The sequence below is a fragment of the Exiguobacterium sp. H66 genome (genome assembly GCF_018618705.1).
GTDB classification, from domain to species: Bacteria; Bacillota; Bacilli; order Exiguobacteriales; family Exiguobacteriaceae; genus Exiguobacterium_A; species Exiguobacterium_A oxidotolerans.
In genome coordinates, this window is the sequence record NZ_JACSMQ010000010.1 from 1 (window position 1) to 55,521 (window position 55,521).

Sequence of the window (55,521 nt, forward strand, 5' to 3'; positions counted from 1 at the left end):
CGGATGACCAGGAAGGCATCAACGCTTCGAAAGCCGAGACAGAAGAATTCGTCCAGGATCTCTCGACATTCCTCGACGCTGCGACAGAAGGCGAACTTCCGAAGGAAACAGCTGAAGAAGTCCTTCGTGCTCACGAAGCGGACGTCTATAAAACATTCCAAGAGTATGCAGCAGGCGACTACGAAGGATCGTACAACACGTTCCGTGAAGGATACAGCCGCATGTATGACATCTCGAAAGCACTCTCAGTCGCCATCACAACACAGATGCCTGAGAAATTCGATAACTCGAAAGCTGATACGAAAGCGGCTGACCTCCGGTCAACACTCAACAGCCTTGCTGCTGAACACGTCGCTCTTGCGAACCTCAGCATGACGGCAGGCGTCGATCAAGCGAAAGACTACGATGCTGCAAACTGGGCGGAAGACATGCACACAGCTGACTTCAAAGCCGCGATCAAATCGATCTACGGTCAAGCCGGTGCGGATCAGTTCGAGCAAGTCTGGACGAAAAACCACATCGAAGCACAAGCAAATCTCGTCACAGCAGCCATCAACGATGATAAAAAAATGATGGGTGACGCACAAGACATGCTCAAAATGTTCACGAACGACTTCGGTGCGTTCCTCGGAGCAGCAACGGAAGAAAACCTTCCGACGAAAGCAGCAACTGAAGCGGTCGCTGGCCATGAAACATATATCCAAGACACGTTCATGCAGTACACGGAAGGCGACTACAAAGGATCAGTCGATACGTTCCGCGAGTCATATGCTTACATGTACGGTGTCGGTGAAAACCTCGGTAACGCGATCGTCATGCAATCTCCTGAGAAATTCATGGACGGTACACCAGGTTCAATGCCGAACACAGGTAACGGCGGCATGAGCGACACAAGCAACAACGCAACAACAGGTGCACTTGCACTCTTCGGTCTTGCACTCGGTGCAGCTGGAATCGTCGTGGCACGCAAACGTCAAAACGCATAAGAAATCGGGTATACTAAAAAGGATAGCGCCCTCGGCACTATCCTTTTTCTTACATAGAGAGGTCTCCCTCTCGGAAAGGAGTGACGTGTTTTGAAAAAATGGTTATTCCCGATCAGTATCGTCCTGATGCTCGCTTCAGTCGGTACATTGATCTTCTTATTATTCGGAAACACGAACGACACAGAAACGAACATCACGCAAGGTACGGCTGAATCACAATCCGCGGCTTCTTCCGAGACAAAGGAGGATCCACTCAAACCATCTGAAATCTTCAAAAAAGAATTTAAGACCCTCTCGACCAATGAAGTCGAACTTCCGAAGACATTGACGATCGACGCCCTCGACGTCAAAACGAACATCGAACAGGTCGGTCTCGATAAAAAAGGAGCGATGGGGACTCCGAAAAATGAACAACAAGTCGGGTGGTATAAATTTGGACCACGACCAGGGGACGTCGGAAATGCCGTCATCGACGGACATACGGATACGAAAACTGGTCCTGCCGTCTTCTACAAGCTGCATGAACTAAAAAAAGGTGACGCCATTAAAATCAAAGATGAGTCTGGACGCCTGCTGGTCTTCCGCGTCAAAAAACTCGTCGAGTACGACCATCTCGATGCCCCACTCGAAAAAATCTTCGGTGCTGCCGACACCCGTAACTTGAACTTAATTACGTGTATCGGTACGTACGACCAAAATGCAGGGACGTATGACAACCGTCTCGTCGTGTTCACCGAGCTTGATGAGAAAGCATCCGATCCCGTCAACACACCACCAAAACCAGCCACCAACGTCCGCATCAGTGGTGGTTTCGTGAACTGGTATGCTTCAAAAGACGATGAAGTCGTGACGTATAACATCTATCAAGAACAAGATGGAAAACGGAAAAAACTCGGTTCAACGGAATCGATTGAACGGAAAGCGTTCCCGCTTCCGGAAGATGCGACAGGTCGCTTCATCATTACGGCCGTCAATAAAGCAGGCATCGAGTCACCAGAAGCGTTTAGTGTCACTCAAAATTGAACTACCTCCACCTACACTTCGCTTAGAGGTAGAGGATTCCTGAGTTATCCGACCTAACGGTCGAAACCTGATCAGGCTAACCCCGTCGTCCCGACGGTTGAAGAAGCTAGGATGCGTTCAGCTTCTTGTTTGAGGTTCAGTCCTGCGTTCACATCACGGTCGTGGTGGATGCCGCAACTCGGGCATGTCCATTCACGCAAGCCAAGATGTTTCACGTCTTTGTGTTGATGTCCGCAACTGGAACAAAGTTGACTAGAGGCGAAGGTCTTGCCGACTTTCACGACGGTCTTTCCGTACCATGCCGCCTTGTATCCGAGCATGCGGAAGAACTCCGACCAACTGACCTCAGAGATGGACTTGCTCAACTTGCGATTCTTCTGCATGTTCTTCACCTGCAAGGTCTCGATGCCGATGACGTCGTGGTTTTTGACGATCTCGGTCGATACCTTGTGCAGGAAATCGGTTCGCTTGTTCGCGATCTTCTCGTGGATGCGGGCAACCTTCCGCTTCTGCTTCTGATAGTTCTTCGCCTCGGAAAGTGTTACTTTCTTGTCCAAGGCCAACCGTTGACGACGAGAGAGTTTGCGTTGCTCGCGCGCCAGCTTTTTCTCAAGCGAACGGAAGTAACGGTCGTTCTTGTATACCGTGCCGTCCGACAGGACGGCGAAGTGCTTCAATCCGACATCGACGCCGACGGATGAGCCCGTCTTCGGCATTTCGTTGCTCTCCTGCTCGACGAGCAGGGAGACGAAGTATTTTCCTGAAGCGTTCCGCCGGATGGTCGCGTTCAAGATGCGTCCTACGACCTGCCTCGAGTTGGCGAAACGCACCCACTTCAGCTTTGGAATTTTGATCTTGGCGCCGACGATCGAGACTTCTGGAAGTTGAGACTTACCTTGAATGTTCGTCTTATACGATTGAACAGGGTTGCACTTCGACTTGAAGCGGGGTCGTTCGTTCTGCTTCTTGAAGAAGCGGTCAAAGGCATCAGCAAGATGCTTGACGCTCGTTTGAACAGACGTGCTATCGACTTCCTTCAGCCAGTCGAACGCCTGCTTCAACGACGGGAGTTCTTTCGAACAAGACCCGTAGGACAGTCCTTTACCTGTCGCTTTATACGTCTCATCCCACTTCGCCAAGAAATGGTTGAAGACGAAGCGCGAACAACCAATCGTCTTCGCGATCAAAATTTACTGCTCTTTTGTCGGGTAGATTCTGAATTTGTAGGCCTTGTGAGTCAACATGATGTTCACCTCCTTACAAAGGATATACCCGAAAGAGAGGTTGGCGATTCATCTCCCACTTTCACTAGGGCTTCACCCTGATCGTTTAGAAGTGGGCGTATTCTCGCCTGATTTTGATAAACACAACAAAAAGATCTTACGTTCAAATCGAGCGTAAGATCTTTTTAGTCTGCCCTTTCGTTCAGGGCAATCCGTAATTGTTTGTCACCGGAAGCCGTCGTATAAAACAGATTGAGCCGACCCGGTCTGATTTTCGTTTCCGTCGTCGGGATGAAGACGATTCCGATTCGTTCTTCCCCACTCTGATACGTTCCATTTAATGCGTTAAACTGATCGGCAATCGTCACAATCCGCCCATCCGTTTCGTATTCCCCGAGCTTCGGGGCGATCTCAATCGAATCGGCGGATTGATTTTTGATTTTGACGGTAATCGCGAGCAGGCGATTCGCCTCACCACTGACCTGTAGGACTTTTTCTTTTTGAACGTTTACAAGTAAGAGCGGTGTTTGACGGGTCGCGTCCATCCGCTTGACGGCAAGCGTCTTGAGCGAGAGTCCGGCCATCTCGTAACTGACGCCAATCCGGTCTTCCCGATCAAATTGTTTTAGCTGGGCTTCCGTAAGACGCAGGCTCGTCCGGTCCGTCTGTGGCTTCGGTTCGTCCGCCTCGAAAAAACCGAGCAACGGAACCATGAATTTCGCAAGGATGATGAGGACTAGCGCCGCCGTCATCAGATAAAACAAGAACGTCTTCACACGTCACCTCTTCTCTAAGCGCGCACCCGCTGTTTCATCCAGCCCGCCTTCAATCCATTGCTGGCGGTGTACGGTTGCTTCGCTAAAAAATCGCAGTACTGAATCGCTAAATATTCTGCCTGGAATTCAACGTAACGCGTCCCCGGCAGACTGTTTACTTCATACAGATAAATCTTTCCGTCCGCTCCAATCCCGACGTCGATGCCGAGCGCATCGAGCGGGTAGTCATAAAACGACTCGAAATATGCCGGGAAGCGACGGGCGAACAACACAATCTGCCGGGAGATTTCTTCGTGTTGCTCCGGATAGTTTTGCTTCATGAAGATATCCATCCGCGTCGTCGAAAAGGCACCGTGACTCAAGTGACTAACGGACTCTTGCTTGTTGTTACTGACGAAAGGAAAGAACTTGACGAGCTTCCACGTTCCATTCGCCCCTTTTGCGACATGGATCCGCATACAATAGGAATGTCCGTGGATGGTTTCCGAAGCGATGAACGGTTGGACAATCATCGGGTTCCGTTGAATCTCTTCTTCGATACGGTCAATCAATTGTCCTGTCGAACAGGTGTCACTTTGTAAAAGATAATCGAACATATACTGATCCGGACCGACCTGTTCAATCGTATAAATTCGTTGCCCCTGCTTGCCGTTAGCCGGTTTGAAAATGATTTTCCCGTACCGTTCCAGTAGAGCGATCAAATCCTTCCCCGCACGGATCCGGTGCATCGGAATCAAATACTGTTTGAACGTTCCGTCAGCCGCAAGTTTTTTCAGGACGACGTTTTTGTTGCCGATCCGGTGTGTCGTAAACGGAATCTCGTCGGCCAAGCGCGAAAAGATGTCTTTTTGCTCGTCCGTCAACGGCAGGTGATTGTAGACGACATCCGGAAATTCGCACAAGCCATTATGCCAGCGGTCATCCAAAAAGTGCATCCCCCGAATCATCCGCTTCTCAAAGTCGATATCTTGCGGCCGGAAGAAAAACGCTTCAATCCCCATCGATGCTGCGACGACGCAGGCGATCTTATCACGAAATTGTGGTTTATCGTTCAAGCGTAATATGCCGATTCTTGTCATGTCCGTCTCCCCCTACTCAATCGGTTCTAAGAAAATCAAATAGCGTTCCGTACTGTTCGCAATGTTATAAAACGGGTAACAGGTCGAGATGACGAGCGACTCCGTTCCTGTCGCTGCCAAGACGCGTGTATCTTCATCGTCGACGATTTCACTCGACCGCATGACATAGCGGTATGATCCATCCGCCAAATAGAGTTCGACCTCATCACCCGGTTCGAGCTCACTGATTTTTGAAAACGTCGTATCGTTATGCCCTGCGATGAAGATTCGGTCACCCTGTCCAGGAAAAGCCGTTTCCGGGTGGTGCCCGACGCCTTTCGCAAGCGTTTTGTCCGTTACCCCTTCGAGGAGCGGTAATTCCATGTCGAGCGATTTAATGCTTAAGAAACCAAGTGTCTCGCCTTCTTTAAACGTGACCGGCACCGCCTCCGTGTCCGTTGCCTCTGGTTCAGCCGTCTTCTTCTGTTCCTCCGCCTCCACGACAACGGCTTTCGCCTTTTCCAGTTCGGTGGACAACGTTCGATCAATCGTGAATTTCTGATAGCCGACGTAACCTAACAAGAGAACACCGATGACGAGCAAGAGTGTCGAGACGTGTCGTCTCATCGTTTTACGACCTCCTCCTGACGGATTTGTTCGAGTGCACGACAGTACCCGGAGATATTATGCTCGACATCATCAATCCGGACACGGAAGGAGTGGTGACGGATGTAGAAACTACCGAGTATGCGCTCCGGTACTTTCATATACATCGCGACTTCCGGGTAGTAAAAACCAGTCAATTGGTACTGCATCCGGCGTTCAATCGTCGCTTCGAGCCAGTCGAGCGGAAACGTCTTCAATAAGTCCGTCTGCCCGTCCGCTTGCATCCGGCCGATCATCTCGCGGGCCGCCAGCATCAACTCAAGAAACGTCGGATACGTCGTCTCGCGGTGATGAATGAAATCAAGCTTTTGTTCGACATTTTGAAGTCCGAACCGATAGTACCGTTCATCCGGGACATACTTCGTCAATTCATTGACGCTGTAGCTGAGCCAGTGGTCATGCTGCTTCCAGTAATCGTGCGCGATAAAGTAGTTGAACGCTTGCGTCACACTCGTCAACCAACGTTCTTGTCGATCGAGTTCGTATAGACGAAGCAGCGCAAACGTCGCTTCACCTTCGTAATAGATAATCCGAAACGCCTCTTTCAGTGCAAGCGACGGATACGATAACACATGGTTGAAGTTGCCTGCCGGCTGCTGCAACCCTAACATTCCGTTCGCAAGGGCGCGGCACAACGCGAGTTCGCGACGCGACTTGAACGTCGTCATGTATTTCGTCAACGCTAAGATGGCCGCAGCATTGGCCCCGAGCTTAATTTCCGCATCCTGCTCCCAATCGACGACATAGGCCGATTCGTTCGGTTGAACGATCAAGTGCTCGATGAGATAGTTTTTCGCGCGATCGATTGCGTGTTGAAGTGTCACGTCCGGTCGGACTGCATACGCTTCAATCATCGAGTAAAGTGTACTCGCATGCCGTAAGCTGTTGTAAAATTGAATCGTTTTGTCAAAACATGAAAAGTAACCATATATGAAGCGGCCATCCGCCTGAACTTGGCGAGCTAAGTAATCACTCGCTTGCGTGACGACCGTTTTGATTTCAAAGGGAGTGGTGCGTGGAGAGACTCTGATTTTTTCCACTGTCCCTGTCATTTCGATGACGATCGGTTCTTCTTCACTGAAGACGCTCGTCGTCTCAAACAAGATACAGTTTGTCTGGTCTGTGAAAACCAAGCGTGGTATTTTTCGACGCTGCTGTTCAACATATCGTGTCATGTTCTTCAAATTCACCCGGAGTTCCGGCGTGTCCTTATCCGGCGTCAACATCGCATTTCCATTTAGTTCTTCTTCTAAAAAGGCACACGTGAAGCGAGCATCAAAAGCGATGCCTTTTCGAAAATAATTCTTACGTGTTGCACGAAGTTGATCGTTTAATTCTGCGAACGAACAAAAATGAAAATTCTTTGCAACATCTACTTTAATCCAGTCGTAGTCGACGGGATGTTCAAGTAAGAAGTTTTTGATTTTTTGAAAGATACTCGCCATTCGTTTCCCACGAAATGTATGGACCCGTGCGCGGCGTTTCTTCGTCCCGACTGATAGAAAGACGGTGAGGCGTTGATTTAAAAAGTAAGTTGCCTGATCTTCTTTCATTAGCGCAAAAACTTGTTCTTCGATTCGTTCTATCCGTTCCATCAATTCCATCCGAAGTCACTCCTTCAAAAATAATGAAAATTGTAGCAGAGAGTTTCCCCTCCGCTACAATGACTGTTATTTAATCGGTCTGCTTATTGCTGGGGACGGCGACGGAATAGTTTTGCAAACAATCCGGTTACTACCGCCAACATACCCATCATTGAAACAAGGAAAAGATTTTCTGATGTGTTCGGAAGCTTACTTGCTACGGTTCGAGTGACCGGTTTACTGATTGGTGTCGATAGAATCGGTCGGTTTTTCGGAACAACTGTCGTATGTGTCGGAACGGTCGGCTTCGTCACAACACCTGGATGCTTAGGCGGCATCGGTTTATTGATGACTGGAACCGGGACGACTGTACCGTGATCGTTGTCTTTGTCATTATCGTTATCCTTGTCCGCATCGGCATCCGCATCCGCATCGGCATCGGCGTCAGCATCCGCATCGGCGTCAGCATCCGCATCAGCGTCAGCATCCGCATCGGCGTCAGCATCCGCATCGGCATCGGCATCCGCATCGGCATCCGCGTCGGCATCCGCATCGGCGTCAGCGTCAGCGTCAGCGTCCGCATCGGCATCCGCATCAGCGTCCGCGTCCGCATCGGCGTCAGCGTCGGCATCCGCATCCGCATCCGCATCAGCATCCGCGTCGGCATCCGCATCAGCATCCGCATCGGCATCAGCATCAGCGTCAGCATCAGCGTCAGCATCAGCATCGGCGTCAGCATCGGCGTCAGCATCGGCATCCGCATCCGCATCAGCGTCCGCATCGGCGTCAGCGTCCGCATCGGCGTCAGCATCCGCGTCAGCATCAGCATCCGCATCCGCATCGGCATCCGCGTCCGCATCCGCATCCGCATCGGCATCCGCGTCAGCATCCGCATCCGCATCAGCGTCCGCATCAGCATCCGCATCGGCATCAGCGTCCGCGTCAGCATCGGCATCCGCGTCGGCATCCGCATCAGCGTCCGCATCGGCATCCGCGTCAGCATCCGCATCCGCATCGGCATCGGCGTCAGCGTCCGCATCGCCTTCTTCATCAAACACAATCGTCGTTTGACCATCTAAATCACTTAATAACTCAGCATCAATCGCTGTAGTACTGACGGCTGATCCCGTAACGACAATTTCACCATCAACACCCGCTGGCTTGTCGACGAGCACATTTAAGTCGACCGTCGTCGGTCCAAGAACCTGAACGCCGGCTAGTTCATTCGATAAGTTGACCGTATCGTTCGTGACTGCATCTAACAAGTCATTGACGGATGGTAAAAGTGCTTGGACCGGATTTAAGATTGGATCAATCAAGCTGCCTACAACACCACTTAATTCTAGGTTGGTAATTGCCGTGATTAAATCATTCAGAACTTGTTGAATAACTTGCGTAACAGCAGTTTCAAGGTGTTGTCCTAACCCGTCGCTAAAATCGACGACAATCGTTCCGTCCGGATTAATTGTCACGGGTACTTGACCGTTATAATCCAGCAAATTCGATAGTGCTACATCCAGATTATTTAAACCGTCTAAAGCATCTTCTAATTCTTCAAGCCCTTCTACTCGAAGCGCTGCTCCAACAATTGGTATGGCTTGAATATCTGCGATTCCGCTGATTAACGCTCCAACAAGGGTGTTAACATCCGTTGTTAAAGGATCAAGTTGACCTTTGAGCGTCGGCAAGTCTTCCAGTGTGATTGGCAATAGTTCTACGCTTACATCGGCATTACCGTTCGCCGTCATTTTGCCCGCGAGATCCGGAATATTAAAGACGGCGACACGTTCTGGCGACAAAATTTCTGCATCGGCCAATCCTCGGCCCGTTAAACCAAGGGCCAAATTATAATTATCTAATTGTTCTGTTAAATTCGCTCGGACTTGTACATCTGTCAATAATTGTACATCCGCTAGACTCACTCGATTTACTGGAGCAAGTGCTAATGAATTTTTAATGGATGAGGCAAATTGCTGCTGTTTTGGCTGAAACTTTTTTTCAGCTGCTTCTGTCTTGGTGTAAGTAAATGAAATTGGGGATAATGCCAGTGAGGAAGCTGTGAGTAGTTTGATCAAGCGCTTGGTGTGGTTTCTGTGGTGTCGGTTCATCTTCTTTCGGAAATCAGGCGTTTTCTTGTTCATTTGAACACTCCTTTTCTTTGAGAAAAATAACCTTACACCCATTATTATGCAGGGTTTCACCAATAAAAAATACATTTTTTTACAATTATAATATGATGATAATGTCCATTATCTAGTATATTTAATGTTAATTTTCACCTTAAAATATAACTTAAACTCATTTTTATTTTCTTTCATTTAATATATATTGTAATTTTATTTCATTACTTAATAAACCATAAACACCCATATTCATTTTTAGGGTGTTTATTCTCCTATAATGTAGTCAAAACAAAAAAAGGACCTCCCCGAGCGAATTGCCCGGAAAGGTCCTGATGATTTAATAGGTAATATGTTGCTTACTCCACTTAATCGACTCTTTAAACTGTCGAACGAGATCTTCGGCCGGTGCGGTCAAAAAGTACGCCAATCCGTCGACTTTTTCTGACATTTGCTGAGTCACGAGTCCATCTTCAATCAACTCTTGAAGTTGCTCTAAAATCTGACCATGTGACTGATCGATTCGCTGTTCAATCTCACCAATCGTCAGCGCCCCATCCCGTAAAATGTAGATGACGCTCGACTTTAAGCTGTTCTCGAAATTATGCTGAAATTTTTGCAGGGCTAATAAATCGGCTTGTTCTTCTGTTTGACGTTGATCCATCTGTCACTACCCCTTTCCTAACACATCAGACTGCTTCTTTATTATGAAGGAACGACGTTAATAATTCAAAAAGTCATTCTTTTTTTGTGATGATGGTATCAAACGTCTTTTCCTCATCTGTGATGACCATCTTCTTTTGTGTCCGGAGATGGTAGAGCCGTTGCAAATTAAGAATGATGACTTTCATGACGGCATAAAACGGAACCCCGAGTAGGACGCCGAAGAAGCCGGCGATGTTCCCTGCGACAAGCAGGACGATGATGATCGTCAACGGGTGAACATCAAGCGTTCTTCCTTGAACGAGCGGTGACATGATGTGCGAATCGATTTGTTGCGCGACCGTCATGACAATGATGGCATAGATTGCAAGAATCGGATCCTGGATAAACCCGACGATCAAGGCCGGTATGACACCGATGACTGGTCCGAGAAACGGAATGATGTTCGTCAATGTCGCAAACATCGCTAACAAAATCGCATAGTCGATGCCGATGAAGAGGTATCCGATATAGGCGATGATGCCGACACCGATACTGACGATGACCTGTCCCCGGATATAGCTCATGATCGTTTCATGGACATCTTCTAAAATTTTCTTCGTTTCTTTATGAAATTCAAACGGCATCATGTTAACCAGATTGCCTTTTAGCTTATGACCGTCTAACAACATATAAATCAACATGATCGGAATGATGATGATCGTGATGACGGTCGTCGTGATTAAGCTGACAAACCCGCCGACCCCTGCCCCGACATTTTTTAAGAAGGATGACGCGTACTCGGAGAGATTCGTCGAGAATTTATCGAACAAGTCGTCCGGTCCCCCGACGAAGCGAGAAAAAATACTGCTGTTTTCAAGCTGACTCCGGACTTCGACGAGTTGACGCTGAAATTCCGTCGCGAGGTTCGGAATCGAATTGACGAACTCACTGATTTGTTTCGATAAGGACGGACCAAAGATAAATCCAAGCGCCGTCATGATTCCAATCAATCCGAACAAGACGACCATCACTGCGGGACGCCGACTCATCTTCTTCTCAAGCATCTCGACGATCGGCAAAAGGACGTAATAGAGAATCCCGGCGATTGCGAGCGGCGGGACGACCATTTGCCCGAGTATGGCGAGTGGACGAAATAAAAAGGTCACGTGATTGCCGACCCAGACGATGACGAGCAGCGTCATGACCCACCATGCGCCACGATACCACTTGTTTTCAAACATTTTTTGCATTCTGTCACTTCCCTATACGTAATAATGATAGCTTTCACTCAGTTAGTTTTCCTTTATCCGGCTGCTTCTAATCCTCCTGCCAAAAAATAAGCTGGACCGTCATCTAAATATAATATTTATTTTACATCTTTGCGTGTTAAAATTTGATGACTGCTAACAAGCAGAGTAAAATCTACATATGTCTTCACACATTTACGTACATATACAAAAGAATATGGAGGATTCGAACGTGAAATGGATTAATCAAAAGATTGGTCGACAATTGATGTTTGCTTTTTATGCAGTCTTTATCGCACTCAGCATCACATCCGCTATCGTCTATACGTATACTGAACAAAAAATCAGTCAAACCGATGCGACATTCGATGACTTACGTGAACGAAGAACGAATGCGAACGCGTTGGCATACGAATGGTCCGCTGCACAGAGCAATGTAAAATCATACCTCTTGTTCGGAACACCGGCGATGCTCAATGCCGTCAAAACAAACCAAGATGAAATCAACCGCTTGACGACCTGGTTCGAGCAAAACGCCATCTATACGCAAGGCGATCAATACGCAACTGCGACACGAAACGTATATGACGATTATTTCGGTACTGCCGTCCCCTTGTTACGTCAATACGTGGAACAAAAACAGGAAGGCTCGGTCGACGAGCAGTTCGTTGATCCGAAAACGCTCGCTTCGCTTTCGAACGGGAGCGAATTATTCAATTCTGACGGAACGCTAAAAGGCTCAAACAGTCAAATTGACGGTGAAGCCGATACGGCTGGAATCGAAGCCTTGCTGACAAACTATTTAAACCTCATTCAGACTGAAGAAGATGAAGCAAAGGCCAGCCTGCTTAATGAAATGCGCATCGCCCAGTTCATTTGGCTGTCAAACCTGCTTGTCCTCGTCATCATTCTTGTCTTACTCGTCCGCCCATTCATCAACCGGGTGACGAAACAAATTAATTCGTTGTCTCGGGACAGTGCACAACTCGCAAGTGGTGAAGACGTCAAAGAGCTTCCCTTACCGAAACGACGCGATGAATTACACACGTTAACCGCGTCCTTCAATCAAATGGCAGCATCGATTGCGGATAATAAAGTCCATATGCTGGCGAAGAATGAAGAGTTGCAAGCACAACAAGAGGAACTCGTTGCGCAGCAGGAAGAGTTGCAGGCGCAGCAGGAAGAACTCGAAGAAGCACTCGAAATCACCCTGCAAAGCGAACAACATCTAAAATATCGTAATGAACTGACGGAGACGCTCGCATCCCGCGAAACATTGACGGCGTATCCGGAAATCATCGAGAAGCTCGTCTCAATCACCCATTCGGAAATCGGAGCCTTGCTGTTCCTCGATCAACACGATGTCCGCTCGACGATTGAATACGGGATGACCCCTGATATGGTCGAACAACTGATCCACGAAGATCAATCGTTGTTCCACCGGGCGCGCGTCTTAAAACGTCCGGTGCACTCGTCTAAACAGGTCGCACACGAAAGTCCGCTTCCGTATCCGTACTACATGTATGAAGTCGCCGTGCCGATCCTTGATCCGAACGAAGAAAAAATCATCGCCTGCATCTATCTCGTCCGGTACCGTGACGCCTTCACGCCGGAGCAGATGAGCGATATCCTTTCCTTCTCGCACCAGCTCTCACTTTCGTTGATGCGGATGGGGATTTACGAAAAAATGATTCATGAAAAGAACAAAACCGGACAATTGTTGAACTCGATTCGGGAAGCCGTCGTCTACATCGAACATGAATCAGATGAACTGCTCGTCAACGAACCGTTGATGAAGCTGTTCCCGGAAATTCAGACGGAACATCAGGATGAAAGTAATCTTTCCTCTTTCCGTCAAGCGATGTCCGCCTTGTCTTCCATCATCGATGAAGCAGAACCGTTCGAACAATACATCGAACAAATCGTCGAGCAGAACTTGCCGAAGGATAGTCTCGTCGTCTCGATTCGCGCGCGCAGTGCCTATATCCAAATTTACGCCGAGAAGATTCAAATCAATAACGTTTGGGTCGGAACGATGCTCGTCTTACGGGATGTCACGAAAGAAACGGAGTCGGACCGGATGAAAGAAGAGTTCGTCTCGACCGTCTCGCACGAACTTCGGACTCCGCTCTCATCAATTTACGGTTTCACGGAGTTGATGCTCAATAAATCATTTGAAGAAGAGCGTCAGCTAAAGTACTTGCAGACGATTCACTCGGAAACAGGTCGCCTGACGACCCTCGTCAACGACTTCCTCGACGTCCAGCGTATGGAATCGAGTGAGCAACGTTATCAGATGTCGACGTTCGACATCGTCGAACTCGCAAATGACGTGACCGACTTCTATGGTGCCTCGCATACGACACATACGTTAGTGTTCGCAGGTAACGGACCGATCATGATTGACGCCGATAGCGAAAAGATTAAACAGCTCTTAAACAACCTACTCAGTAACGCTATCAAGTATTCTCCTGACGGCGGAACGGTTTCAATCGAAGTCCAGCACCAGGATGGTTTCGCTGAAATCAAGATTCGCGACGAAGGAATGGGCATCCCGCAAGAAGCGATGTCGAAGTTGTTCGATAAGTTTTACCGGGTCGACAACTCAGAGACACGCAAAATCGGTGGAACGGGTCTCGGTCTATCGATTTGTAAGGAAATCGTCAAACACCATAACGGAACGATTGATGTTGAATCGACCGTCGGTGTCGGCTCGACCTTTACGATTCGTTTTCCGGTCGCTGTCATTTCCACCATCTTGACGTACGAAACTGAATGAGTCTTTACCCCGTGTCCACTAAGACGCGGGGGTTTTTTGACCTGTTCATGTTCAGGTTCCGTCAAGGGCGGGTGAAACACGGTCTGCCGGTAAGAAGAACACCGCTTACGTCGCGTTTAACATAAGGTTCTAAAAGGGAATAGCTAAAGCGACTCTACACATACAGGAGGAATCAGACAGATGCAACTTGGTTGGATAGGATTAGGTCATATGGGTATCCCGATGGCGTTACGTCTTCGCCGTGCCGGACACCCATTATACGTCTACAATCGAACAGAAAGTAAGACAGCACCGCTCGTCGCGGAAGGGGCAACGTCGCTACGCTCACCACGCGAACTGGTCGAACAGTCGGACATCATCTTCATCATGCTCGCAGACGGAAAAGCGATTGATCATGTCCTTCACGAAACAGACGGGCTGCTCGCAAGCGACTTGACGAACAAAATCGTCGTCAACTTGAGTACGATTTCGTCCGAGGAATCAACACAGGCAGCGCAACTTATCGAACGCGCCGGTGCCGCCTATCTCGAGTCTCCCGTCTCTGGTTCAGTCGGTGTCGCAGAAGCCGGCCAGCTCGTCATGCTCGTCGGTGGTGACAAACAGACACTTGCGACATGCCGGCCGTATCTCGATGTTCTCAGTAAAGAAAGTATTCATTTCGGTGACCACGGAACAGGCAGCTCAGCAAAACTTGCCATCAATCTCCTGCTCGGCATCGTCGGTGAAGGACTTGCTGAAACGTTCCTGCTCGGAGAAGCGGCCGGGCTCGACAAAGAAAAACTCATCCAGATGATTTCCTTGTCCGGCATGAATACACCACTCTTCCAAGGCAAACAGGACATGTACCGAACAGAAGAGTTCCCTCCTGCTTTCCCGCTTCGGTTGATGGCGAAGGATTTAGGGTTGATCACGGACGCCGCGAAACGGTACACGTTACGTTTACCGCTGGCAGAAGCAGCACATGAACAGTATGAACAGGCGAACACGGGAGACCAAGCCGATTTAGATATGGCAGCGGTCTACCTGAGCTTAAAAAAATGACTCCATCAGAAAGCCGCGCCTTCCGAATTCTGGAAGGCGCGGCTTTTAGCAGATGCGTTATTTGAGTGATGTGACGATTCCCATCATCTGATCGGTCGTCATCAAAGCTTTCGAATTAAACTGATAGGCGCGTTGAATTTGCGTCAAGTTCGTCATTTCCGTCCCCATGTCGACGTTCGAGGACTCGAGCGTCCCGACCGTCAACGGGTTCCCTTGAGCATTTTGATATTGCCCGGTCGCCGTATAGAGTCCACCGCCGACATCCGTCAACTCGCCATGGTTCGGAATATCCGCGACACCGATTCGGGCAAGGACACGACGTTCTCCGTTGAGGACACCTGTGATATTGCCATCTTTGTTCAGCTCAATCGCCGTCGCATTTTCCGGTAAGGTGATGGCATCGTTCGCTTGATTGATGACGGAGCGTCCCGCATCATCCGTCAACAACATCTGTCCGTTGCCTTGCGGTGATAACTCAAAGTTGCCGTCCCGCGTGAATTTCGTCACACCGTCTGCATCGATGACACCAAAGAAGTGATGCGGATTACCGAGTGCCGCATCCAAATTCCGTCCGGTCGTTTGAAAAGCACCGACGGTAAAACGTGTCGCTTCGTTCGCGACATACCCACCGACACCAAGACGAAGATCGACCGGCGTCGTCAAAGGACCTGTTTCCAAGCCGCCCGGTGTGTTGCTAATGTTGCGGACGAGTAACTCATTGAACTGTGCATCACGACGCTTGTAGCCGTTCGTGTTCGCATTCGCGAGATTATGTCCCGTCGTATCGAGTTGTTTTTGTAATTGAGCCATCGTACTGGCTGATGTATAAAGTGATTGCATGACTTCCTCCTCCGATTAACGAACGCGACCGATTTCAGAAACAGCTTTTTCAGCCGTCCGGTCGTAAGCTTGAATGACTTTTTGATTGGCTTCGAACTGACGAAGTCCACTGTTCATCTCAGCCATCGTCTGCTCGATTTCGACGTTCCCGAGTTCGAGCACGCCTTGGTCGACTTTGACGTCTCCCGCGGCAAGTGCTGCCGGAGAGCGGAATAAACCGTTGCCTGTCCGCTCGAGTGTTTCCGGTTGATCCGTTACGACAAGTCCAAGGTTTCCGATTGCTTGTCCGTTTCCGTCCGTCACCGCTCCGTCTGCGCTGACAACGAAGTCTTCATTGACGACGTTCAGCGCCTGACCGTTTGCATCAAGGACGAGATCATTTTCTGTCGTCCGGAGCAAACCATCCTGCCCGACGGCAAATTGACCGTTCGTCGTGTAAAGCGTCTCTTCCCCACCTGTCAGCGGATCCGTATGTAAGACGGTAAAGAGGGCGGACCCGTCCCGTGAACTGATTTGGAGATCCGTCGCGTTGCCCGTTTCCGTAATCGAACCGAGGGCAAAGTTCGGCGTCGCTGCCTGCATGAAGACACCTGTCGCGAGCGTGCCGACCGTCCCTCTTGATTGAATTCCCGTTCGTTCATTGACGCCTGATTGTTGAATCATCATCTCCGGAAACGTCCGGAGCGATGCTTGATCGGCGCGGAAGCCAGGCGTCCGCGCATTGGCCAGGTTGTTACTTAACATTTCTTGTTGCCGCTGTAACGCCTGCATCGCACCAGACGCCGTGTACATTCCTCGTAACATATGTTTTTGTCTCCTCATTGACTTAATGTTCAATTCTCTTATGTTTAGTATATCGGTCAGGTTCTGTTGAATTATGAGTTTTTTTCAAAAAAAGGTAATGAGAAAAATAGTTGAACCGAAAGTCCTAGCTCTTGATTGAAATATTCTGGAGTAAAAAATCCCAAAAATTGCTATAATGAACTATAGACATTTTAATCGAGGTGACGAGATGCCGTTCTTCAAAAAGAAACTTTCAGAAGCGCCCCTGCAAGGATCACTGGATTTTAAAGAACTGACAGACCCGACCTACTTTTTAGAAAATCATCCCGATGCCGTTTACACCTTGAACTTAGCTGGAGAAATCGTCTCCTTTAATCAAAAACTCGCTTTCCTGCTCGGCTATGAAGGAACGACACTCGCGAATCAACCAATCCAGTCCTTCCTTCGTCCGAGTGAAGCGGAGCGCATCGCCCCCTTTAAACAGCGTGCCCTGCACGGGGAGACCGTTCATTTCACAGCAGAAGTCCGTCATAAGGATGGGCGCCGCTTGACAATGACCGTGACGAACATCCCGATCTACCAAAACCACATCATCATCGGTCTGTACGGAATCGCCCGTGACATTTCGCAACATGTCGCGTTACGAAAACAACTGCTTCGATTAGCCCAGCAAGAACAGTTGACGGAAGTGACGACACCGATTGCCTTTCTCGATTATCTTCCGGCATCAGACGAGTGGTCGTTCTCGAAAAACTTCACGTCACTCTTGTCGATTTCGAGCCACCGCTTGGCGTCGATGGACGAAGCGGACTTCCTCGGCGAGATTCATCCGGACGACCGTAGCCTCTTTCAAGAACACGTGGCACAGTTAACGACGCCGTCCAACGTCAGCCTCACTTTACGGATGAATCAACAGGAACAGTATCAACGGGTCGTCCGCTGTGATGCCTTATCGTCACGGACTGACGATCATCTCTGCATCAGCATGATGTTTCATGACACTGCGACGACGCGTGAGACTCCTCCCGCCGATTCGCAGGACTCACTGACGAATTTTTTAGCGACTGTCGAAACAATCGTTTACCAACACAGTGAAGCCGATCAGGCGTTGACGTTCCTCGCCGTCGGCTTTTTGCAGCAATACCCGGAACATTTGCGCCGGCTCGAACTCGATCCCGCCTACTGGAAAGAACTGCTTCATCCGGACGATCGGGACCGGATAAAAGCTGCACGGGAAGGACTGCAACAAGGAGAAACCGTCCGGCTGACTTACCGGCTGAAATTAGAGGACGAATGGCGCTGGCTCGAAGAGATTCGTCTTCCTTTAAAGGATTCGAACACTCAGGTCTTCACCGGCTATCAAGGTGTCGTCACGGACATCACGCTCGTCAAGCAGCAACAAGAGGATATCTTCCGCTTATCGCGGCATCACGCGACAACGGGGTTGCCGAACCGGATTGCCCTGCTTGAAAAAATGGAGGACTTGCTTGAAAACGGGCTTCCTTTTTCCATCTTCGCGATCGACTTCAATCAATTCCATAAAATCAATACACAACTCGGATATGAGATTGGCCAACGCTGGCTGCTTGATACACGTGATGCGTTGACGGAACGCTTGCCGAACGTCTATTGCGGTCATCTCGAAGGCGATTACTACATCGCCTTAATCGAGCAACCGTTCGATGAGCTCCAGTTGAAGAAACGTTCACTCCATGTGCTCGAACTCGCGACGCAACGCTTCTCAATCGAGGCGTATGCCCTGATTCCGGAACTCGCCATCGGCATCAGTCACAGTCAGGACAAAAAGACTTCAGCGGCCGAACTCCTGCAGGCTGCGAATACTGCCTTGACCCGCGCCCGCGCTAAGACAGGTCCCGCCTATGAATTGTATACGTCACAGCTTGACCTTGAAATTTACCGCCGCCACCAACTCGAACAAGGTTTACGGTATGCGATCGGACAGGACGAACTGTTTCTCGAATATCAACCGAAAGTCGATATCTGGAGCGGGCAGCTCTTGGCCTTCGAGGCATTGATTCGTTGGGATCATCCGGAGTGGGGACGGATTCCCCCTCAAGATTTCATTCCGCTCGCAGAAGAAGGACGGTTTTATCTGGCGATTGGCGACTGGGTCCTCGAGACCGTTTGCCGGACGCTACAGGACTTGAGTACGTCGGGTTTCCCCGTCGTCCCGATTTCAATCAATCTGTCGGCGAAGCGACTGTTGCACGGCAACTTCGTCGAAACCGTCAAAACGTGTTTGAAACGCCATAACATCCAGGCCCGCTTCCTGCAGTTCGAGCTACCTGAAAATGTCCTGCTCGAGAACAATGAGTTCGTCAAGGAGACACTTACGCACCTGCATCGTCTCGGCATTCGCCTCACACTCGATCGTTACGGCAGCAGTGCTACTTCCTTAGCTTGTCTGCGCGACTATCCGATTACGACGTTAAAGCTGGATCGTTCGTTCGTCGCTCAACTCGAGGAGGCGGATCAGTCGCCGGCGCTTCTTAAAACCATCATCTACTTTGCAAAAGCACTCGAACTGACCGTCGTCGCCGAGGGCGTCGAAACACTCCATCAACTCGATTTGTTCCGCGATTTCGAGTGTCATGCCGTCCAAGGTTACCTGTTCAGCCGACCCGTCAGTGCGTCCGAACTTGTGAACGTATTGCGTCTCGGTGTTCTTTCACCGATTGAGTCTTTGAAAGCCTCACCGAAACAACAATTGCCGTCCGTCCATGCCCAGGTCACGATCACCCGCCTGAACGGCAAGGCCGTCAATGTCGGTGCTTCGCCAATCCTCATCACGCGGAGTACGAACCGGTCCGTCCATTTTTATGCATCGATTCGCTTGCCCGTCGATCACCAAATCGAGCTGTCATTACGATTGAAGGATGTCGATCATCCACGGACGATCATCGAACCGCTTGCGATCACGGAACTCGACAATGGACTGTTCCATTATTCTGCCGACTATAAAGTACGTGCCCAGTCCATCCTTTTGATGAAGGCACTCGAACACTCGGAGCAACAAAAACTCGATGACTTCTTTTCGTTGACATGAAAAAAACGCCTCCCGTACTGACCGGAGAGGCGTTCCGTGTTAGGAATGTTTTTTACTGAGTACCGCTGTTTGCGTCCGTTCGAGGACAGCATTCGTGATGACGATCAAACCGGTAAACAGGAACAACGCTTCAAAACCGAAATGACCGGCAATTTGACCACCGGCGAGCGGTCCGAGGAAGTTTCCCATGAATTGGGCCGATTGATTGTAACCGAAGATTCGTCCGGACGCATTGGCTGGTGTGTGTTTACGAAGCAGTGCTTGGACCGATGGCATCAAGGCCGCTGTCGCAAATCCGATTCCCATCCGTAAGACGATCAATTGACTCGTATCCGTGACGAACGCTTGCGGAATCAAGAAGGCGGCAAAGACGAGTAAGGCAACGAACAAGACACGTTCCGCCCCAATCTTGTCGGACAGTCGTCCGAGCCGCTGGGCAGCAATCAATGCCGCAATCCCGGGTGCTGAGGCGACGATACCAGACAGTAACGCCAGTCGTTCCGTTCCGGGACTCAGCTCTCGCACGTAAAGCGAGAGAATCGGACTGATGGATTGCGCTGCGAACTGAATCAAGAACGTCGTCAAGAATAGACTCAAGATGAGCTCCGGATGACGGAGTGATTGAATGATTTCTTTCGCGGAAGCCATTTTTTTAACTTCAAGCGGGACGAATTCTTCTTTAACGAAGAAATATGTCACGAGGAACGTCAAAAACAACGGTACGCTCGTAAAGAGAAAAACGGGTCGAAGCCCAATCATGTCGGCAAGGAATCCTCCAATCAGAGGTCCGAGCAATCCACCGGCAATCCCACCGGTCGACAATGTACCGAGCGCCCAGCCACTTTTCTCTTTCGGGGTTTGAGAAGCAATCAAGGTGATTCCGGCTGAAATGAATCCGGAGACCGCTCCCATGACGAGCCGTAAGAAAACAAGCTGATACACATCTTGCACAAAACTGATTAAAAACATGACAATCGACATGCCGAGGCTTGCTCGGAGTAACATCAATTTCCGGCCTTTTCTATCGGCAAGGCGTCCCCAAATCGGTGAGACGATTGCTGCGACGAGGAACGTTGCCCCGAACGCAATCCCGGACCAGGTCGTAATCTCCTGACGTCCATCGACGCCAAGCTCTTCAATGAATAATGGCAAAAACGGTAAAACGAGACTGAGTGCAGCGGCAGTCAAAAAACTCCCGATCCACACGACGATTAAATTTCTTTTCCACAACGGCATTGTGGCATCACTTCCTTTTTAATGGTAATTCCGGGGTCAAGCAACAACTTCTAATATACACTTCACAATGTGAAATGTCTAGGTTTTGAACTGATGCAATAGTCTCAAAGACTATTGATGGATACCTATTTTAAGCAAACGAACCGATAGTAGGAGTACTATGCAGAAGGAGTGAACACTACCATGAAACGTTTTCTCGTCAGTCTCGTCTGCGTCTCGTTTTTCAGTCTGTTGCTGCCGTCAAGCGGTCAAGCCGCTCTCCCCGTCACGCGCCATACGGTGATGTGGTCGATTCCGGAAGCGAAGTCCATCCCCGTGAAAATCAATCAGCTCGCCAACCGGCAGATGAAGCGTGTCTATCTTCATGTTGCTGTGGAGGGGGACCGGATTCTCTATCGAACATTCGTCGAGGTCGCGCATGCAGCAGGAATTGAAGTCTACTTCCTGTTCGGACAACCACGCTGGATTACGAATGAAGGCACGACCTTCCGACCGAATGTCGAAGACCCGCTCGCCTGGATTACCCTGTATCAAAGTGAGACGATGCAGCATCCGGATGGAATCAGCGTCGATCTCGAACCGTATGCCCTACCGGAGTGGACGACGAATCAATCTGCCGTCATCGCTTCTTATCAACGAATCCTGACTGCCTTTCAGGAGCGGGCAACGGCGGAAGGGCTACCGTTGCAACTCTTTCTTCCGTTTTGGTTCCATACGGTCACGGATGTCTCCGGACGTCCTGTCAGTGCCTGGGCGTTGGATCTTGCAAGCGAAGTGACCTTAATGAGTTACCGGACTGTCTACGGTGGTGGAAACGGCTTATCCGCCATCACGCTCGTCGATACGTTGTATGCGGCAAACCACCAGCACAACCTGTCGTACGCTCTCGAGTTCACGGAACTACCGGAGACACCGAGCATCACCTTTTATGGTCAGTCACGGCAAGCCTTGAACCAACTCGTCAATCAGACGATGAATAGCTCCCTCCCCCCGCGTGCCATCGTCTATCATGACTTTGAGGCCTATCAGGCGTTCATGCAAAATACGAAGTAACTGATTGGCAAAATTCTTTAAGCTATCGATGAAAAAAAGATCAATCCTTAACGGACTGATCTTTCAGACTGTAGACAACGTGCTATTGGGAGATCAAGCGTCTTTTTTCGTTGCTTTCCTCGGGCGAGGCGCAAGCCGTTGCTCCTTGATCCTCACGGACAACGAGCAGGGTCTTGCCTGCCTCTGGCAAGTCGCGTTAAAAACGCACTTTTCCCGTAGGAGTCAACGAAACGTGACGCTTTTTAGGTAATACCGTGACAGAAGTCCAGTCATACAGACGCTTTAGAGCGCAATCCGTCTCGAATCGCTTTAGAACCGCGAAAAGCTCAGTCCTTAACGGATTGAGCTTTTTTGCTGTTACAGTGCTGTTTTGATTTCTTCCAACATCTTTTCGATCGATTGGATACCGCCACCGGACAGATACCACACGTCTCCACTCAAGTAGACGACCTTATTATTTTTGACGGCATCAACGTTTTTCAATAATTCATTGTCCATCGCTTGTTTCGCCGTTGCCCCTTCACCGATTGCTTCTCCACGATCGATGACGAAGATGATGCCCGGATTTTTCTTGACGATGTATTCGTACGAGACATCTTGTCCGTGGACGGCTTGATCAAGAGTCGTATCGATTGCTTTTAAACCAAATGCGTCGTAAATCAAGCCAAAACGAGAGCCCGGTCCGAACGCACTCATGCTCTTATCCCCCGCGAGCAGGACAAGTGACTCAGGTGCTTCTTTAGCATCCTCTTTGACTGCCGCGATTTTTTCATCTACTTCTTTTAATGCAGCTGTCGCTTCTGCTTCTTTTCCAAACAACTCACCGAGCATGTTGACGTTATCTTTGAACGATGTCATGTAGTCCTGTGTATCGATTCCTACATAAATCGTCGGTGCAATCTTGCTGAACTCTTTATACATTTCCGATTGACGGGCTGAGATCAGGATGACGTCCGGTGCAAGTTCACTGATTGCTTCAAAGTTTGGTTCTTTTAAACTTCCGACGTTCGTATACTGCTCTGCTTCATATTGCTTAAGATAGGCTGGAACGAGTTCTTTCGGTAGACCTGCCACTTCGACACCCAGTTCATCGAGTGTATCAAGTGCACCAAAATCAAAGACGACGACTTTTTTCGGGTCTTTGACGACCTCAGTTGAACCTAATTCATGTTTGATTGTTATTTTTTCGTCGCTTGAAGCGGCTGATTCATTTGTTCCTTTTCCACACGCACCGAGTGCGACGACACAAATTGCAATAACGAGTAAGAACCACTTTTTCATGTGAGTTGATCTCCTTTATGTTAAGTATAGTAGAGGCAAATTTTATGATCATCCATCTGTTCCAACGTTAAATCCATTTCATACAGGTTTTCGAGTAACGACTGTTCCATCAATTGGTCTGTCGGACCCGTCGCAACGATTTGTCCTTCTTTCATCGCGACCATCTGATCCGAGTAGACGGATGCGAAGTTCAAGTCGTGTAAGACGACGACGATCGTTTTATTTTCCTCGTCGACGAGCTTCCGGAGTAACTTCATCACCTGGACGGCATGACGCATGTCGAGGTTATTCAATGGTTCGTCGAGCAAGATATAATCCGTATCTTGGGCAATCACCATCGCGATGAAGGCGCGTTGCTTCTGACCTCCGCTGAGGGCGTTGATTTGTTTGTCTTGCATCTCTTCGAGGCCGACGTATGCAATCGCCCGCTCGATTTTCTCGTGATCAAGGGCGGTCAGTCGTCCTTTCGAATACGGAAAACGACCAAACCCGACGAGCTCACGGACCGTCACACGCAGTCCGAGGTGGTTGCTTTGTTTTAAAATCGACAGTCGCTTCGCCAAGTCATCTGACGGAAATTGACTGATGGCCGTCCCTTCCAGTGTGACGACGCCCGCATCCGCTTTCGCGAGACGGCTAATCATCGAAAGGACCGTACTTTTACCCGCACCGTTCGGTCCGATGAAGGATGTCAATTTACCTTTCGGGATCGTGAACGTCGCCGCTTCGACGACGGTCTTCGTTCCGAACCGTTTCGTGATGTTGTCAATCGTAATCATCGGTTGACTCCTTTCAGCAAGAGATAAATAAAGTAGCTACCACCAATCAAGTTCAAGATGACACTAAGCGTCGTCGAGAAGTTCAAGACGTGCTCGACAATCAACTGCCCCCCGACTAACGCGATCACACCAAGTAAAACTGTCGCGACCGCTAAAGCGTGATGGCGGTACGTCGGGATGAGTTGATAGGCGACGTTGACAATCAATAGCCCTAAAAACGTAATCGGTCCAATCAAGGCCGTTGCAATCGAAATATAGATGGCGACGATGATTAACAGACGTTTGACGATTTTTTCATACGGAATGCCCAAGTTAATCGCATGGTCGCGTCCGAGTGCCAATACGTCGAGGAAGCGGACATACCGCCAGAGCCAAGCCGTATTCAAGACGAGGAGGACTGTCGCTAACATCAATAAGTCCGAATCGACGTTGTTGATGCTTGCGAACGAGCGATCTTGCAACAATTGAAATTCGTTCGGGTCCATCAACAGTTGAAGGAACGAGGTGATGCTGCCGAAAAACGTTCCGAAGACGAGACCGACGAGGAGAAGGAAGTAGACGTTCCGCCCTTCCCCTCGGAACAACAATTGATACAGCACGATTGCAAAACCGACCATTAAAAGAATCGTTGCGATGAAGCGGACTTCGATTCCGACTTCAAGCAGGATTGAGCTGCCGAACAAAAACAAGAGTCCGGTTTGAAGCAACATATACAGTGAATCGAGACCGATGACGTTCGGTGTCAAAATCCGGTTCATCGTCACGGTTTGGAAGATCAAGGTCGAGACCCCGATCGCGACACTCGTGACAAGCATCGCTGCTAACTTTGTAAAACGCCTTGGAATGACGTATCCGAGTGCCCCTTGTAAGTTCAACGTCATATAGCCAACCATGCATAATAACGCGAGGACGCCCAGCCAAATCAACCGTTTACGATAAGCCATAACGATCCCTCCTAAACAAGAGGTAGAGGAACAAGCCACTCCCGATCGTCCCGACCATCAAGCTAATCGGAATCTCATACGGTGCAATCAACAGGCGGCCCGCAATGTCACAGACGAGGACGAACAAGGCACCGAACAGAGCCGTCAACGGTAACGTCTTTCGTAAGTGATCGCCGTACCAAATCGAAATCAAGTTCGGCACGATCAGACCAAGAAATGGAATCACACCGACCGATAAAATCACGGCTGAAGCAATCAATGAAACAATCGCCAGCCCGAGCTGCATGACACGCTTATGGGAGATACCAAGATTTTGTGAAAATTCTTCGCCCATTCCGACAATCGTAAACCGGTGGGCATAACGATAAGCAATGAACAGCAACGGAACAGTTATGTAAAGCAATTCGTAGCGTCCCTTTGTGATCATCGAAAAGTTTCCTTGCATCCATCCTTCTAAGCTTTGCAGCAAGTTAAACCGCAATGCGAGAAACGTCGTCAAGGCACCGACGATACTGCCGAGCATCAACCCGACGAGAGGAATGAAAATGACGTCCTTCATTTTGATCCGTTCGAGAATCCGCATGAACAAGAGCGAACCACCAAACGCAAATCCAAATGAAATGAGCATCTTAATCAGTGGATGTGCATCACTAAAGCCAATCATTGAAACGACGATTCCGAGTTTTGCGAAATCCATCGTTCCCGCCGTCGTCGGTGAAACGAAGCGGTTTTGTGTAATCTGTTGCATGATCAATCCCGCAATGCTCATACCCGCTCCAGCCAATAAGATACTTAAAAGTCGTGGTATCCGACTCATCAAGAACAATTCCCATTCCGTCTCGCTCCAAGATAAAATGTCTGTTAAATCGAGGTCAGCGACACCGACAAACATGGAGCCGATCGAGACACATACGAGGAGGATTCCCCAAATTATAATCGACATCGTAGTCTCCTTGTGAAGATAATGATATTCATTCTCATTGAGAACATTCTCATTCTCTCTTTTTTCCAGTCTTCCGTCAACCGTTATTCTGATATTTTTTTAGAAAGTCTTTTTCGCGGTCACATAAAAGTGCGTTTTTTTGAACAACATTCAGTACAGTGACCTCGTGGGTTTTGAACAACATTCAGTACAGTGACCTCGTGGGTTTTGAACAACATTCAGTACAGTGACCTCGTGGGTTTTGAACAACATTCAGTACAGTGACCTCGTGGGTTTTGAACAACATTCGCTTCTACCACGGTTCGCTTGCTTAGGGGCAAGCGGGAAGCCGCTTCGCTTTTTACAAAAGCTGGAGGGTCTCCCCTTGCTTGCTCGTGAACCTTTTCAAGGTTCACTGATTCCCTCAAGCGTCTCACCGTTTTCGAAGCAAGTTGTTCAAGTTATCCCTATTTCCGTTTAAGGCGCTACATCTTATCGATTGGCGTTCTCACTTCTGTGGAAGCTCAGACACGCGTTAACCGATTTGTTCTAGAACGGCATTTGTCGGAAAAGCACCTGTCTAAAAGATTCGCTTCCCGTGACTCCTACGGGAAAAAGCGCAAGAAACTCTTGCGCTGTCAGAGGCAAGCGAGACCCTGCTACTTGTCCCAGTAGGATCAAGTAGCAACGGCTTGCGCCTCGCCCGAGGAAAGCACGGGAAGAAAGAATCTTCATCCCCCAACATTCTTGAATCGTTCAAGGCACTGTACTTTGTCTATCTGCAATCTAATCCGATCTATTCGAGAACGGCATTCGACAAAAACGCATCTCCCTAAAAGATTCGCTTCCCGTGACTCCTACGGGAAAAAGCGCAAGAAAATCTTGCGCTGTCAGAGGCAAGCGAGACCCTGCTACTTATCCGGATAGGATCAAGTAGCAACGGCTTGCGCCTCGCCCGAGGAAAGCACGGGAAGAAAGAATCTTCATCCCCCCAACATTCTTGAATCGTTCAAGGCACTGTACTTTGTCTATCTGCAATCTAATCCGATCTATTCGAGAACGGCATTCGACAAAAACGCATCTGCCTAAAAGATTCGCTTCCCGTGACTCCTACGGGAAAAAGCGCAAGAAACTCTTGCGCTGTCAGAGGCAAGCGAGACCCTGCTACTTGTCCTGGTAGGATCAAGTAGCAACGGCTTGCGCCTCGCCCGAGGAAAGCGCGGGAAGAAAGAATCTTTATCCTGCAACATTCTTGAATCGTTCTCTACGCAAAATAAAAAGAGGTAACCCCCACAATTAAGTGAACGGTTACCTCATCGCTTGACGATTTGTGCCAAACAAGCATTTCTTATTTTCCTAAGTTATCGAGCATGATGCCTGTCCCGCGTGCGACACATAACATTGGATCTTCTGCAATCAAGACCGGTAACCCAAGCTCTTTTGCCAACAACTGATCGATTCCGTCGAGCAATGCCCCACCACCCGTTAAGATGATGCCGCGGTCGATGATATCTGCTGCGAGTTCCGGTGGTGTCTTCTCGAGAACCCGTTTTGTCGCTTCAACGATTTCCATCGCTGATTCTGCGAGTGCTTCATGAATTTCCTGTGAGCTGACCGTAATGTTATGCGGCAGCCCTGTGACGAGATTGCGTCCCCGGATGTCCATCTCTTCCTGACGTCCGTCTTCTGAGACCGTTGCTACCGTCATCTTGACGTTTTGCGCCGTCCGTTCACCGATGATTAACTTATGCCGATCTTTGATCGCCCGAATGATATCGTGATCAAATCGATCTCCTGCAACTTTGATTGTTTCGCCACAGACGATATCTCCCATCGAGAGTACCGCAACATCCGTCGTCCCGCCACCGATGTCGATGACCATATGTCCCGCAGGCATCCAAATGTCCATCCCTGCTCCGACTGCGGCTACTTTCGGTTCGACTTCGAGGAAGACGGTTTTCGCGCCCGATTTTTCTCCTGCCTGACGAATCGCTTTTGCTTCGACCGTCGTGATGCTCGCTGGTGTACAAATCAACATCCGAACGCCACCGAACATGCTGCGGACCTCAATTTTATCGATGAAGTGACGTAACATGGCTTCCGTCATCTCGAAATCTGCGATCACACCATCTTGGAGCGGACGAATCGCGACGATGTTTCCCGGTGTCCGGCCTACCATTAAATGTGCTTCCGTACCTACTGCATGAATTTTGCCGGTCGCTTTATCAATGGCGACGACTGAAGGTTCATCGAGGACAATTCCTCTTCCCTTTACATGAATGACGACATTGGCAGTTCCTAAATCAATTCCGATATCTTTTGAAAACATCTCGCGTGATCTCCTTTACCAGCTGGCTATTATTCCATAATTTAGAACGTCGTTTGGACGTCTAACCCATTTATGTATACATACCTTTCAATTTTAGCACAGGCAAGCAAAAAGAGACGACTTTCTTTTTCAGAAAGTCGTCTCTCGTTAATGAAATGGAATAATAGCTTAAGATTAAAGCTTTGTCGCTGCCGTTTCTTCGACAACCGCTGTTTCTTCCGTGATGCGCTCGACATCTGCGCCAAGGGCTTGCAGTTTCAAGTGGAAGTCAACGTATCCACGATCGATGTGATGGAGTGCACCGACACGTGTTTCACCTTCAGCAATCAAACCAGCTGTGACAAGCGCTGCACCAGAACGAAGGTCTGTTGATAAGACTTCTGCTCCTTGAAGCTGAACACCACCTGTGATGATGGATGAGCGTCCTTCGATTTTGATATCAGCATTCATACGGCGGAATTCTTCCACGTGCATGAAGCGGTTTTCGAAGACCGTTTCCGTGATGACCGATGTTCCTTCAGCTTTTAAGACAAGCGCCATCATCTGTGCTTGAACGTCTGTCGGGAAACCAGGGTGTGGCATCGTCTTCACGTCGACAGCAACCAATTTCTTAGGTCCGACAACACGAAGCCCTTCTTCTGTATCCGATACTTGAACACCCATCTCTTCCATTTTTGAGATCAATGGACGAAGATGCTCACGCTCAGCACCGATGACTTCGACGTCACCTTCTGTGATTGCTGCTGCAATCATGAATGTTCCGGCTTCGATCCGGTCTGGAATCACGTAGTGGTTGCCACCATGTAATTTTTCGACACCTTCGATACGGATCGTTTCCGTACCTGCGCCACGGACTTTCGCGCCCATCGCGTTCAAGAAGTTCGCGAGGTCAACGATTTCAGGTTCTTTCGCAACGTTCTCGATGACTGTCGTGCCTTCAGCGAGTGTTGCCGCCATCATGATGTTTTCTGTCGCACCGACAGAAGGGAAATCAAGATAGATTTTTGCACCTTGGAGACGACCATCGACCTGTGCTTCAACAAAACCGTTTCCGATGATTGTTTTAGCGCCCATCGCTTCGAATCCTTTTAAGTGAAGATCAATTGGACGTGATCCGATTGCACAGCCACCCGGCATCGCAACGCGTGCGCGACCGAGACGTGCAAGGAGTGGACCCATGACAAGAATCGATGCCCGCATTTTACGGACGTATTCAAGTGGTGCTTCGTCTTTTAGTTCCGGTTCTGCATTGACGGTAACCGTGTTCGCTTCTGCATCGAATTCGACTTGTGCGTTTAAGTTCCGTAAGACATTGTTGATTGTATAGACGTCTGCAAGACGTGGTACGTTTTGAAGGACCGATTGACCTTCTGATGCGAGCAATGTCGCAACCAACGTTTTTAAGACTGCATTTTTTGCACCTTCTACTTTTACTGTTCCAGCTAATTTACGTCCGCCACGGACAACAATTTTTTCCATTACCCATACTCCTCTGCTTCGTTTCTTTTCTATTCGTACAATTCGTGATTGGTGTTGATCATAGTTGAAAAGTCAACGAATGATAGAAAGAAACTTTCCTATAGTTATCTCTCGTGCCAAAAGCCAATACGATTTTCAGTGTCATAATCAATGTGTTTCTTCATTATAAGAATACTATCCTTTTCCATACTAATTCAGATGACCAAATTAGGGTTTACAAGGAAGTTACAAGTTCAGCCTACTAAAAATTGAAGACGTTGGGCGAATCCCGAATACTCCAGCAAAAAGCGACCGACGAGGGAACCGAGTGCAATCGCAAGCAACGTCCGTAACGCAATGGCGTGTGGACCTTTAGGATGTTGGAGGATTTTTTCCCACTTGACTGGTAAGAGAGACCACCAGGCAAGAACAATTGCCATTACATAAACGAGCATACTTACTAAAGCACTTAAACCAATTGACGTCACGCGCTTGCACCTCTTCTTCGTGTTTTCTTCAACCTTACCATGATTTCACAAAATGAATGATTTCGCAAACAAAAAAGCACAATATGCATTTATTTTAGCGCATAAAATATATTTATTAAAGATGATTGTCACAATTTCTATAGAAGTAAGGATGAAAAGTTTGTGAATAAGAGGTCTATATGGTACTTTTACTATTTTTCGCCATCTTAAACCTGAATCGCCTTAATCCTAAAGAAAACGCTTTTAAATCGACGTTTTCTACAAAAAAAGACCCGATTTCCACGAGGGAAACCGGGTCTTTTACTTGAATCAATCGCGACCGTAGTCTTTTAAATCGAGACGGTTAATTGCCCGTTTCAATGAAAGCTCTGCGCGTTTGAACTCAAGATCTGATAATTTCGTGTCCTGGAGACGTCGTTCTGCACGAACCTTCGCAGCCGCAGCACGGTCATAATCGACCTTATCTGCCTGCTCCGCTGTTTCTGCAAGAACCGTTACAGTATCCTGGCGCACTTCCATAAAGCCACCGCTGATAGCGATCAACGTGCGTCCGCCATCTTCGTGGCGCAACTTCAAGATGCTGATGTCGAGTGGTGTTACGAGCGGTACGTGGTGCGGGAGGACCCCGATTTCACCCGTTATCGTTTTCGCAACGACCATACGGACATCGCCATCATACACTTCGCCATCCGGGGTGACGATATTGACATGAAGTGTGTTCATCTCAAGTCCCCCTTATGCTTTGTCACTTAGACAAGCGCCTTCGCTTTTTCAATCGCATCTTCGATCGGACCGACAAGACGGAATGCTTCTTCCGTCAAATCATCGTGTTTGCCATCGAGGATTTCTTTGAAGCCGCGGATCGTGTCCTTAACTGGGACGTACGATCCTTTTTGTCCTGTGAACTGCTCAGCTACGTGGAAGTTCTGCGACAAGAAGAACTGGATACGACGCGCACGGTGAACACTTAACTTGTCATCTTCCGACAACTCGTCCATACCGAGGATTGCGATGATATCTTGAAGTTCTTTATAACGCTGAAGTGTTTCCTGAACTTGACGTGCTACAGCGTAATGCTCTTCACCGACGATTTCAGGTGAAAGGGCGCGTGATGTAGAAGCAAGTGGATCCACGGCAGGATAAATACCCATCTCAGAGAGACGGCGCTCAAGGTTCGTCGTTGCATCTAAGTGAGCAAACGTCGTCGCAGGAGCCGGGTCAGTATAGTCATCGGCTGGTACATAAACCGCTTGGATTGATGTAACCGAACCTTTGTTTGTTGACGTGATACGCTCTTGAAGCATACCCATCTCTGTTGCAAGTGTCGGTTGGTAACCAACGGCAGATGGCATACGACCGAGAAGGGCCGATACCTCTGAACCTGCTTGCGTATAACGGAAGATGTTATCAACGAAGAGAAGAACGTCCTGTCCTTGCTCATCACGGAAGTATTCTGCCATTGTCAAACCAGTCAAGGCAACACGAAGACGTGCACCAGGTGGTTCGTTCATCTGACCGAAGACCATCGCTGTTTGTTTGATAACGCCTGAATCCGTCATCTCATGGTACAAGTCATTACCTTCACGTGTCCGCTCACCAACACCTGCGAATACCGAGATACCGCTGTGCTCTTGGGCGATGTTGTTGATCAATTCCTGGATGAGGACGGTCTTACCTACACCGGCACCACCGAAGAGACCGATTTTACCACCTTTGATGTAAGGAGCAAGTAAGTCAACGACTTTAATTCCTGTTTCAAGAATTTCAACTTTTGTTGAAAGGTTATCGAACGTTGGTGCTTTTTTGTGAATCGGAAGACGTTCCACGCTTGCATCAAGTTCTTTTTCATCAATTGGGTTACCGAGTACGTTGAATACGCGACCGAGAGTCGCTTCACCGACGGGTACCGAGATTGGAGCGCCTGTATCCAGGACTTCCACTCCACGGCGTACACCATCCGTCGAATCCATCGCAATGGTACGGACGACATCGTCACCAAGGTGTAATGCGACCTCAAGCGTTAAGTCGATAGCCACTTCTTCTACAGTTTGCGGCGTATATTGAATACGAAGCGCGTTGTAGATGTTCGGTAAGTGTCCTTCGAACTTAACGTCGATGACAGGTCCCATGACCGCGACGACGCGGCCTTTTAAACCGAGTTCGTTCATCGTGTTTCCTCCTACCTATCATTACGTCCTTGGGGCTTACTGCTGCGCAGCTGCTCCACTGACGATCTCTGTGATTTCTTGCGTGATTGCAGCTTGTCGAGCCCGGTTGTAGACGAGAGTCAATCGACCGATCAAGTCATCTGCGTTATCTGTCGCACTTTGCATTGCTGTCATACGTGACGCATGTTCTGCTACTTTCGCGTCAAGAAGCGCACCGAAGATCAAGCTTTCCGCATAACGCGGAAGGAGTTCAGAAAGGATTTGCTCCTCACTTGGCTCATACTCATAAGTCGTCGAAGACGAAGCTTCGATTTCTCCGAGTGGGAGAAGGGTTTCGACTTTCACTTCTTGGCTGATGACAGACAAGAAATGGTTGTAGCTCAGCTTGAGTTCGTCGATTTCACCGTTCGTGAACGCACTCACTGTACGCTTCACGATTTCAGCTACATCAACATACGAAGGAGAATCGTTGAGTCCTGTGATCGCGTCTGTGACCGTGATTCCGCGTGAACGGAAGAACTGGACACCGACTTTACCGACCACATACAGAACGTAACTGTCCGTAGTGTGCTTTTCTTTGATTTCCCGGTAGACTTCACGCAGCACGTTGGCGTTATATGCACCAGCTAAGCCGCGATCCGATGTGATGACGATAAATCCAGTCTTTTTGACGGGACGTTTCTCGAGCATCGGATGGCTCGCACCTGTCGTGCCATTCGCAATGGTTCCGAGAACCTCCTGCATTTTCAGCATGTAAGGCTGGAACTTCGCGCTATGTGCTTGAGCGCGGTTTAGTTTCGACGCCGAAACCATGTTCATCGCTTTCGTGATCTGTTTCGTACTTTTCGTCGAGTTAATCCGCGTTTGTATCTCGCGCAACGATGCCATTTCGATTCACCACCTTGTTAGTATCAAGAGCGTTCAGGCGAAGCCTAAGAGTTGACCCTTAGACTGTCGCTTGGAACGTTTTCTTAAATTCTGAGATTGCTGTAACGAGTTCTTCGTCAGCCGGAAGGTTACCTGTTTTACGGATCTCATCGCAAAGCTGTTTGCGGTTTTGATCGAGCCAGAGGTTGAGTTCCTTTTCAAAACGACGAATATCCGTAACGGCAACATCATCAAGGTGACCACGAGTCAAGGCATAGATGATGATGACTTGCTTGTCGACAGTCAACGGTTGGTTAAGATCCTGTTTCAGAACCTCTACTGTCCGCTCACCACGGTTAAGCTTCGATTGTGTCGCTTTATCAAGGTCAGATCCGAACTGTGAAAAGGCTTCGAGCTCACGGTAAGAGGCGAGGTCAAGACGGAGCGTACCCGCTACCTTCTTCATCGCTTTTACTTGAGCCGATCCACCAACACGCGATACCGAGAGACCCGGGTTAATCGCTGGACGGACACCTGAGAAGAAGAGATCCGATTGAAGGAAGATTTGACCATCCGTAATCGAGATAACGTTCGTCGGGATGTAAGCCGAGATATCCGACGCTTGTGTCTCGATGAACGGAAGTGCCGTTAAGCTACCTGCGCCAAGCTCGTCGTTCAATTTCGCCGCACGCTCAAGAAGGCGTGAGTGAAGGTAGAAGACATCCCCTGGGTAAGCTTCGCGGCCTGGTGGACGCTTCAAGAGAAGCGAAAGCTCACGGTATGCAGCTGCTTGTTTTGAAAGATCATCATAGATGACAAGAACGTGCTTGCCGAGATCCATGAAGTGTTCACCCATCGCTACACCAGCGAATGGTGCGAGGTAAAGAAGTGGTGCCGGCTGTGAAGCAGCGGCAGAAACGACGATCGTGTAATCAAGTGCACCGTTTTTACGGAGTGTTTCAACAACACCACGGACTGTTGATTCTTTTTGTCCGATTGCGACGTAAATACAAATCATGTTTTCTTCTTTTTGGTTGATGATTGTATCGATGGCGATCGACGTTTTACCTGTCTGACGGTCACCGATGATCAACTCACGTTGTCCACGACCGATTGGAACGAGGGCATCGATTGCCTTGATTCCTGTCTGAAGTGGTTCGTGAACCGATTTACGTGCCATAACGCCAGAAGCTTTACGCTCGATTGGGTTATAGTGTTCCGTTTCGATTGGACCAAGACCATCGATTGGCATACCGAGCGGGTTAACGACGCGACCGAGCAATGCGTCCCCTGTTGGTACTTCCATGATGCGTCCTGTACGGCTAACTGAATCGCCTTCTTTAATATCAAGGTAGTCACCAAGAATGATGATACCAACGTTGCCTTCTTCTAAGTTTTGCGCCAAGCCCATTGTGCCGTTAGCGAATTCTACGAGCTCTCCCGACATGACGTTGTCGAGTCCGTGTGCACGAGCGATACCATCACCAATTTGGATGACCGTACCCGTCTCGTTCACTTCCATCGTAGAACCGTACTGCGCGATACGCGCTTTAAGCAGGGCGCTGATTTCTTCAGCTCTAATGCTCATGCGTTTCACCCCTATTTTCTTACGCTTTTAACAGCTCACGCTCAAGTCGCGTTAGTTTCGTTTCGATCGTGCCGTCATATGTCGTGTAACCGATTTGGACGCGAAGTCCTCCGATTACATTCGTATCAACAACATTTTCTACTTCAAGCGTTTTACCTGATTTTTGGCCGAACGTTTCTTTCACTTTCGTGATTTCCGCGTCTGACAATTTGTATGCACTCGTCACGACGGCTGTCGCAACGTTACGGTGTTCATTCAATAACGCAATGAAATGCTCCGGCAAAGACAATACTTCCGCCGCACGGTCGTTTTCGACCATGACGAGGATGGTATTCAAAACAATCGTGTTGAAGCCCGTGAAGCTCGTCTGTAAGACTAACTTCAGCTCTTCCGCAGAAATCGATGGGTTACTTAAAACCGATGCGAGCTCTGGTGTTGCGTGGAGCACTTCGCCGAGCGTCCGCACATCAGCTTCTGCTTGCTCGAGCACATGATGCTCAAGCGCAAGATCGAAGAGCGCTTTTGCGTAGCGTCCCGCTACGTGATCACGCATTAGTTCGTGCCCTTAGTGTCAGCAAGGAATTGATCGACGAGCGCGCGCTGAGCGGCTTCGTCTGTCGCAAGCTGTGTTTTCATGACGTGGCGTGCTGCAGCGATTGCTTGAAGAGCAACATCGTTCTTCAAAGCAGCTTGTGCTTCAGCGCGTTCACGGTCGATTGCACGGCGAGCTTCTTCCTTACTCATTTCTGTCTCAAGACGTGCCTGCTCCATCGCACGTGCTTGTTCTGCCTCAGCTTGACGGCGTGATGATTCTAATAAGTCACGTGCTTCCGTACGTGCCTTATTTAATTCTTCTTGTTGTTGTTCTACGTAGACTTCAGCGTCTTTACGGCTTTTTTCAGCCGAGTTGATCTCGCTAGCCACATGCTCTTCCCGCGCTTTCATCATGTTGATGAGCGGGCCCCAAGCGAATTTCTTCAAGAGGATGAGGAGCAAGAGGAAAACGACGATCGTGACGATCATATTGGCAAGTAAAAGGTGGCTTTCTTCGCCGCCTGCTTCTGCCGCAAGATACGTAAGATTCATTCGATTACACTCCCCTCGTGGTTGGTCCAACTTCTTATATCTACATAAGGGAGCAAAAGCTCCCGTGACGGTTCACTCCTGTCGAACGAATAACGCCCTATGTAGCTCGTTTCTTAAACTATGGATTAAGAGTTGAGGAGAAGGAAACCGACCGCTACACCGATGATTGGAAGTGCCTCAACAAGACCGATACCGATGAACATTGTTTGACGAAGTTCGTTTTTGAGTTCTGGCTGACGTGCTTGTCCTAATACTGTACCGTTTACGATAAGACCGTTACCGATACCAGCGCCAAGTGCGCCGAGTCCGATGATGATCGCTGTTGCAATAAGTTCCATTATAAATTGCCTCCCTAGATTGTGTTCGAAATTTGGTCGTGCGATTATCGGAAAAGCAGATGCTTTACCTTCGAATTAATGGTCGTGCGCTGCCTTATGTCCGATGTAAACCATCGTTAGGATAAGGAAGATATACGCTTGGATTGCTCCGATGAAGAGTGAGAATCCTTGCCAAATCAGCATTGGAATCGCTGAAAGGATGACACCGACTGGTCCGAGGAATTGGAAATCGTTCGTTCCAGAGATGATTCCGATCGAGAGAATGATTCCGATCATGATTTCACCAGCGAAGATGTTCCCGTAAAGACGAAGACCGAGTGTCAACGTGTTTGCGAATTCTTCAATGATGGTAATAATAAACATCGGCGTCATAAACGTTTTCGCATATGAACCGAAGCCGCGCATTTTCACACCGTAATAATGGCTCATGACCACTACCATAGATGAAAGTGCAAGTGTCACGTACGGATCCGCAGTTGGTGAGTTGAACCAAATGTAGTGACCCGTCACAACGTTAAATGGGAGACCCATTAAGTTGGACACGATGATGAATAGGAACAGTGTCATTCCGAAAGTAAGGAAGCGACCCCCTGTTTTCCAATCCATCGTACTGCTGATGATTCCGCGAACGAATTCGAGGAACCACTCTAGCGTGTTTTGAAAACCGGTTGGCTTCATCGCGAGACGTCGCGTACCGGCCACGGCAATCAGGAAGACGAGAGCAGCTGCTATCAGCACTGTGATCAAGTTCGTCCAGCTACCGTACAGAACGAAGTCGCCCCAGAGTGGGATTTCGTAAAGTGGCATTTCGTGGTTCATTTGACTATTCACCTCTTTTCCCGCTTAAGTTCGTGAGTCAAGAACTCACAAAATTGTATGACGTGGCCGGCGAGAAGGCCTATTACCACCGCAGTTAATGACAATTCGGCTTCGTACTTCAAACCGATCATCACACAAAGTACCGCGACCGCCATGCGTGATACGGTCCCTCGAGACATCGGCTTGCGCCCACGCTCGATTACACGATACATTCGATCGACGCTTAATCGTTGCAGCGTCAAGATCATGAAGCTACCTGCCCCACCTAATGCCAGCCCATAAATCACTGGATCACTCGGATAACCGACAAGTAACAAGACAGCCAGGATTCCATAATAGAGTCCAAACCATCGTAAGTACGCACGATACAACGCATCTTGAAGGATTATGTTCATGTCTTGTCTCCTAACAAGTGCCTGATCATTGCGATCATGCAAAGAATGCCGATGAAAATCCCGATGAACACCGAGAATGTCGCTCCCATCTTTTGCCACCAGTCCTGTTGTTCCCCATAGTTCCCAACAAGGAAGCCGATGACGATTGGTGCGGCAAGTGCCGTCGAAATTTGCGAGGCCATGACCATACTCGTTGCGAGCCCTTTTTGGCGCACTAGAGACGACCCCCTTTTCCCAATTGCAGGTTCTTTTTCTTTCCCACAATTTGCGGATTTTCATACTAGTCAAGAATACAATGAGAACCATTTCATAGTCAAATGAATTCACAAATAAAATAGACCGCTGAAACCATTGTATATCAACGATTGATAAGGTTTTCACAGAGGTACCCCATCCACCTCTTTTCACGAAGATGTGAAGAAAATATGTAGTGCTATCAACGTTTAAAGAGATGGTTCACTTGATGAACAAAACCATTGAACAGTAACGTTATATCGCGTTCTGGAATGAGAAACAAGCCGTCTAAAATTGATTTGTGTCGATTTTGTGAAAAAGTAATTTTTGTTCAAGATTGGAAGCGCTTTCGATTCGGGACAGAAAAACGCCTCTGACATCTGTTTGTAACAAAGGATTTAAAGCATTTCCAATTTGTCTGTTGTGTCGCTTGTCACAGCTTGAAATGTCATGAATGGATTATAGGTTTTAAGGTCAGCACGGTGATTTAGATTTTACATTTTCTTCACAATCAGGCAGATTGAGGCGTTTGTTTCTTAGTTAAAGATATATTGATGTATGTTTACTCACTACTTTTTGTTTAGTGATGATCGAATAGACCTTTCGCTATTTCCTCTCGCTTTCCTTGGGCGGGACGCAAGCCGCGGTCTTCCTTCGGATGACCGGGTCTCACTTGTCCCTGACGGAAGCGTTCCGCTTCCTCTTCCCATAGGAGTCGAGAGGAATCGCTCAAGGCGATTCAATTTACAAGTGACTAACAACACTACGTCTTGATCAAAATTTAGTAGAGCGTAATTGAAAAGGACGTACCCCGGTCGACTCGACTCCTACGGGAAAAGAAACCACAGTTCATCGTGGTTTCGTCAGAGGGAAACAAGACCCGGCTTGGCACACACCGTGTACCGAGTCGCGACTTGTCCCTCGCCCGAGGAAAGCGAGGTCGACGGGAACGTCTGAGACAACTTATGGAAGTTAACCTTAAACGGAATCATTAAAAAGGACGCATCCGTTCATCTTGATTCCCGTGGGAACGGCAAGATATACGGAAACGCCCTAAATAAACATTTTTTGGACTGGATTACTTCATTTTAGATATCTGCATGAAAAGGTTCTGGAGTTTCCCCTTGATTGAAGTGCGCTAAAATCGCTGCTGCAATCCGCTCCGACGCATGACCATCCCCGTAAGGATTTGAAGCATGCGCCATTTTTGCATAGGCCGCTTCATCTTCAAGCAACTCGCTCGCCATCCGGTAAATCGTCTCTTCATCTGTTCCGGCAAGTTTCAACGTACCGGCTTTGACTCCTTCCGGACGCTCCGTCGTATCGCGTAACACAAGGACAGGTACGCCGAGCGAGGGTGCCTCTTCCTGGACACCACCCGAATCCGTCAAGATGAGATGCGCCCGACTTGCGAAGTTATGGAAATCAAACACATCGAGCGGCGGAATTAACGTGATGCGGTCATGTCCCCCAAAGATTTCAGCCGCTGTTTCCTGGACGACCGGATTCAAATGGACGGGATAGACGACGTGCACGTCCGGATATGTATCGACGAGTCGACGGATCGCCCGGAACATCTGCTGCATCTTCTCTCCAAGGTTTTCTCGCCGGTGTGCCGTCATCAAGATGAGGCGCCGTTTGCCGACTGCTTCGAGCACAGGGTGGACATAATCCGGCTGGACCGTCGTCTGCAGGGCATCGATTGCCGTATTTCCTGTGACGTAGACACCTGCCTTCCGGTTTTCAGACGCAAGGTTCGCCGCCGCCTGATCGGTCGGTGCAAAATGTAAATCCGCGAGTGTCGACGTCAATTGACGATTGACCTCTTCCGGAAACGGTGAGTATTTATTATATGTACGGAGTCCGGCTTCGACGTGTCCGACGGCGATTTGATTGTAGTAGGCAGCAAGACTACCGACGAACGTCGTCGTCGTGTCGCCATGAACGAGAACAAGATCCGGTTTGACATCCTTCATGACGAGATCGAGTCCTTCGAGACCACGCGTCGTGATGTCGACGAGCGTCTGACGGGGTTGCATGATATTGAGGTCAGAATCCGGTTCAATCTCGAACATGCGTAACACTTGATCAAGCATTTCTCGGTGTTGCGCCGTGATCGTCACATGGACATCGAACGCCGGATTTTGTTTTAAGGCATTGACGAGCGGTGCCATCTTGATGGCTTCCGGTCGTGTTCCAAAGATGGGCATGACTTTGATGGGCATCATTACTTCCTCCTTTTTCTACTTCCTCCATTTAAGCATAGTTGAAAGCTGTCCTGCATCTTACAACAAAAAAGCAGCCTGCCGAGAGTGGCAGACTGCTTCTGTCTTACTTCGTACCGAACAAACGATCACCGGCATCCCCTAGTCCAGGAACGATGTAGCCGTGGTCGTTCAGTTTTTCATCGAGTGCCGCGAGGTAAATATCGACATCCGGATGCTCTTCCTGAACGCGTTTAACGCCTTCAGGTGCTGCACACAGGCAAGCCAGTTTAATGCTTTTCGCGCCTTGTTTCTTTAAAGAGGAGATTGCGTCAGCAGCCGAGCCGCCTGTCGCAAGCATTGGGTCGACGACGACAAAATCACGTTCTGCGACGTCAGTCGGCAACTTGAGGTAGTATTCCGTTGGTTCAAGCGTCTCTGGATCACGGTAAAGACCGATGTGACCGACTTTGACGTTCGGCATCATCCGAAGCATCCCGTCGACCATCCCTAGACCTGCGCGAAGGATCGGAACGATTCCGAGCTTCTTGCCTTCAATCATCTTCTGCGTCGTTTTCGTGACCGGTGTCTCGATCGCGACTTCTGTGAGTGGAAGGTCACGCGTGATTTCATATGCCATCAATGAAGCCACTTCGTCGACAAGCTCCCGGAATTGTTTCGTCCCCGTTTCGACTTTACGCATGATTGTCATTTTGTGCTGAATCAATGGGTGATCAAATACATGTACTTTACTCATTGTTTGCATCTCCTCTCAATTCTCTTTTCGCATTGTACTCCAAAAAGTGACCGCTTGGGAACTGTTTTTTTGGAATCACTCCTCCCCAAGCGTACTTTTCCCGTCAAGAATCGCTTGCGCCGCATAGGACCATTCATTATCTGGTTGCTTCGCTAATTCTTCTAACGTCGCCTTATAATTGCCGACCTTATTCTTTTGTTCATAGACGGCCTGCATCCATAACACATCACTCATGTAACCGGAATCCGGGAAGTCCTCTCGATACGCGACATAATCCGTTTGTTTCGTTTCACCTAACTTGCCTGCAGCAATCAATTGATAAAAACGTGCCATGCCCTTCGTTGCGTCATCCGTTAACACAGTTCCTGTCAACAAGCGGTTCGCTGACTTATAATCTTTTTCTTGCGTCGCAGCGATTGCCTGTTTCAATGTTTCTTCAGGAGAAAGCGTCTTCTTTGCATCCGTAGTCGCTTTTGGTTTCGCTGTCTCTTTTGGTTTCGTTGTGTCTTTTGATTTCGCTGGTGCTTGTTCTGTCAGCTGTTCATTTTTTTCTTTTAATTGCTCGACTTCTTTTTCAAGCGCAGCCAATTTTTGTTCAACGTTCTCTTGATTGGTCACGACCGGCACTTCTTCCGGTTGTGAGAAATCAAGTTGAAAGAGACCGAGAACGGCAAGACCCGCAACAAGCAATCCGCCGAGCATCCACGGATTCGATTGCAGCTGCTTTTTCCACGGTTTGAGCTGCGGATGATTTTGGACAGCTACTGGGAGCATGGAAAAACGTTTTTTGACGAGTCGTTTCCCGCCCGCTTTTCCGGCGATTGCTAACCGGTACCGCTGGAGCTCCGCCGGAATCCCTTTGTTCTTCCACTGGCTGAACCGCGTGTCCGCTTGTTCATAAAAGGCTGCTTCTTGCATGATAACGATTGCTTTAAAGTCTTCACTGAGTCGTTTATATTCACGTTCTGTTTGACTTTTTTTAGTCAGCCAGTCCGCAATTTGAGTCGTATTGATTGTTTCAAGTTCTGATTGGACCAGTGCTGAAAATTTCATCTGACAGTTTCCACCCTTACCTTATTTTACTAAGGTTAAGTATACCAAAAATCATGGTCGTAAAATATAAGTCTTCTGACGCATGGTGGACAAAACACGGACGCCGCCTCTTGTGTCGAGACGACGTCCGCGTTATTCCACTTCGCTCAAGTAACCATCCTCGATCCGCAGGACACGGTCACAATACTCAAGCATCCGCTCATCATGGGTGATGACGATGACCGTTTTTTGTTCCTCATGGGCTTGCTTTTGTAACACTTCCATCACTTGGCGTCCGTTCGTATAATCAAGGCTTGCCGTCGGTTCATCTGCGAGGACGAGTCGCGGCTGATTGACGAGTGCCCGAATGATCGCGACACGCTGTCGTTCTCCACCCGATAAGGCGTGTGGCAAATGGTGTGCACGGTCTTTTAATCCAAAAGCGGCGAGCATCGCGGCGGCATCAATCGTCCGCCCTGCTTCTTCTGCGACGAGTTCGAGTTGTTCCGCCGCCGTCAGGAACGGAACGAGATGCGATTCCTGAAAGATGAACCCGATCTCTTCGAGGCGCATCTTTCGGCGTGCTTCGTCCGATTGCTGATTGACGTGCTGTTCCCCAAACTGAATGTCTCCCGCTGTCGGTGTTTGCAACAATCCGAGCAGTTGGAGCAATGTACTTTTTCCACTTCCGCTCGGTCCGACTAAAGCAATCAGTTCACCCACGTTCGCTTCGAATGAAACGTCATGGAGCACGGGGACGTCACTGTAGGTCTGTTCGACATGTGTCATCTTAATCATCCTGCCATTCCTCCCATCGCGTCTGCCGGCTCAAGTTTTTTTAAGGCCCGGAGCGGAATCACGGATCCAATTAATGCCGTACCGATCAACAATGCCCCGTAACCGAGACTCGTTTCCCACTCAAAACGAAACGGAATGCCCTCCGGTAAGAATTGACTGACACCGAGCGTCACGCACAGGCTGAAAGCAAGCGACAGGAACGTCAAGACGAAGACTTGCAAGACGAGCCCGCTTCCAATCGTCCGTGTCCGAATCCCAATCGCCTTCAAAATGCCCAGTTGCTTCATTTTTTGCATCGTCAAAATATAGAAAAACGCCGTCAAAATCAAGGCGCCGATTACGACAAGCGCCAGCCGCATCATTTGGAATGAATTTTGTTCCGCTGCGTAACCGGGAACTTGCTTGACGATGTCTGCTTTCGTATACGTCGTCAGGTCCGTTTTAAATGAATCCTGACTGACGAATGCCGAGACATAGTTCGTCTGCATCTTCGCTTGCCAGTCGTCCCATGACGCAAGCGTCGTCCATAACACAGGCGCATGGCTGTAGCGTCCATCCGTGACGGTACCGACGATCGTAAACGTCATCTTCGTCCGAAAGTCCGTTACTTTGTCGCCGACTTCAGTCCCGGTCTGTTTCGCATAAGCGGTATCGACGAGAACTTCGCCTCGTTTCAACGCTTCCAGTTGCTTTGGACCGTACGCCGTGTCAGCAGGTAACGCAAACACCGTCACATCGTCCTTCGTCCCGTCCTGTTTCTCGAGGACCATGTTTTGGACGCCGAGTGCTTCCGTCCCTTTTGGTTGCTCCTGTTCCTCTAAAAACGACCGCGTCAGTTGCCCTTCCGCCTCTTGACTGAGTGCCACCTGCTCAACCGGTAAATTCCGGATGACGGCTCCATTATCGTATGCCAGTCCGTCTGCGAGCCCGGTGATCATTAAAATCAAGACGATGATCAATGTCGTCACGAGCCCCATCAGACCGAAGCGTTTTTTCATCCGGATTAGTTCGCGCCAACCCATTTTCATTTAATATCCCTCCTGTATGTGCGTTACAGGTCTTATCTTACGGATACTATATGAACGGAGCATGAACAACTCACATCGCCCGTGAAAACGTCAGGATGAACGTCGTTCCGCTACCGATTTCCGAATCAATCCCGACCGTCCCGTGCAACTGCTTGACGGTCTCGGCGACGATGGCGAGCCCAAGCCCCGTCCCGCGCGAACCGCGTGCCGTGTCGGCTTGATAAAAGCGGTCAAAGGCATGGGCAATCATGTCGTCCGACATACCGGGGCCTTCATCCGTGATGCGAACATTGACGCGCTCCGCGGTCTGTTCGGCTTCAATCGTAATCATGTCCCCGTCGTTTGAAACATGGAGGGCGTTCCGGATGACATTTTGAAAAACATGTTCGAGTGCGGCGGCATCCGCCTCGATCGTCATGTCACTCGCGACATCAACAGCGACAGCGACACCACGTTCATCGATTTGGTAGGCGAGTGTCGCGAGCGTCGTCCGAATCGCTTGTCCAAGATGGATTGACTCCAGTCGCATCCGACTTCCTTCATCGAGCCGGGCGAGGACCAGCAGTTGCCGGGTCATCTCTGCCATCCGGTCTGCTTCACGCGCAATCGTCGCCAGTTTATCCTGTCCGGCAGGTGCGACATGCGGTTGCAGTTGACCGGCGTACCCTTTAATCGTCGTCAGTGGCGACTGAAACTCGTGCGAGACGTTGGCGACGAACGTTTTGCGCTCAGCATCCGACTTCGCGACTGCTTCCGCCATCTCACCGAACCGCCGTGACAACTCTCCAATCTCATCGCGCGAGGTCGTCGCCACATGAACGGCATAGTCACCGGACGCGACTTGTTTTGTCGCATCCGTCAAGCGTTTAATCGGACGAACGAGATAGCGGATTGAGAAGGCAAGCAACAGAAAACTGATGACGACGAGTAAGCCGAGGAAGGCTCCGACGAACAAATGGAGTTCGCGGATTTGTCGGCTCAAATCCGGCCGGATGAAGACGGCGTCTGTCCCGTTTGGTGTTTTGAGCGACGCACCGACTGTATTGACGACTTCGTTGTCAAACAGACCGAGCAAAAAGAGATGAAACGGATAGTCCCGCATGCCGTGATAGACTTCCCCGGCGCGGACCCGTTCGATGATCGCCGGTGCCAGTGTTTCGTCGCGGAATGCATTGCCGTGGCGAATGACGGGGCCTGTCTCCGGGACGACATAGAGCTGAAAACCCGTCGCGCTCAACATGTCGTAAAAGGAACCGGTCTGTCCGTCGCCATGCCGTTCATAGTAGGCAAACGATTGATCGACCGCCTCTTCGACCTTTTGACTATAGGAAGACTGCAAGACATTGTAGTAAAACAAGTTGCTGATCAGTAAGGAAATCAAGGCCGACACGAGCAGGACAAGACAGACGAGTCCGACGATTTTCGTATAAAGTGACTTCATCCCTTCGCCTCCAGTCGATAACCGAGACCGCGGACGGTACTGATGTGAATCGCGTCCGTATGGCGCAAGCGACTGCGCAAGCGTTTGATATGGACGTCAATCGTCCGATCATCACCCATGAAGTCGAGTCCCCAGACCCGTTCAATCAATTCCTCCCGACTGAAGACACGTCCCGGAAAACTCGCAAGCTGATGTAACAAGTCGAACTCACGCCTAGGCAACGTCAATTCCGTTTCACCAAGCATCACGTGTTGACTGCGTTTATCAATCGTTACGTCACCAAACCGGAGAATCGGCAGCGCCGCCTTTTGATAACGCCGGGCGACGGCGTGCAAGCGAAATAATAATTCTTCCGGGTCAAACGGTTTCGTGATGTAATCGTCGGCACCCGCCGTAAATCCGGCGCGTTTATCTGTCAGTTCCCCGAGCGCCGTCAACAGCAAAATCGGCAGTTCATCTCGTTGCCGGAGCTGTTCACATAATTCAAGTCCACTCCGCCCGGGGATCATTACGTCGAGGATCGCCGCCTCGAACGTCAGCTCGTTTATCCAGCACGCCGCTTCTTGTCCGTCTGCCGTCGCCCGGACGCGATGCCCGTCTGCTTCGAGCGTCTCGACAATCAGACGTTGGATGTTTTGGTCGTCTTCTACGACTAAAATCTCCATCTTTCGTTCCTCCTATCCTATCGTTTACTCGTCAATCAAAAAAACCACCTCTGACTTCTCAGCGATCGAAAAGAAAGAGGTAGTTCAACAGACGGGTCGGCATGCGTTCCGATTACCCGCGTTCCGGGTAAAGCGGGAAGCGACCTGTCAATGCAAGGACTTGCTCGTGTGCATTTTTTAATGTGTCGTCGTCTTCCGGGTTTTTGAGGACGAGTTCAATCAATGCCGCAATTTGTTTCATTTCTTCTTCTTTAAAACCACGTGACGTCATTGCTGCCGTCCCGATGCGAATCCCGCTCGTGACGAATGGGCTGGCCGGGTCGAATGGAATCGTGTTTTTGTTGACCGTGATACCCGCTTCATCAAGGGCATGCTCAGCGAGCTTACCTGTGATGCCGAGCGGCTGCAGGTCGACGAGCAACAAGTGGTTGTCCGTGCCGCCTGAAACGATTCGCAGACCACGTGCCGTCAATTCTTCACCGAGTACTTTTGCATTCGTGACGACTTGACCAATGTAGTCTTTGAATTCAGGAGCAAGTGCCTCACCGAACGCGACCGCTTTTGCTGCGATGACGTGCATGAGGGGACCGCCTTGAATACCAGGGAAGATCGATTTATCAATTGCTTTCGCATGTTCTTCTTTACACAGAATCATCCCACCACGCGGGCCACGGAGCGTCTTGTGCGTCGTCGTCGTGACGAAGTGTGCATGCTCGACAGGGTTCGGGTGAAGACCCGCTGCAACGAGTCCTGCAATGTGCGCCATATCGACCATCAAGTATGCGCCGACGCTGTCTGCGATTTCACGGAAACGTTTGAAGTCGATGACGCGCGGATAAGCCGATGCTCCCGCAACGATCAATTTTGGTTTGTGTTCTTCTGCAAGCTTCGCGACGACATCGTAATCAATCATCTCTGTCTCTTGATCGACACCGTATTCGACGAAGTTGTATTGAACACCGGAGAAATTCACAGGACTACCATGCGTTAAGTGGCCACCGTGTGAGAGGTTCATCCCGAGGACCGTATCGCCCTGGTCAAGAATCGTAAAGTAGACGGCCATGTTCGCTTGTGCGCCCGAGTGCGGTTGAACGTTTGCATGTTCCGCACCGAAGATCGCTTTCGCACGATCGCGTGCCAAGTCTTCTGCGAGATCAACGAATTCGCATCCACCGTAATAACGGCGTCCCGGGTAACCTTCTGCATACTTGTTCGTCAGCACACTGCCTTGTGCTTCCATGACAGCTTGCGAGACGAAGTTTTCTGACGCAATCAACTCGATATTATCGCGTTGACGTCCTAGTTCCTTGCGCATTGCCGAAAAGAGTTCCTCATCTTGCTGTTTCAGATACGTAAGCGGTGTTTGTTCCATCTGAATTCCCCCATTCATTTTCGATACGCCTATCTTAACACGAATAATCAGTCCGCGGCACCCACAAAAAGTGCAGAAAAATAGCAAGAGGTATGCAACCCCTTGCACGAATCATTCGTATTTAGCACGCATTCCACCAATTAACTTCGGACGCGTCGTTGCTGCCGTAACATGTGCCTCACCGATTTCCCGGTGCGGAAGGCGAACCGGGATGGCGACCGGCTTCAAGTGCATGCCGATGAACGTGTCTCCGATGTCGATTCCAGCATCTGCTTGAATCGATTCGACGACGACCGGGGCAGAAAAACGTTCGTAGGCGATACTCGCCATCGAACCACCTGCTTCCGGTACCGGGACGACCGTGACCGGTTCCAGTCCGAGTCGTTCAACCGTTTGGCGTTCGAGCGTCAAGGCGCGATTGATGTGTTCACAACCTTGGAACGCAAGATCGATTTGATGCGAACGACGAAATGTATCGAACACCTCAAACAATGCTTCGGCGACTTCCGGCGAACCCGCTTTTCCGATTTGTTTACCGATGACTTCACTCGTCGAACAACCGATGACGAGCAGCTTCCCTTTGAGGGGGAAGCGCTCATTCAAATCGGTCAACGAGGCTTCAAGATCCTGTTTAATCTGTTCGAGATCCATTTACTTCACCTCATAATCCGAGATTTTGCAGACACGGTTTTCGTGACGTCCACCTTCGAACTCCGTCTCTAACCAAATCTTTGCGATATCAAGCGCAAGGCCCGGTCCAATGACACGTTCGCCCATCGTCAAGATGTTCGAGTTGTTATGCTGACGTGTCGCTTTTGCGCTGAACGTATCATGGACGAGTGCCGCACGAATCCCTTTGACTTTATTCGCTGCGATTCCGATTCCGATTCCTGTTCCGCAAATCAAGATGCCACGATCAAATTCACCGTTCGCGACGGCCTCCGCGACGGGAATCGCGACGTCCGGGTAATCAATCGAGTCAGAAGAATACGTACCGAAGTCCGTATAGTCGATCCCGAGTTCCTTTAATAAACCGTTGATTTCTGCTTTGAGTTTAAAGCCACCATGATCTGCACCGATTGCTACTTTCATCTGAACTATTCCCCCGTTTGTCTAGGTTGTTTTTTCGGAAGTTTCCGGTTGTCCGGCGCTTTTCTTCCATTTCCGTTCTGCGTTAATTTTAACACAAGACGGTTGACGAGGGGTTCGAGTTCATTTCGAACTTGGCGATAGACGTTCATCGATCCACCGTACGGATCGTTGATGTCCCGCTCAAGCCCTGTCACATATTCATAGAGGGTGAACGTCCGGTCCTTCAGTTCCGGATAACGTTCCCCGACTTCTTGTTTATGACTCCGCGTCATCGTCAAGATGATGTCAGACCAGCGTCCGAGAACATCATCGAAAACTTGCGTATAATGCTCGAGTTCAATTCCCCGTTCCCGCAATACTTGGAGTGCGTTCTCTGACGCATCGAAGCCTTGCATCGAACGAAGTCCCGCAGACCGGACATCAAACTCTTGATCTGCGACTTTTGAGCGTAGTAATGCCATCGCCATCGGGCTCCGGCATGTATTTCCAGTACAGATAAACAATACGCGACGTGTGCTCATCTCAGTATCCTCCTTCTTTACGGGCGAATGATCCGACCACCTGCTGCCTTATGGAGCCGATTTCGGACTGCTAGCCCAACCCCTTCTTCTGATAGGTCCCGTACAAAAATCTGATCCACCGTCGTCTGATCAAATCGCCGTAAACAATCGTAAAGACGCTGTGCCGCTGTTTCTGCGGTCGTGCCGAGGAAACAGCGGACATCTGCTTCGACGTCTTCTCCGTCAAAGAGAATGACGCCGGTCTTTTGTCCGGTTTGGCGTGCTTCATCGATGAGCTGCTGCAGGAAAGAGAGGTCGCCCGCCACGACGGACAATGTTGCTTCCGGTGCGTAGTGCGTGTACTTCATTCCCGGTGCCTTCGGTGTTTTATCTTTCATCGATAAAGCAGGATCGAGTGCCACGGTGCCGATCTCGCCTTCCAGCTGCTCACGTGTGACGCCGCCCGGTCGTAAAATGACCGGAGGTGTCATCGTACAGTCGATGACGGTCGATTCAACACCGATACCGGTTTCTCCCCCATCGACGATTGCTGCGATTCGTCCCGAGAGGTCATAGGCGACATGTGCCGATGACGTCGGAGAAGGTTTTCCGGAACGGTTGGCACTCGGTGCCGCTAACCCTAGTCCTGTCGCTTCAATCAATTGAAGTGCAAGAGGATGGTCCGGCATCCGTAATCCGATCGTATCAAGTCCTGCGGTGACGAGGCTTGAAGCGGTTCCGTTCGATTCTAGAATGATCGTCAAGGCACCTGGCCAAAACGTATCCATCAAACGTTTCGCGACAGCCGGAATATGAGTGACGAACTGCTCTGCCTGTTCGATTGACGCGACATGGACAATCAATGGGTTGTCGGACGGTCGGCCCTTCGCGGCGAAGATTCGCCGAACGGCCGTCTCGCTCGTCGCATCCCCCGCAAGACCATAAACGGTCTCTGTCGGCATCGCGACGACTTCCCCTGCTTTTAATAAGTTTACTGCTACATCCAGTGTCTGTTGATCGATCATTTCCGTCTTCACTCTGTACAATCCTTTCGTTCCGCATACACGATACGGTCTTTACCGTTTATATCTTTTAAAATACCCGTTTCCGCAGTAGGATAACGCTCTTTTAACATCATTTGCACTTCACTTCCTTGATTGTGTCCGATTTCAAACACAATCAAGCGAAAATCGTCCTTTAAAATACGTGTGCTGCCGTCAATCAAGCGACGATAAAAGACGAGACCGTCTTTTCCGCCGAACAGCGCGAGGTGAGGCTCATGGTCAAATACGACGTCACTGAGCAACTCATCTTCTTCAATATAAGGCGGGTTCGAGACGAGGACACGGACCGATTGATCGGCGAGCGGCTCAAGCAGATCCCCTTGTAAAAAAGTTACGTCGCCGCCAAGTGCCGCTTGATTTTTTTTCGCGACCGCAAGTGCGTCTTCTGAAATATCGACCGTCGTGACCGGCTGTCTGAGCTCGAGCGCGAGTGTGACCCCAATCGCTCCGCTTCCCGTTCCGATATCGACGATTTCACCCGGGTGGAACGTCTCCCCGCCTAAACGACGGACGACGAACTCAATCAATTCTTCCGTTTCCGGACGGGGAATCAGGACAGCTGGCGTAACCTGAAAATCGCGTCCATAAAAGGGTTGGTACCCGATCAAATGTTGGACGGGAACACCATTGACGTGTGCCAGTAAGTATTCGCTGAATAACAAGTCATCGTCTGGCGATAATTCGTCCGAAAGTCGCACAAGCAATCCCGTCCGGTCGACTTGTAACACATGCATAAGTAACCATTCGGCACTCGACGCCTCGCGTCCTGCCGCGACTAACATCGTTTGTGCTTGATTCAATCGTTTCGCAATCCGCATCAGTTCGCCGCCTCCGATGCCCGTGCCTGGTACTCCATCACGAGCGTGTCGATGACTTCATCCATCTCGCCTTGGAGAATCCGGTCGAGCTTTTGAATCGTCAAGCCGATTCGATGATCCGTCACCCGGTTTTGAGCGAAGTTATACGTCCGGATCCGCTCGGAACGGTCGCCCGTCCCGACAGCTGATTTGCGTTTTTCATCGTACTCGGCCTGCTGTTCGCGTTGAATTTTATCATAGACGCGTGCTCGTAACACTTTCATTGCTTTTTCTTTATTTTTAATTTGCGATTTCTCATCCTGACAGCTGGCGACGATTCCTGTCGGCACGTGTGTCACGCGGACAGCGGATTGTGTCGTATTGACGGACTGACCGCCGGGACCGCTCGATGTAAACGTATCGACGCGGACATCTTTATCGTGAATTTCAACTTCGACATCTTCCGCTTCCGGCAAGACGGCGACGGTCGCTGTTGATGTATGAATCCGTCCGCCTGACTCTGTCGAAGGCACACGTTGGACGCGATGGGCGCCGTTCTCATATTTCAGTTTCGAGTACGCCCCTGTCCCTTTGACGATGAAGATGATTTCTTTATAGCCGCCGAGTTCCGTGTAGCTCGCATCGATGATTTCGATTTTCCAGGCTTGTTTCTCAGCAAACTTCGAATACATCTTGAAAAGATCAGACGCAAATAAGGCTGCCTCGTCGCCTCCTGCCGCACCCCGAATCTCGACGATGACGTTTTTGTCGTCGTTCGGATCCTTCGGTAAGAGTAACGCTTTTAATTTCGTTTCGAGTTCCTTGATTTCCGGCTCCAGGATTGCCACTTCTTCTTTCGCGAGGTCCCGCATCTCGGGATCCGTCAACATTTGACGTGCTTCCTGATAGGCTTCCATCTTATCGCGGTAAACGCGATACGTTTCGACGGTTGGCGCGAGCTGGGATTGCTCCTTTGAGACCTCTCGTAATTGATTCGTATCATTAATGATCGCCGGGTCAGCCAACTGATCATTTAATTTTTCATAACGGTCCTCTAACGCACTTAATCGATCCAACATAATCGGTCATCCTTCCTGACGGTTCTTCTATCGTCAGTATAGCAAATATTTAGAACGTCAGTAGCAAGACCTCCTCGCGACCGTCACTTCCGTCGTCAGACCGGTAGTTGACGTCAGACGGTCATTTTCCTATAATTAGTGTACTAATTGAATTAATACACTTAAGGAGGTGGAAGGATGTTTACCGTTGATCCGAAAAGTCCGCTCCCGATTTACGAGCAACTGGTCACGCAAATCATCCGCGCGATTGCGCGGGGAATCCTACGGTCGGGCGAACAGATGCCGTCGGTCCGCGATCTTGCGAGCACGTTACTCGTCAATCCAAACACTGTCTCCCGTGCTTATCAGGAACTCGAAAGCCGAGACTTTATCGTGACGATGCGAGGAAAAGGCTCCTTCGTCTCGGATTTGCCGCTTGACCAAGTCAAACAAGCTGCCATTCAAGAGCACATCACGACACTTTGCCTTGTCGCGAATGAACTATCGATTTCGAACGAAGAACTTTATCAGTTACTCATACAACACAGGGAGGATTCATCATGTTGACCGTGTCACACTTAACAAAACAAATCGATTCGACGATGATTTATGAAAACGCCTCGTTCACATTGCCTGCTGGTACGATCACAGCATTGATTGGACGAAACGGCGCCGGAAAAACGACGTTACTGAAAACACTTGTCGGGGCACTCGAACCCTCGCGCGGGAAAGTCGAATGGAACAACCAGTCAATCCACGACGTCCCGGCAGCACGGAAGCATCTATTTCTCGTCCCCGATTCCATCGGCGTCTACCGTCAGATGACACTCGGATCACTGATTGAGTTTTATCAGGCTTTTTATCCGAACTTCGAACGGACCTATATCGAAAACTACTGCCGCTCGTCGAACCTCGATCGTGGTCGGAAAGTGACGTCGCTCTCGAAAGGACAGGCGCAACTGTTCTTGCTGCAACTCGCGTTTGCGACGAACGCCCCTGTTTTGTTACTCGACGAACCGACAGACGGACTCGACCGGATTAATAAGCGCAACTACTTACAGCAACTGGTCTCTTTACTGACGGAACGTCAGACAGCCGTCTTGATTGCCTCACACCAACTCGAGGAACTCGATACGCTCGCGGACCGCGTGATGACGATCGAACAGCACCTCGTCAAGGAACCGAAGACGCTCGACGATGCAAAAGCGAGCATGCAAAAATGGCAAGTCGTCTACGAGATCGTCCCCGAGCTGAAGCACCATGACATTCATGTCCTGACACAAACCGGACGCGTCGTCACCTTACTCGTTTTATCGGACGCAGGAAAGCTTTACTTAGAGAAGACAAATCCCTTATTAAAGGACGCCTTACCGGTTCAGATGGAAGACTATTTTTTAGGAACGTTCGGAGGAAATCGTCATGATTAAACAATTGATTCGTTATCATATCAAACAAGGCATTTGGCCGCTCGCGACGTTCTTTTTACTCGCAATCTTCAGCTACGGCTTCAGCAGTTTCTCCGCCATCGAGAATTTCGATACGTATCGTCTTGATGCAAAACCAAATCTCTTGCAAACCGTACTCGTCAGCCCGATTTTCGCCGGTTTCGGAGCGCTTTTGATTGCCGTCTTCGCCATTTTGATGGTTGGTCAAGAACGGGGCAGCGGACGCAGTTTAATCCTCCATGCCTTACCGATTCATAAAAAACATCTATTCTTCATTAAGTTGAGTATCGGGGCCGCCGTATTGATCATCATTCCAATCCTCGGCTTTTTCTCGAGCTGGTTCATCTTACAAGGCATCGGCGGCATCCATCCGTTTGATTACGTCACTTTGAGTGATCTCACATATGACTTTTTTAAATTCTTCATTTTCGATATGACCGTCTTCGCTATTTTCTTGTTCGCAGGAACGATTGCGGGTGATATCATCGGTCAGCTCTTAATCGGGATGTTCCTGTTCTTTTTGAATTACTTCACGTTTTTTGCCATCGCTGCCGTCACGACACTCGGTTTCGGACTTAAGGATGATTTCACATCGTCACTGGATTTTTTGATGACGGTCACAACCCCGTTCCCGTTATTGTTCCAATCGAATGATTTAACCGGTCCTGCGATTTACAGCGCTGCTTTGACGGTCCTGCTTCTCGTCATCAGCCGTCAGCTTTATGTGCGTAGCGAAAACGAGCGACTCGGTCGCTTTACTGTCTTCCCGAAGTCGCATCCGTTTTTCATCGTTCTCTTTACGGTCTATACGACGTTCATACTCGCTGCCGTCATCGGCGTCATTTCGTCCGAGAATCAAATCCTGTATTGGCTCGCCGTCTTGATTCTCGCCTGGCCTGCCTTCAGTTCCTACCGCCGGATGATTGGGTGGAGTCGCTGAATCCGTGCTACACTTGTTTCAAATCTTTTAAATAAGGACGGTCTACACCCATGCCCAAATATCTTCAAATTTCCCAACAACTCGCCGCCCGGATTCAGGATGGGTCATTACCTGCTGAAACAAAATTACCGTCAGAAACGGAATTGATGGCAGAATTCTCTGCGAGTCGCGGGACGGTCCGTAAGGCAATCGATGCGTTGCTCGAAAAAGGCTTTGTTCGTAAACAACAAGGCAAAGGCGTCTTTGTCTTGAGTCAAGATGCGATCGAGTTTCAGTTCAATGGCATCGTCAGCTTCTCGGAAGCCCATCAAAAAATGGGGCAACACGAAGTTGAAACGGACGTTTTGTCTTGCGACGTCATCGATGCGACGGATGAGCTCGCTCAGTTATTCAGTGTAAAAAAAGGAACATCGATCACACGAATCAAACGGATTCGAATCATCGACGGGGAACGCGTCATTTTTGATATCAACCACTTCGTGACAGAACTCGTCCCAGGACTCACTTCAGCGGTCGCTTCCGGCTCGATTTATACGTATATCGAACAAACGTTGAACCGGCAAATCAGCTATGCGAAACGAAAAATCGAAGCGCAACCTGCGACAGCTGAAGATCGGGAACAACTCGACTTAGAAGGGACAACGCATGTCATCGTCATCACGAATGACACGTATTATTATGAAGGGCAACATTTCGAACATACGGAATCGCGCCATCGTCTCGATAAATTTCAATTTACGGATATCGCGCGTCGATAGACCGCAAGATGGCTGCTCAAAAGACGATTCGAGACAGATTGCGCTCTAAACCGTTTGCATGTCTGGATTTTCCTCATGGTATGACCTGAAAAGTGTCACGTTTCGTTGACTCCTACGGGGAAAAGTGCGTTTTTAACGCACGTTCTGAACTGCTCCCCGTCAAGTAGACAGGTCAAATAATATAAATTTTTTAAACGGCTTGAGCCCTGAATTCCAGCGGACTTAAGCCGTTTAATCGTTTTTGATACCGCAGCTCATTATAAAATCGAATGTAGCGTCGGATTGCATCGTGGAGTTCATCGAACTCTTCGAATGTATGAAGATAGTAGCTTTCACACTTTAGCGCTCCCCAAAAAGATTCGATTGGACCATTATCGATGCATTTACCGGCACGGGACATGCTTTGTGTGATCCCAGCTTGTTGAGTCATATGATGAAAGGCATTTGACGTATATTGAAACCCACGGTCACTATGAAGAAGAGGGAAACTACCAGGATCACCATCCAAGGCGAGTTTTAGCGTATCGAAGACGAGCTGACTGTTATTCGAACGACTTAGCACAAATGAACGAATTGATCCATCATACAAATCGAGAATTGCACTTAAATAAGCCTTTTTTGAGGTGCCGTATTTGAATTCTGTGATATCTGTTAACCATTTCTGATTCGGTTTTTCCGCATGGAATTCACGATTCAGAAGATTTTCTGCCGTTTGTCCGGGTATGGTTCTCATATATTTCGGTCGTGT

At 49.3% G+C, this 55,521-nt stretch carries 52 protein-coding genes and 1 pseudogene; 10 read left to right on the forward strand and 43 right to left on the reverse strand.

The genetic code is table 11. From position 1 onward, the window contains the following. Together KNP88_RS14060 and KNP88_RS14065 are read left to right on the forward strand one after the other, a co-directional pair. On the forward strand, nucleotides 1-986 hold a 986-nt coding region (locus tag KNP88_RS14060; RefSeq protein ID WP_214894408.1), incomplete at its 5' end, for a copper amine oxidase. Between the two features lie 90 nt (nucleotides 987-1,076). Next, nucleotides 1,077-2,009 carry a class F sortase gene (locus KNP88_RS14065; protein WP_214846103.1) on the forward strand — a complete coding sequence of 311 codons (933 nt, stop codon included), beginning with the start codon at nucleotides 1,077-1,079 and terminating at the stop codon, nucleotides 2,007-2,009. Nucleotides 2,010-2,080: 71 nt separating this feature from the next. Here the strand turns inward: KNP88_RS14065 and tnpB are convergent. The 8 genes and pseudogenes from tnpB to KNP88_RS14105 form a co-directional block, all read right to left on the reverse strand. Further along, nucleotides 2,081-3,253, reverse strand: a pseudogene (tnpB, locus tag KNP88_RS14070) (IS200/IS605 family element RNA-guided endonuclease TnpB). Between the two features lie 164 nt (nucleotides 3,254-3,417). Further along, nucleotides 3,418-4,008 carry a hypothetical protein gene (locus KNP88_RS14075; protein WP_214894409.1) on the reverse strand — a complete coding sequence of 197 codons (591 nt, stop codon included), beginning with the start codon at nucleotides 4,006-4,008 and terminating at the stop codon, nucleotides 3,418-3,420. Between the two features lie 14 nt (nucleotides 4,009-4,022). After that, nucleotides 4,023-5,087, reverse strand: coding sequence for a YheC/YheD family protein (locus tag KNP88_RS14080; protein ID WP_214894410.1), 1,065 nt, complete (start codon nucleotides 5,085-5,087; stop codon nucleotides 4,023-4,025). 12 nt (nucleotides 5,088-5,099) lie between these two features. Further along, nucleotides 5,100-5,693, reverse strand: coding sequence for a class D sortase (locus KNP88_RS14085; protein WP_214894411.1), 594 nt, complete (start codon nucleotides 5,691-5,693; stop codon nucleotides 5,100-5,102). Then, the gene (locus KNP88_RS14090) at nucleotides 5,690-7,336 is read right to left on the reverse strand and encodes a hypothetical protein (RefSeq protein WP_214894412.1); all 1,647 of its coding nucleotides are present in this window, start codon (nucleotides 7,334-7,336) and stop codon (nucleotides 5,690-5,692) included. Before KNP88_RS14090 ends, KNP88_RS14085 begins: the two co-directional genes overlap by 4 nt. 83 nt (nucleotides 7,337-7,419) lie before the next feature. Beyond that, on the reverse strand, nucleotides 7,420-9,456 hold the full coding sequence (locus KNP88_RS14095; RefSeq protein WP_214894414.1) for an adhesive domain-containing protein: 2,037 nt from the start codon (nucleotides 9,454-9,456) through the stop codon (nucleotides 7,420-7,422). 319 nt (nucleotides 9,457-9,775) lie between these two features. Continuing rightward, nucleotides 9,776-10,099, reverse strand: coding sequence for a winged helix-turn-helix transcriptional regulator (locus KNP88_RS14100; protein ID WP_214894416.1), 324 nt, complete (start codon nucleotides 10,097-10,099; stop codon nucleotides 9,776-9,778). Between the two features lie 73 nt (nucleotides 10,100-10,172). After that, nucleotides 10,173-11,330, reverse strand: coding sequence for an AI-2E family transporter (locus tag KNP88_RS14105; protein ID WP_214846115.1), 1,158 nt, complete (start codon nucleotides 11,328-11,330; stop codon nucleotides 10,173-10,175). A gap of 229 nt (nucleotides 11,331-11,559) precedes the next feature. Between KNP88_RS14105 and KNP88_RS14110 the strand changes: the two genes are divergently transcribed. Continuing rightward, nucleotides 11,560-14,106, forward strand: a complete 2,547-nt coding sequence (locus tag KNP88_RS14110) for an ATP-binding protein (protein WP_214894418.1) — start codon at nucleotides 11,560-11,562, stop codon at nucleotides 14,104-14,106. A 180-nt stretch (nucleotides 14,107-14,286) separates the two neighbouring features. After that, entirely contained in the window at nucleotides 14,287-15,147 is an 861-nt protein-coding gene (locus tag KNP88_RS14115; protein WP_214894420.1) for an NAD(P)-dependent oxidoreductase, read from the forward strand. 57 nt (nucleotides 15,148-15,204) lie between these two features. On the opposite strand, the gene KNP88_RS14120 is transcribed toward KNP88_RS14115, so the two are convergent. Continuing rightward, on the reverse strand, nucleotides 15,205-15,987 hold the full coding sequence (locus KNP88_RS14120; protein ID WP_159173323.1) for a flagellar hook-basal body protein: 783 nt from the start codon (nucleotides 15,985-15,987) through the stop codon (nucleotides 15,205-15,207). 15 nt (nucleotides 15,988-16,002) lie between these two features. Then, nucleotides 16,003-16,791, reverse strand: coding sequence for a flagellar hook-basal body protein (locus KNP88_RS14125; protein ID WP_029331728.1), 789 nt, complete (start codon nucleotides 16,789-16,791; stop codon nucleotides 16,003-16,005). Between the two features lie 208 nt (nucleotides 16,792-16,999). On the opposite strand from KNP88_RS14125, the gene KNP88_RS14130 reads away from it, so the two are divergent. Further along, entirely contained in the window at nucleotides 17,000-19,837 is a 2,838-nt protein-coding gene (locus KNP88_RS14130) for a sensor domain-containing protein (RefSeq protein ID WP_214894422.1), read from the forward strand. A gap of 39 nt (nucleotides 19,838-19,876) precedes the next feature. On the opposite strand, the gene KNP88_RS14135 is transcribed toward KNP88_RS14130, so the two are convergent. Continuing rightward, nucleotides 19,877-21,073 (reverse strand): multidrug efflux MFS transporter, encoded by a 1,197-nt coding sequence (locus KNP88_RS14135; RefSeq protein ID WP_088837959.1) that lies wholly within the window; start codon nucleotides 21,071-21,073, stop codon nucleotides 19,877-19,879. A gap of 183 nt (nucleotides 21,074-21,256) precedes the next feature. Here KNP88_RS14135 and KNP88_RS14140 point away from each other — a divergent pair, with 183 nt between their 5' ends. Further along, nucleotides 21,257-22,126 carry a hypothetical protein gene (locus KNP88_RS14140; RefSeq protein ID WP_214894424.1) on the forward strand — a complete coding sequence of 290 codons (870 nt, stop codon included), beginning with the start codon at nucleotides 21,257-21,259 and terminating at the stop codon, nucleotides 22,124-22,126. Between the two features lie 357 nt (nucleotides 22,127-22,483). Here the strand turns inward: KNP88_RS14140 and KNP88_RS14145 are convergent, their stop codons facing one another. The 31 genes from KNP88_RS14145 to prfA form a co-directional block, all read right to left on the reverse strand. Further along, the gene (locus KNP88_RS14145) at nucleotides 22,484-23,407 is read right to left on the reverse strand and encodes a siderophore ABC transporter substrate-binding protein (protein ID WP_214771007.1); all 924 of its coding nucleotides are present in this window, start codon (nucleotides 23,405-23,407) and stop codon (nucleotides 22,484-22,486) included. A gap of 20 nt (nucleotides 23,408-23,427) precedes the next feature. Further along, nucleotides 23,428-24,186: an iron ABC transporter ATP-binding protein gene (locus KNP88_RS14150; RefSeq protein ID WP_214894425.1), complete on the reverse strand. Its 759-nt coding sequence runs from the start codon at nucleotides 24,184-24,186 to the stop codon at nucleotides 23,428-23,430. Beyond that, nucleotides 24,183-25,130, reverse strand: coding sequence for an iron chelate uptake ABC transporter family permease subunit (locus KNP88_RS14155; protein ID WP_214894426.1), 948 nt, complete (start codon nucleotides 25,128-25,130; stop codon nucleotides 24,183-24,185). The genes KNP88_RS14150 and KNP88_RS14155 overlap by 4 nt, the downstream gene beginning before the upstream one ends. Then, on the reverse strand, nucleotides 25,117-26,073 hold the full coding sequence (locus tag KNP88_RS14160) for an ABC transporter permease (RefSeq protein ID WP_214894427.1): 957 nt from the start codon (nucleotides 26,071-26,073) through the stop codon (nucleotides 25,117-25,119). The genes KNP88_RS14155 and KNP88_RS14160 overlap by 14 nt, the downstream gene beginning before the upstream one ends. 1,327 nt (nucleotides 26,074-27,400) lie before the next feature. Continuing rightward, nucleotides 27,401-28,381 (reverse strand): rod shape-determining protein MreB, encoded by a 981-nt coding sequence (gene mreB / locus KNP88_RS14165; RefSeq protein ID WP_088837964.1) that lies wholly within the window; start codon nucleotides 28,379-28,381, stop codon nucleotides 27,401-27,403. A gap of 174 nt (nucleotides 28,382-28,555) precedes the next feature. After that, the gene (gene murA / locus KNP88_RS14170) at nucleotides 28,556-29,860 is read right to left on the reverse strand and encodes a UDP-N-acetylglucosamine 1-carboxyvinyltransferase (RefSeq protein ID WP_029331739.1); all 1,305 of its coding nucleotides are present in this window, start codon (nucleotides 29,858-29,860) and stop codon (nucleotides 28,556-28,558) included. Nucleotides 29,861-30,093: 233 nt separating this feature from the next. Then, a complete protein-coding gene (locus KNP88_RS14175) occupies nucleotides 30,094-30,327 on the reverse strand; it encodes a DUF1146 domain-containing protein (protein ID WP_029331740.1) in 234 nt (77 codons plus the stop codon). A gap of 309 nt (nucleotides 30,328-30,636) precedes the next feature. Beyond that, a complete protein-coding gene (locus tag KNP88_RS14180) occupies nucleotides 30,637-31,050 on the reverse strand; it encodes a F0F1 ATP synthase subunit epsilon (RefSeq protein WP_088837965.1) in 414 nt (137 codons plus the stop codon). A 26-nt stretch (nucleotides 31,051-31,076) separates the two neighbouring features. Continuing rightward, nucleotides 31,077-32,495 (reverse strand): F0F1 ATP synthase subunit beta, encoded by a 1,419-nt coding sequence (atpD, locus tag KNP88_RS14185; protein ID WP_088837966.1) that lies wholly within the window; start codon nucleotides 32,493-32,495, stop codon nucleotides 31,077-31,079. 36 nt (nucleotides 32,496-32,531) lie between these two features. Next, nucleotides 32,532-33,383, reverse strand: coding sequence for an ATP synthase F1 subunit gamma (atpG, locus tag KNP88_RS14190; protein WP_088837967.1), 852 nt, complete (start codon nucleotides 33,381-33,383; stop codon nucleotides 32,532-32,534). Nucleotides 33,384-33,441: 58 nt separating this feature from the next. After that, nucleotides 33,442-34,950: a F0F1 ATP synthase subunit alpha gene (atpA, locus tag KNP88_RS14195; RefSeq protein ID WP_029331744.1), complete on the reverse strand. Its 1,509-nt coding sequence runs from the start codon at nucleotides 34,948-34,950 to the stop codon at nucleotides 33,442-33,444. Between the two features lie 19 nt (nucleotides 34,951-34,969). Then, nucleotides 34,970-35,503, reverse strand: a complete 534-nt coding sequence (locus tag KNP88_RS14200; protein WP_088837968.1) for a F0F1 ATP synthase subunit delta — start codon at nucleotides 35,501-35,503, stop codon at nucleotides 34,970-34,972. Then, nucleotides 35,503-36,036 (reverse strand): F0F1 ATP synthase subunit B, encoded by a 534-nt coding sequence (gene atpF / locus KNP88_RS14205; protein ID WP_088837969.1) that lies wholly within the window; start codon nucleotides 36,034-36,036, stop codon nucleotides 35,503-35,505. Before atpF ends, KNP88_RS14200 begins: the two co-directional genes overlap by 1 nt. Nucleotides 36,037-36,161: 125 nt before the next feature. Further along, entirely contained in the window at nucleotides 36,162-36,374 is a 213-nt protein-coding gene (atpE, locus tag KNP88_RS14210; protein ID WP_012371545.1) for a F0F1 ATP synthase subunit C, read from the reverse strand. 75 nt (nucleotides 36,375-36,449) lie between these two features. Continuing rightward, nucleotides 36,450-37,193: a F0F1 ATP synthase subunit A gene (atpB, locus tag KNP88_RS14215; protein ID WP_214894428.1), complete on the reverse strand. Its 744-nt coding sequence runs from the start codon at nucleotides 37,191-37,193 to the stop codon at nucleotides 36,450-36,452. Nucleotides 37,194-37,201: 8 nt separating this feature from the next. Beyond that, nucleotides 37,202-37,588 (reverse strand): ATP synthase subunit I, encoded by a 387-nt coding sequence (locus KNP88_RS14220; RefSeq protein WP_088837971.1) that lies wholly within the window; start codon nucleotides 37,586-37,588, stop codon nucleotides 37,202-37,204. Then, the gene (locus KNP88_RS14225) at nucleotides 37,585-37,803 is read right to left on the reverse strand and encodes an AtpZ/AtpI family protein (protein ID WP_014971404.1); all 219 of its coding nucleotides are present in this window, start codon (nucleotides 37,801-37,803) and stop codon (nucleotides 37,585-37,587) included. Before KNP88_RS14225 ends, KNP88_RS14220 begins: the two co-directional genes overlap by 4 nt. 1,107 nt (nucleotides 37,804-38,910) lie before the next feature. Continuing rightward, entirely contained in the window at nucleotides 38,911-40,050 is a 1,140-nt protein-coding gene (gene wecB / locus KNP88_RS14230; protein WP_214894429.1) for a non-hydrolyzing UDP-N-acetylglucosamine 2-epimerase, read from the reverse strand. Nucleotides 40,051-40,153: 103 nt separating this feature from the next. Then, nucleotides 40,154-40,783: a uracil phosphoribosyltransferase gene (gene upp, locus KNP88_RS14235; RefSeq protein ID WP_029331752.1), complete on the reverse strand. Its 630-nt coding sequence runs from the start codon at nucleotides 40,781-40,783 to the stop codon at nucleotides 40,154-40,156. A 75-nt stretch (nucleotides 40,784-40,858) separates the two neighbouring features. Continuing rightward, entirely contained in the window at nucleotides 40,859-41,836 is a 978-nt protein-coding gene (locus KNP88_RS14240) for a hypothetical protein (protein ID WP_214894430.1), read from the reverse strand. Between the two features lie 132 nt (nucleotides 41,837-41,968). Next, a complete protein-coding gene (locus tag KNP88_RS14245; RefSeq protein ID WP_214894431.1) occupies nucleotides 41,969-42,613 on the reverse strand; it encodes an ABC transporter ATP-binding protein in 645 nt (214 codons plus the stop codon). Then, entirely contained in the window at nucleotides 42,610-43,641 is a 1,032-nt protein-coding gene (locus tag KNP88_RS14250) for an ABC transporter permease (protein WP_214894433.1), read from the reverse strand. Before KNP88_RS14250 ends, KNP88_RS14245 begins: the two co-directional genes overlap by 4 nt. Before the next feature lie 70 nt (nucleotides 43,642-43,711). After that, on the reverse strand, nucleotides 43,712-45,082 hold the full coding sequence (locus KNP88_RS14255; protein ID WP_214894435.1) for a sensor histidine kinase: 1,371 nt from the start codon (nucleotides 45,080-45,082) through the stop codon (nucleotides 43,712-43,714). Continuing rightward, nucleotides 45,079-45,747 (reverse strand): response regulator transcription factor, encoded by a 669-nt coding sequence (locus tag KNP88_RS14260; RefSeq protein ID WP_214894436.1) that lies wholly within the window; start codon nucleotides 45,745-45,747, stop codon nucleotides 45,079-45,081. Before KNP88_RS14260 ends, KNP88_RS14255 begins: the two co-directional genes overlap by 4 nt. 112 nt (nucleotides 45,748-45,859) lie before the next feature. Then, nucleotides 45,860-47,119 carry a serine hydroxymethyltransferase gene (glyA, locus tag KNP88_RS14265; protein ID WP_088837978.1) on the reverse strand — a complete coding sequence of 420 codons (1,260 nt, stop codon included), beginning with the start codon at nucleotides 47,117-47,119 and terminating at the stop codon, nucleotides 45,860-45,862. 111 nt (nucleotides 47,120-47,230) lie between these two features. Next, nucleotides 47,231-47,770 carry a TIGR01440 family protein gene (locus KNP88_RS14270; protein ID WP_214767769.1) on the reverse strand — a complete coding sequence of 180 codons (540 nt, stop codon included), beginning with the start codon at nucleotides 47,768-47,770 and terminating at the stop codon, nucleotides 47,231-47,233. Then, nucleotides 47,771-48,211, reverse strand: coding sequence for a ribose 5-phosphate isomerase B (gene rpiB, locus KNP88_RS14275; protein ID WP_029331763.1), 441 nt, complete (start codon nucleotides 48,209-48,211; stop codon nucleotides 47,771-47,773). 5 nt (nucleotides 48,212-48,216) lie between these two features. After that, nucleotides 48,217-48,732, reverse strand: a complete 516-nt coding sequence (locus tag KNP88_RS14280) for a low molecular weight protein arginine phosphatase (protein WP_029331765.1) — start codon at nucleotides 48,730-48,732, stop codon at nucleotides 48,217-48,219. 17 nt (nucleotides 48,733-48,749) lie between these two features. Then, nucleotides 48,750-49,748 carry an L-threonylcarbamoyladenylate synthase gene (locus KNP88_RS14285; protein ID WP_088837979.1) on the reverse strand — a complete coding sequence of 333 codons (999 nt, stop codon included), beginning with the start codon at nucleotides 49,746-49,748 and terminating at the stop codon, nucleotides 48,750-48,752. Continuing rightward, nucleotides 49,745-50,593, reverse strand: a complete 849-nt coding sequence (gene prmC, locus KNP88_RS14290) for a peptide chain release factor N(5)-glutamine methyltransferase (RefSeq protein WP_088837980.1) — start codon at nucleotides 50,591-50,593, stop codon at nucleotides 49,745-49,747. Before prmC ends, KNP88_RS14285 begins: the two co-directional genes overlap by 4 nt. After that, the gene (prfA, locus tag KNP88_RS14295) at nucleotides 50,593-51,651 is read right to left on the reverse strand and encodes a peptide chain release factor 1 (RefSeq protein WP_029331769.1); all 1,059 of its coding nucleotides are present in this window, start codon (nucleotides 51,649-51,651) and stop codon (nucleotides 50,593-50,595) included. Before prfA ends, prmC begins: the two co-directional genes overlap by 1 nt. 177 nt (nucleotides 51,652-51,828) lie before the next feature. Here prfA and KNP88_RS14300 point away from each other — a divergent pair, with 177 nt between their 5' ends. The 4 genes from KNP88_RS14300 to treR are packed head-to-tail and all read left to right on the forward strand — an operon-like array spanning nucleotide 51,829 to nucleotide 54,773. Continuing rightward, nucleotides 51,829-52,197, forward strand: coding sequence for a GntR family transcriptional regulator (locus tag KNP88_RS14300; protein WP_088837981.1), 369 nt, complete (start codon nucleotides 51,829-51,831; stop codon nucleotides 52,195-52,197). Next, entirely contained in the window at nucleotides 52,191-53,057 is an 867-nt protein-coding gene (locus KNP88_RS14305) for an ATP-binding cassette domain-containing protein (RefSeq protein WP_214767772.1), read from the forward strand. The genes KNP88_RS14300 and KNP88_RS14305 overlap by 7 nt, the downstream gene beginning before the upstream one ends. After that, nucleotides 53,050-54,015 carry a hypothetical protein gene (locus KNP88_RS14310; protein ID WP_214894438.1) on the forward strand — a complete coding sequence of 322 codons (966 nt, stop codon included), beginning with the start codon at nucleotides 53,050-53,052 and terminating at the stop codon, nucleotides 54,013-54,015. The genes KNP88_RS14305 and KNP88_RS14310 overlap by 8 nt, the downstream gene beginning before the upstream one ends. Nucleotides 54,016-54,065: 50 nt before the next feature. After that, nucleotides 54,066-54,773 carry a trehalose operon repressor gene (treR, locus tag KNP88_RS14315; protein ID WP_214894440.1) on the forward strand — a complete coding sequence of 236 codons (708 nt, stop codon included), beginning with the start codon at nucleotides 54,066-54,068 and terminating at the stop codon, nucleotides 54,771-54,773. 190 nt (nucleotides 54,774-54,963) lie between these two features. Here treR and KNP88_RS14320 read toward each other — a convergent pair. Next, a partial coding sequence (locus tag KNP88_RS14320) for an IS3 family transposase (protein ID WP_214894442.1) occupies nucleotides 54,964-55,521 on the reverse strand: 558 nt, incomplete at its 5' end.

Coding starts and splice junctions, on each gene's coding strand:
- KNP88_RS14080 (WP_214894410.1), bottom strand. CDS start 5,087: ATGACAAGAATCGGCATATTACGCTTGAACGATAAACCACAATTTCGT.
- KNP88_RS14085 (WP_214894411.1), bottom strand. CDS start 5,693: ATGAGACGACACGTCTCGACACTCTTGCTCGTCATCGGTGTTCTCTTG.
- KNP88_RS14090 (WP_214894412.1), bottom strand. CDS start 7,336: ATGGAATTGATGGAACGGATAGAACGAATCGAAGAACAAGTTTTTGCG.
- KNP88_RS14095 (WP_214894414.1), bottom strand. CDS start 9,456: ATGAACAAGAAAACGCCTGATTTCCGAAAGAAGATGAACCGACACCAC.
- KNP88_RS14100 (WP_214894416.1), bottom strand. CDS start 10,099: ATGGATCAACGTCAAACAGAAGAACAAGCCGATTTATTAGCCCTGCAA.
- KNP88_RS14105 (WP_214846115.1), bottom strand. CDS start 11,330: ATGCAAAAAATGTTTGAAAACAAGTGGTATCGTGGCGCATGGTGGGTC.
- KNP88_RS14115 (WP_214894420.1), top strand. CDS start 14,287: ATGCAACTTGGTTGGATAGGATTAGGTCATATGGGTATCCCGATGGCG.
- KNP88_RS14120 (WP_159173323.1), bottom strand. CDS start 15,987: ATGCAATCACTTTATACATCAGCCAGTACGATGGCTCAATTACAAAAA.
- KNP88_RS14125 (WP_029331728.1), bottom strand. CDS start 16,791: ATGTTACGAGGAATGTACACGGCGTCTGGTGCGATGCAGGCGTTACAG.
- KNP88_RS14130 (WP_214894422.1), top strand. CDS start 17,000: ATGCCGTTCTTCAAAAAGAAACTTTCAGAAGCGCCCCTGCAAGGATCA.
- KNP88_RS14135 (WP_088837959.1), bottom strand. CDS start 21,073: ATGCCGTTGTGGAAAAGAAATTTAATCGTCGTGTGGATCGGGAGTTTT.
- KNP88_RS14140 (WP_214894424.1), top strand. CDS start 21,257: ATGAAACGTTTTCTCGTCAGTCTCGTCTGCGTCTCGTTTTTCAGTCTG.
- KNP88_RS14145 (WP_214771007.1), bottom strand. CDS start 23,407: ATGAAAAAGTGGTTCTTACTCGTTATTGCAATTTGTGTCGTCGCACTC.
- KNP88_RS14150 (WP_214894425.1), bottom strand. CDS start 24,186: ATGATTACGATTGACAACATCACGAAACGGTTCGGAACGAAGACCGTC.
- KNP88_RS14155 (WP_214894426.1), bottom strand. CDS start 25,130: ATGGCTTATCGTAAACGGTTGATTTGGCTGGGCGTCCTCGCGTTATTA.
- KNP88_RS14160 (WP_214894427.1), bottom strand. CDS start 26,073: ATGTCGATTATAATTTGGGGAATCCTCCTCGTATGTGTCTCGATCGGC.
- mreB (WP_088837964.1), bottom strand. CDS start 28,381: ATGTTTTCAAAAGATATCGGAATTGATTTAGGAACTGCCAATGTCGTC.
- murA (WP_029331739.1), bottom strand. CDS start 29,860: ATGGAAAAAATTGTTGTCCGTGGCGGACGTAAATTAGCTGGAACAGTA.
- KNP88_RS14180 (WP_088837965.1), bottom strand. CDS start 31,050: ATGAACACACTTCATGTCAATATCGTCACCCCGGATGGCGAAGTGTAT.
- atpD (WP_088837966.1), bottom strand. CDS start 32,495: ATGAACGAACTCGGTTTAAAAGGCCGCGTCGTCGCGGTCATGGGACCT.
- atpG (WP_088837967.1), bottom strand. CDS start 33,383: ATGGCATCGTTGCGCGAGATACAAACGCGGATTAACTCGACGAAAAGT.
- atpA (WP_029331744.1), bottom strand. CDS start 34,950: ATGAGCATTAGAGCTGAAGAAATCAGCGCCCTGCTTAAAGCGCGTATC.
- KNP88_RS14200 (WP_088837968.1), bottom strand. CDS start 35,503: ATGCGTGATCACGTAGCGGGACGCTACGCAAAAGCGCTCTTCGATCTT.
- atpF (WP_088837969.1), bottom strand. CDS start 36,036: ATGAATCTTACGTATCTTGCGGCAGAAGCAGGCGGCGAAGAAAGCCAC.
- atpE (WP_012371545.1), bottom strand. CDS start 36,374: ATGGAACTTATTGCAACAGCGATCATCATCGGACTCGGCGCACTTGGC.
- atpB (WP_214894428.1), bottom strand. CDS start 37,193: ATGAACCACGAAATGCCACTTTACGAAATCCCACTCTGGGGCGACTTC.
- KNP88_RS14220 (WP_088837971.1), bottom strand. CDS start 37,588: ATGAACATAATCCTTCAAGATGCGTTGTATCGTGCGTACTTACGATGG.
- wecB (WP_214894429.1), bottom strand. CDS start 40,050: ATGATGCCCATCAAAGTCATGCCCATCTTTGGAACACGACCGGAAGCC.
- upp (WP_029331752.1), bottom strand. CDS start 40,783: ATGAGTAAAGTACATGTATTTGATCACCCATTGATTCAGCACAAAATG.
- KNP88_RS14240 (WP_214894430.1), bottom strand. CDS start 41,836: ATGAAATTTTCAGCACTGGTCCAATCAGAACTTGAAACAATCAATACG.
- KNP88_RS14245 (WP_214894431.1), bottom strand. CDS start 42,613: ATGATTAAGATGACACATGTCGAACAGACCTACAGTGACGTCCCCGTG.
- KNP88_RS14250 (WP_214894433.1), bottom strand. CDS start 43,641: ATGAAAATGGGTTGGCGCGAACTAATCCGGATGAAAAAACGCTTCGGT.
- KNP88_RS14255 (WP_214894435.1), bottom strand. CDS start 45,082: ATGAAGTCACTTTATACGAAAATCGTCGGACTCGTCTGTCTTGTCCTG.
- KNP88_RS14260 (WP_214894436.1), bottom strand. CDS start 45,747: ATGGAGATTTTAGTCGTAGAAGACGACCAAAACATCCAACGTCTGATT.
- glyA (WP_088837978.1), bottom strand. CDS start 47,119: ATGGAACAAACACCGCTTACGTATCTGAAACAGCAAGATGAGGAACTC.
- KNP88_RS14270 (WP_214767769.1), bottom strand. CDS start 47,770: ATGGATCTCGAACAGATTAAACAGGATCTTGAAGCCTCGTTGACCGAT.
- rpiB (WP_029331763.1), bottom strand. CDS start 48,211: ATGAAAGTAGCAATCGGTGCAGATCATGGTGGCTTTAAACTCAAAGCA.
- KNP88_RS14280 (WP_029331765.1), bottom strand. CDS start 48,732: ATGAGCACACGTCGCGTATTGTTTATCTGTACTGGAAATACATGCCGG.
- prmC (WP_088837980.1), bottom strand. CDS start 50,593: ATGCGGATTGCGAAACGATTGAATCAAGCACAAACGATGTTAGTCGCG.
- prfA (WP_029331769.1), bottom strand. CDS start 51,651: ATGTTGGATCGATTAAGTGCGTTAGAGGACCGTTATGAAAAATTAAAT.
- KNP88_RS14300 (WP_088837981.1), top strand. CDS start 51,829: ATGTTTACCGTTGATCCGAAAAGTCCGCTCCCGATTTACGAGCAACTG.
- KNP88_RS14305 (WP_214767772.1), top strand. CDS start 52,191: ATGTTGACCGTGTCACACTTAACAAAACAAATCGATTCGACGATGATT.
- KNP88_RS14310 (WP_214894438.1), top strand. CDS start 53,050: ATGATTAAACAATTGATTCGTTATCATATCAAACAAGGCATTTGGCCG.
- treR (WP_214894440.1), top strand. CDS start 54,066: ATGCCCAAATATCTTCAAATTTCCCAACAACTCGCCGCCCGGATTCAG.